Raw genomic sequence first — 48,613 nt, 5'->3', positions numbered from 1 at the left:
GCGGCGGGACGGTCACCGTTGGACGAGGAATCGTCGCCCCGGCCCCAGCGGCCGTCGTTCAGGTTGAACATGGCCGGAAACCGTCTCCACACTGGCTTTGAATTCATTCGGTTCTGTTCTTTGGTCAGTGAAGTGGGATTGTGCTCAATCGGTCGGCCGCCCCGTGCAATTCGGCCCCGTCTTCTCAGGGGGGATCGTACCTTTCCGACGACTCACGCCGGCCGACGGCGACGCGCTGGTCGCCGGCACGCAGGGCTTCTTCGGGGGGTACTGCGTTGCCCCAGGCAACGGATTCGCTTCACCCGCGCTGAAGGGCGCGGATGGCCATTGCAGGATGCCTCTACCCGGCAAGCCCCGAACTCAGGACGACGCGCGCCGTTTCTTCGTAGTGCTCCCGCAGCAATCCGCTGGCGCGAGCGGCGTCCCGGGACAGCGCGGCCTCCAGGATGTCCCGGTGCTCCTGCTCCACGTCCCGCCGCACCGCCGCGACGGCTGGCGCCGCCCATCGTCGATACAGGTCGGTGGACAGCGCCAGGCTGTTGGCGAGCCGGATCATCGGCTCGCAGGCACAGGCGGCCAGCAGCGCCTGATGGAACGCCCGGTGGGCCATGGACCATTCTTCGTTGATCTGCGTGTGATCCGCACCGGTTCTCCGAGGCGTCTTCGTCAGCCGGTGATGCGCCGCGATCAACGTCGTTTCCCACTGCAGATCGCCACGTTCGATGGACAGGCGCAAGGCGAGCGCCTCCGTCACGCAGCGAAGCTCGGTCAGGTCGCGGAACTCCCGCAGATCGAGCTCGGGGATGAAGAACCCACGGTTCGTCCTGGCCGCCACGAGGTTCTCGCCGACCAGCCGCGTGAGCGCCTCCCTGACGACGGTGGTGCTGGTGTCGAACCGTTCCGACAGGGCGCCCGGCGCCAGCCTTTGGCCCGGGGCCCACGCACCCTCGAGGATCGCGCGCCGAATCCGTTCGAAGACAGGAGCCTCTGTGTGTGTGAGCATGGCGAGATTCTACTATTCACGAATAATATTTTCTTTGTTGACAAGTAGTTTCTCTATCAAATAGTATTCATCGCCGCGCTGTCATGGATCGGCGCGGCGAGGGGGGACACCGGTTCACCGGCCGTGCTGGCTCTTGCCGGGGCGCCTACAACTATCTGGAGACTGGATGACGCTGGCTTTGTGCGCTCTGTCGCACTCACCTCTTTTCGGGATCAATGACCCCGGGCCGGAAACGCTGGACGGCGTGACGGCTGCGCTCGATGCGATGCGGACGTTCGTGCGCGATTTCGATCCGGCGATCACGATCGTCTTCGGCCCGGACCACTACAACGGCGTCTTCTACGACATGATGCCGGCCTTCTGCATCGGCTCCGGTGCATCGTCCGTCGGCGACTGGGGCACCGAGCCAGGGCCCTTGCCGGTGGATCGCGCGGCCGCTCGCCGGCTCACGCGCGCCGTCCTCGATGCGGGCATCGACGTCGCTCAGTCGGAGCGCCTGCACGTCGATCACGGCATCACCCAGCCGCTGGAGTTCCTTTTCGGCAAGGGCTCGACGCGGCCTGTGATCCCTGTCTTCGTCAACGCCGTCGGGCTTCCGCTCGGCCCGGTCCAGCGGGTGCGGCTGCTGGGCGAGGCGATCGGCCGAGAGGTCGGGTCGTGGGGCCAGCGCGTGCTGGTGATCGCGTCCGGCGGGCTCTCGCACGACCCGCCCGTGCCGCGCCTCGAGGGCGCTGCGCCAGAGGTCGTGGCGCGCTTGATCGACGGCCGGAACCCTTCGCCCGAGGCGCGTGCCGAGCGGCAGCGGCGCGTCATCCAGGCCGGCAAGGCGCACGCGCAGGGGGACGGCTCGTTCCAGCAGATCAACCCCGAGTTCGACGCCCTGGTCCTGGACACGCTCGCTTCAGGCCGCCTGGCGGATGCGGATGGCTGGACCAACGATTGGATCCAGCGCAGCGGCGGTCATTCCGGCCACGAGGTCCGGGCCTGGCTGGCGGCCTTCGGGGCGCTGTCCGCGCGCGGCCGCTATCGCGTGACGAACCGATGGTATTGGCCCGTCAAGGAGTGGATGACGGGCTTCGGAATGATGACTGCCGTAGAGGAAAGCTGAGATGCAATCGAAATCGCTGGATCGCCCCGAGCCGGGCGTCGAACTCCGTCTGGAAATCCAGGCCCTGACCGCGGAGCATGCCTGGCGCCTGGACCACGGCGCGGCGGACACGCTGCACGAGCTCTATACGCGCGACGGCGAGCTCCTGGGCCTTCCGCCGAGTGATCTCGTCGGACGGGACGCGATCGCGGCCTGGGGCGCGGCGCGCGTCCAGCTGCCCCGCGTCTCGCGCCATGTCGAGACCAACCACCGGCTCTGGTGGAGCGAGGAGGGGCTGCGCGGCACCCTGTATGCCAGCGTCTTTCGCAGCGAGACCACCGATGCCGTCGACACCACGCCGCTCATGGTGGGTGACTACGAGGACCTGTATGCGAAAGAGGAGGGCCGGTGGCGCATCCGCAGCCGCGTCATCCGCAAGGCCTTCCGCGCAGTGCGTTGATCAACCTGGACCCGCCCATGACCGACCCGACTGCCCAGCCGAAGAAGAACGTCGCACGCGTATTCCGCATGGATCGGATGGCCTTGACCGAAGTCCGACCGGGCTTCGCCAGGACCGGCCTTCGCTCCGAGGGTGCCGTGACCACCGTCAACTGGTTCGATCCGGGCTACAAGACGATCGGCCCCCACGCCCATCCCTTCGACCAGCTCAGCTACGTGCTGTGCGGCGCCATCCGGTTCTGGGTCGGCGACGAGGTGTTCGACGTGGTGTCGCCGAGCGTGCTCTACATACCGGGCGGCGTTCCGCACTGCGCCGAGCCGATCGGCGACGAGCGCGCGCTCAACGTCGACGTCTTCGCACCGCTGCGCGAGGACTACCTCGCCTTGTGCGAGCACCAGGATTTCGTCGCTTGAGCGAAGTCGCGGCAGCCGCGATCTGAGCAGCGCGAGGGCCACGGCCCGGGCGCCTCGCGCTTCGCGCTTCGCAAACCCTCAAACCATCTGGAGACTTTCATGGACAACACCGTCGACACCGACGTGTTGGTGATAGGTGCGGGCCCGATCGGCCTGGCCGCTGCCAATCTGCTCGCCGACCAAGGCATGCGAGTGATGCTGGTCGAGCGCAGTCAAGCCATTTCCGATGAGCCGCGCGCCATCAGCATCACGGACGAATCGCTGCGCGTGATGGCGGAGATCGGCATCCTCGAGCAACTCTTTCCGGAGATGCTCGTGGACACCGGTGCGCGCTACTTCGGGCGCAAGGGCCAACTGCTGGCGGAGGTCTCCGCCAAGAGCCCGCGGCTCGGACAGCCGGTCAAGTCGCAGTTCGACCAGCCGATCCTGGCGGGCCTGCTGCTGGCGGCGGCCCGGGCCAGGCCGTCGGTCGACATCCGTTTCGGCACCGAGGCATTCGGCGTCGTCGACCATCCGCAACACGTCGAGACCGAGCTGATCGACGCGGCCGGCAAGCGCCGCGTGCGTGCGAAGTGGGTCGTGGCGTGCGATGGCGGCCGCAGTCCCGTGCGTACGCAGCTCGGCATTCCGCTGGAAGGGTCCACCCAGGTCGAGAAATGGATCGTGGTGGATGTGCTCAACACCCGGGGTGAACCGGAGCGGTTCTCGCAGTTCCATTGCAACGGCGTGCGGCCCTGCGTGGTGGTGCCGGGCGTCAAGGGTCGTTGCCGCTACGAGTTCATGCTGCTTGCGGGCGAAGACCCAGCCACCGTCACGGCGCCGGGTTTCATCATCGATCTGGTCGCGCCCTACCAGCGCATCGTGGCCGAAGACATCCGGCGCGCGGCCGTCTATGTGGCGCAGCAGCGGATCGCCCTGAGCTACCGGGCGGGCCATGTGCTGCTGGCCGGCGATGCGGCGCATCTGATGCCGCCGTTCGCAGGGCAGGGGCTCAACGCCGGTATCCGCGACGTCGCGAATCTGGCCTGGAAGATCGCCGCCCACGTTCGAGGGCAGGGAACCGGCGCGCTGATCGACAGCTACCAGGACGAACGCCGGCCTCACGCGGCGGAAATGGTCCGGCTGTCGCACCGGATCGGCAAGGTGGTGATGAACACCCAGCCTCTGCTGACCGCCTTGAGGGACGGCGCCATCGTCGCCCTGGGCATCGTGCCCTCCGCCAAGCGGTGGCTGGTCGGGATGAAGTTCCTCAAGCAGCCGCACTTCACCTCGGGTTGCGTGGTGCCGCCCGGCCACGATGCGCCGAAGGCCGCGGCCGAACTGGTGGGACGTTCGTTGTCGCAGCCCCAGGTGCAGCGCACGAACGGCGAGCGCATTCCGCTCGATCGGGTGCTGGGCTCCGGCTGGGCGCTGCTGCGCTTCCCGCGCGAATCGATCATCGAGATCCAGCGCGCGCCGGCGCCGGGAACCGGCCATGCCACGTTGCAGGAAACCGTCGTCGACTTCGGCGGCGCGTTCGCCGCCATTCTTGGAAGCGGCGTCACGCTGGTGGTGCGGCCCGACCGCTATGTGGCCGCCGCCGCGCGCGCAGCGGGCGAGCGCGAAGTTCTTCAGGCACTGAAGGCCTTCGTCCCCGAACTGCCGACGCTCTTGAACGCCAACCCCGCACCCGCGGGCACCTTCGAACGGGTGGCGAAGCCCCCGAAATCTGTCTCGGCAACTTCAAATCTTTAACAAGGAATCACATGAAACTCATGAGCTTTGAGCATGGCGGAAAGGCCAGCTTTGGTGCCGTCGTCGGCGACGGCGTGATCGATCTTTTTCCGCTGCTCGAAGGGCGCTTTGCCGACCTCAAGAGCCTGTTGGCAGGCGATGGCGTGGCGGCCGCGAGGACGGCCATCGAAGGACGCACGCCGGGCCTGAAGCTGGCCGACCTGACTTTCCTGCCGGTGATCCCGAACCCCGGAAAGATCTGGTGCGCGGGATTGAACTATGGAGAGCACGTGCGCGAGACCGGCCGCGAGGTGAGCGAGATGCCGGTGTTCTTCCTGCGTTTCCCCGATTCGCAAGTGGGCCACGGCCAGGCCATCCCGCGGCCCCCCGAGTCCATCAAGCTGGACTTCGAAGGCGAGATCGCCGTGGTCATCGGCAAGGGCGGTCGCCGGATCTCCGAGGCCGATGCCTGGGATCACATCGCCGGCTACGCCTGCTACAACGACGGCTCGGTGCGCGACTGGCAGATGCACACGGGGCAGTGGGCTCCCGGCAAGAACTTCTGGCGCACGGGCGGATTCGGCCCCTGGATGGTGACCGCCGACGAAATCCCGGCCGGCGCCGTGCTGTCCCTGGTCACGCGGCTGAACGGCGCCGAAGTGCAGCGAGCCACCACCGAGATGATGCTGCACAGCATCCCGCGCCAGATCGCCTATGCATCGACGGTCGCACCGCTGCAGCCCGGCGATGTCTTCGTCACCGGCACGCCGGGCGGCGTCGGTGCCAAGCGCACGCCGCCGCTGTGGATGAAGCCCGGCGACGTGGTGGAGGTCGAGGTCGAGCGCGTCGGCGTGCTGCGCAACACGATCGTCGACGAGCAGGTCGGTTGAGGCGCTTCGATGACCATGCTCAAGAAGCTCGCTCTCTCGGCGGCACTGGCCGCAGGTGCCGTGATTCCGGCCGTCGGACTGGCGCAGGTCTTTCCGGCCAAGCCGATCACCATCGTCGTCCCGTTTCCGGCGGGCGGTGCCGCCGATGCGTCCGCGCGCATCGTGGCGCAGAAGCTCGGCGACAACATCAAGCAGCCGGTCCTGGTGGACAACAGGCCCGGGGCCGGCGGCCAGATCGCCGCTTCCGCCGTGAAGAGGTCGCCCGCCGACGGCTACACCTTGTTCCTCGCGAACACCGGTTCGCATGCGGCCAACCAGGCGCTGTATTCGAAGCTCTCGTACGACCCCGAAAAGGACTTCGAACCCGTCATCGCCGTCGTCCAGATCCCGCAGCTGCTGGTCGTGCCGGCCGCCAGTCCGGTCAAGACCGCGGCGGAGCTGATCGCCAGGGCGAAAGCCCATCCTGGCAGCATCAACTACGCGTCGCAGTCCGTCGGGGCGGGCGGCCACATCGCGGCGGAGATCCTGAAGTCCAGGAACGGCGTGCAGATCAATCACATCCCCTACAAGGGATCCGCCGCGGCCCTCACGGACCTGGTGGCGGGACGGGTCGACTTCATGTTCGACGCCATCCCGTCGTCGCTGCCATTCGTCAAGGACAAGCGGCTGCGGGCGCTGGCCATCGATGCGCCCAAGCGCTCGGCGCTGCTGCCCGACGTCCCCACGCTGGTGGAGCAGGGCCTGACCGGCTACGAGGCCAGCCCGTGGTTCGGGCTGGTGGCGCCGGCCGGCACGCCCCAGCCCGTGATCGACAGGCTGCATGACGAAGTGGCCGCCGTTCTGCGCAGCCCGGACGTCCTGTCCCGGCTCGACGAGATGGGCATGACCGCGGTCGGCGGGACGGCCAGGGAATTCTCGGACCTGATGAAGTCGGACACCCGGCGCCTGGGCGCCGTCATCAGGGAGTCCGGCGCGAAGCTCGACTGAAGGTCGAACGCGCGGGCGACGTGCAAACAACCAAAACCAAACCATGAGGCAAACCATGTCCCTGAACTCCATTCTCAAGTCGATCCTGCTTTGCGGCGCGATCGCGGCCGCGCTGGCCGCCCAGGCGGAAGTGACGGTCGGCGTCATTCTCTCGAGCACGGGCCAGGCGGCATCGCTCGGCATCCTCGAGAAGAACGGCGTCGCGCTGGCGGCGGCGGGCGCCAAGGAGAAGTTCAAGCTCATCTACGTGGACGACGCGACCGATCCTTCCGAAGCGGCGCGGGTGGCGAAGAAGCTGATCACCGAAGAGAAGGTCGACGCCATCATCGGAACGACCGGCACGCCGGGCGCGCTGGCCATCAGCGGCGTGGCCGCGGAGGGCAGGACGCCGGTGATCTCGCAGGCGCCCGCCAACATCCTGGTGCAGCCGGTCGACGCCCAGCGGCGCTGGATCTACAAGACCACGACCAACGACGACCACGAGGCGAATCCGATCTTCGCGCACATGAAGGCCAATGGGGTGCGCAGCCTGGGCTTCGTCGGCTTCTCCGACTCCTACGGCGACCAGTGGCTGCGCATGGTCAAGCAGCTCGGGGCCGAACAGCAGATCCAGCTGGTGGCCGAGGAGCGCTTCGCGCGCACCGACACCACGGTCGCGTCGCAGGTGCTCAAGATCGTGTCGAAGTCGCCCGACGCCGTGTTGATCGCGGGCTCCGGCGGCGCCGCCGCCACGCCCTTGCTGGAGCTCAGGAAGCGCGGCTACAAGGGGAAGGTCTATGTGACGCTGGGCGCCACCTTCGGGGACTTCCTGCGGCTGGCAGGACCCGAGGCCGAAGGCCTCTACGCGCCTTTCGCCGCCGTCATGGGCGTGTCCCAGCTGCCGGACTCCGACCCCGCCAAGCGCAGTGCGCAGGAGTTCGTCCAGGCCTACGACGCCAAGTTCGGCGCCAACAGCGGCAACATCTTCTCGGCCGGCGGCTGGGATGCGGTCAAGCTGCTGGACCAGGCGGTGCCCGTCGCACTCAAGAGCGCCGCGCCCGGGACCCCCGAGTTCCGCGAGGCGCTCAGGACGGCGCTCGAGAACGTCAAGAACATGCCGGGCGCGCGCGGCATCTACAGCCTCTCGACGACGGACCACGCCGGCCTCGACAGCCGCGCGCTGCGCGTCGGCCGCTTCGAGAAGGGGCGCTGGGTGCTGCAGGACTGACGCCCGGACGGCTCGACATGGATCTCTCATTGGCCAGCATCCTCACGCTCGACGGCGTGACCAGCGGCGCCGTCTATGCGTTGCTGGCGCTGGCGACGGTCCTCATCTTCGCGGTGACCCGCGTGGTGTTCATCGCGCTGGGCGAGTTCGTCGCCTACGGCGCGCTCACGCTCTCCATGCTGCAGATGGGCAAGGTGCCCGGAACGGTCTGGCTGCTGCTGGGCCTGGCCCTGCTCGCCGCGGCGCTCGACGTGTGGCGCGGGCTCCGGCGCCGGGCGGGCTGGCGATCGATCGCCGCGGGCGCCGCCGGTCTGCTGGCGGTTCCGCTGCTCCTCGCGGTCGCGACCGTGGCGCTCGCGCCCTGGCGGACATCGTTGCTGGTCCAGAGCCTGTTGAGCCTGGCGCTGGTGACCGCGCTCGGGCCGCTGGTGTACCGCGTGGCCTACGAAAAGGTGGCCGATGCGAGCGTCCTGGTGCTGATGATCGTCTCGGTCGGCGTGCATTTCGTGCTGACCGGCATCGCGCTGGCGGCATTCGGCGCCGAGGGCTTTCGCAATCCCAGCTTCTGGGACGCGAACTTCGATGTTGGCCCACTGTCGCTGCCGGGGCAGTCGATCACCATCTTCATGACCTCGATCGCGCTGATGGGCGGGCTGTTCCTCTTCTTCGAACGAAGCCTGCGCGGGAAGGCCCTGCGGGCGACGGCGGTCAACCGCTACGGCGCGCGGCTCATGGCGATCTCCACCGAGGGCGCCGGCCGGCTCAGCTTCGGCATGGCGGCATTCATCGGCGCGCTGTCGGGACTGCTGATCGCCCCGACCACCACGATCTTCTACGACTCCGGCTTCCTGATCGGCCTCAAAGGCTTCGTGGCCGCCATCTTCGGCGGCCTCGCGAGCTATCCGGCCGCCGCGCTCGGCGCGCTTCTGGTGGGGGTGCTGGAGAGCTTCGGTGCCTTCTGGGCCAGTTCGTTCAAGGAGGTGATCGTGTTCACCCTGATCATTCCGGTGCTGCTGTGGCGCAGCGTGAGAGAGGGTCCTCGGGACGACGAAGAATGAAGATGCGCCGCACCTTTCTGCTGTTCTTCGTGGTTCTCCTGGCGGCGTTGCCGATGCTGCCCGTGCCGGAGTTCTGGATCACCCAGGCCAACTACATCGGACTCTATGCGCTGGTGGTGATCGGGCTGGTGCTGCTCACCGGTGTCGCCGGACTGACTTCGTTCGGGCAGGCCGCCTTCGTCGGCATCGGCGCCTACACGGCGGCCTACCTCTCGCTCGCGCATTCGATGTCCCCGTGGTTGACGATCTGGGCCGGCCTGGCGCTGACGCTGGTCGTCGCGCTGCTGCTGGGCGGGATCACCTTGCGCATGTCGGGGCACTATCTGCCGCTGGCCACCATGGCCTGGGGCCTGAGCCTGTACTACGTCCTGGGCAACGTGGAGGCCCTGGGCAAGTACGACGGGTTGCAGGGCGTGCCGCCGATTTCGCTGGGGGGCATCCGGCTCCAGGAAGGGCGCAGTTTCTTCTACCTGCTGTGGACCGTGGTGCTGCTGGCGTCGCTCGGAACCATCCATCTGCTCGACTCGCGCGTGGGCCGGGCATTGCGCGCGGTCAAGGGCGGGACCACGATGGCCGAGGCGATGGGGATCGACACCTTCCGCGTCAAGGTGACCGCGTTCGTGATCGCCGCGTTGCTGGCCTGCGTCGCCGGATGGCTGTTCGCCTACTTCCAGCGCAGCGTCAATCCATCGCCCTTCGGGCTGAACATGGGCATCCAGTACCTCTTCATGGCGGTCGTGGGCGGTGCCGGCCATGTCTGGGGGGCGCTGGTCGGCGCCGGCCTGGTGAAGATCCTCCAGGACCAGCTGCAGGCCTGGCTACCCAACCTCATCGGCGGCAGCGGCAACTACGAGATCATCGTGTTCGGCGTGGTGCTGGTGCTGGTGCTCCACTACGCGCGCGACGGCGTCTGGGCCTTCGTCGAGGCCAGGCTGCCTCGGCTGCGGCGGCGCAACGACTGGTCGGCCGCGCCTGGCCTGGCCGAGCGCATCAAGCCGCCGCGCGGCGAGACCGTGCTGGAGGTGAAGGACGCGGTCAAGCGATTCGGCGGCCTGGTGGCGGTGAACGGCGTGAGCTTCCAGGCTCGCGCCGGGGAAATCCTCGGGCTCATCGGCCCGAACGGCGCCGGCAAGTCGACCACCTTCAATCTCGTCACCGGGGTCCTGGCGCTGAGCTCGGGCGAGGTCCGGCTGCAGGGCGAGCGCATCGACGGCTTGCCGTCGCGCGACATCGCCAGGGCGGGCGTCTCGCGGACCTTCCAGCACGTGAAGATGGTCCCGACAATGACGGTGCTGGAGAACGTCGCGATCGGCGCGCACCTGCGCGGGGATCGCGGCGTTGCGGCGGCGCTGCTGCGGTTCGACCGGGCCGAGGAGCGGCAGCTCTTCAAGGAGGCCGAGCGCCAGTTGCGCCGGGTCGGCATGGGCGACGCCATGCACGAGCTGGCCGGCAACCTGCCGCTCGGGTCGCAGCGCCTGATGGAGATCGCGCGCGCGCTGTGCGCCGACCCCGCGCTGCTGTTGCTCGACGAGCCGGCCGCGGGCCTGCGCCTGAAGGAGAAGGAGTCCTTGTCGGTGGTGCTGCGGCAACTGCGCGCACAGGGGCTGTGCATCCTGCTGGTCGAACACGACATGGACATGGTGATGGCCCTGGTCGACCGCATCGTCGTGATGGACTTCGGCACCAAGCTGGTCGAAGGCTCGCCCGAGGAGATCCAGGCCAGTCCCATCGTTCGCGAAGCCTATCTCGGCGCGGAGAAATAAGACATGTCGATGCTGCTGACAGCGTCCGGCCTGCACGCGGGCTACGGCCGCGCCGAAGTGCTGCACGGATTGAACATCGAGGCCCGGGCCGGCCAGGTCATCACCGTGATCGGGCCCAACGGGGCCGGCAAGTCGACCCTGCTCGGTGCGTTGATCGGCGCCATTGCGTCGACCGGGCAGGTGCTGTTCGACAACCGGTCCATGCAGCTTCGCACGCTCGAGGACCGGGTCATGGCGGGCCTGGCGCTGGTGCCCGAGACCCGTGCCCTGTTCGCCACCATGTCGGTGCAGGACAACCTGGTGCTCGGCGGCTTCCGCCGGCGTCGTCTGGGCGCGAAGCGGGCCGAGCAGGCGCAGGACCTGGAGCGTGCCTATGCGCTCTTTCCACGCCTGAAGGAGCGGCGTTCGCAGCTGGCCGGCACCTTGTCCGGTGGCGAGCGGCAAATGCTGGCCGTGGCGCGGGCGCTGATGGGCCGGCCGTCGTTGCTGATGCTGGACGAGCCGAGCCTGGGCCTGGCGCCGCGGGTGGTCCAGGACATCTTCAGGACGATCGTCGACCTGCGCGCGACCGGTGTCACGATCCTGCTGGTCGAACAGAACGCGCGCGCAGCCCTCGAGATCGCCGACCACGGCTACGTGCTCGAAATGGGGGAGTTCGTCCTGGAGGGGCCCGCCGGCGAACTCGCGAAGGATGCGAGGGTGATCGAGACGTACCTGGGGACGGGGAAGAAAAAACCGTCCTGAGGATCTGCAGGGCCGTGGCCCGACCTCGGCTACGATGGGCGCGCCCTGAAACGGAAGAGCATCGCGCGCACTGCGAGGCCTCCAAGAGGGAGGTGAAACATCATGACCGACACCCGCTCCGACCTTGCCAAGATCACCTTCGGCGTACTGACCATCGTGCTGCTCATCGGCTCCTCGTTGTGGATCCTTCGCCCCTTCCTCGGCGCGACGATCTGGGCCGTCATGGTCGTCGTGGCCACCTGGCCGGCGCTGTTGTGGTTCGAGGCCCGGCTGTGGAGGCGTCGCAGCCTGGCGGTGCTGGTGATGCTGCTGATCCTGCTGCTGCTGTTCGTGCTGCCGCTGACGATGGCGATCTCGACGATCGCGGCCAACGCCGACGAAGTCGTCGGCTGGTTCAGGTTGCAGATCAGCAAGGGCCCGCCCCAGCTTCCCGACTGGATCGGCCGCGTGCCTTTCGTCGGGCCGAAGCTGGTGCTGGCCTGGGACGAACTCGTGGCATCGGGCGTGTCGGGCCTGGAGGCCAAGGTCACGCCCTATGCCTCGCGCGTCACGGGCTGGCTGTTCTCGCAGGCCGGTGTCGTGGGAGCGTTGACGCTGCAGTTCCTGCTGACCGTGGTCATTGCGGGCGTGATGTACGCCCAGGGCGAATCGGCTGCCGCCGAGGTTCGGCGCTTCGGCCGCCGGCTTGGCGGTCCGCGGGGGGAAGACGCCGTGGTGCTGGCAGGCAAGGCGATCCGGGGCGTGGCGCTGGGCGTGGGGGTCACGGCCATCGTCCAGGCCGTGACGGGCGGCATCGGCCTCGCCATTGCCGGCGTGCCCTTCGCCGCATTGCTCACCGCGGTGATGTTCATGCTGTGCATTGTCCAGCTCGGGCCGACGCTGGTGCTGGCCCCGGCGACGATCTGGATCTTCTGGAACGGGTCGACCGGCTGGGGCATCTTCCTGCTGGTGTGGACGCTGATCGTCGGCACCATGGACAATTTCCTGCGTCCGATGCTCATCAAGCGCGGCGCCGACCTGCCGCTGCTGCTGATCTTCGCCGGCGTCATCGGCGGCCTGCTCGGCTTCGGACTGGTTGGCATCTTCGTCGGCCCGGTCCTGCTGGCGGTGTCCTATACCTTGGTCAATGCCTGGCTCGACACCGCCGAGCCGCCGGCGGTCGAGCCGCGCTGAGTGAAACGGGCGTCCTCGAATCGGAAAAGAAAAATGCAAGAGCCGCATGAGCATTCCTTGAACGCGCCGAGGGCCCGCTGGCGGACCTGGCTGACGACCGGCCTCGCCCCGGCCGTGTCGCTGCTGCTGCTGGCCGGCTGCACGTCCTTTGCGCCGGTCAATCCGCCGATCGAGCGCGTCGACCTGAACAGCGGCTATCGCGTCGGCAACATGCTGAAGCGCACGCACGGCGTCACGAACGATCCGCACACGCTGTTCCTGCTGACCTTCTCGGGCGGCGGCACGCGCGCGGCGGCGTTCTCGTACGGGGTGCTCGAAGAGCTTCGGCGTACCAACGTCGACGTCAAGGGCCGGACCGTCAATCTTCTCGACGAGGTCGACGCCATCGCCGGCGTGTCCGGCGGCAGCTTCACCGCGCTCGCCTACGCGCTCTACGGCGACCGCCTGTTCACCGAGTACGAGACGCGCTTCCTCAAGCGCGACGTACAGGGCGCGCTGACCCGGGGTGCCTTGAATCCGCTCAACTGGTTCGCGCTGGGCAGCGGCCTCTATGGTCGCTCGGAGTTCGCGGCCGACTACTACGACCAGATCCTGTTCGGGGGCGCGACTTTCGACGACCTGCTGACCCGGCCGACGCCCGTGACCGCCGTCACCGGCACCGATCTCTCCACCGGCGCGCGCTTTCCGTTCTCCCAGGACCATTTCGACCTGTTGTGCTCCGACCTGGGCAAGGTGCGCCTGGCGCGGGCCGCCGCCACCTCGTCCGCCGTGCCCGCGGTACTGTCGCCGGTCACGTACCACAACTATGGCGGCAACTGCGGTGCGGTGCTGCCCGCATGGGTCGGGGACGTCACCCGGCCGGGCTCACCGGCGCGTCCCGCGGGCCGAGCCTTGCTGCGCTACCGCGAGATCCAGGATTTCCAGGACAGCAAGAACCGGCCGTACCTGCACGTGGTCGACGGCGGCGTCTCGGACAACCTCGGCTTGCGCGGCCTGCTGGAGGCGCTCGAGGAACTGGAGGCCAGCCCGGCGTTCCAGCGCGAGGTGGGCCTGAAGAACGTCCGCCGGATCGTGGTGGTGGTCGTCAATTCGCGCTCGGCGCCCGACACCGACTGGGATCGCAGCCCGCGCGCCCCGGGCATCATTGCGCAGCTGCTGCAGTCGTCGAGCGTGCCGATCGATCACTTCTCCTACGAATCGGTCGAACTGCTGAAGGACATCGCCCAGCGCTGGGCCGACAAGCGCGAACTCGAGGTGGCCGAGCGCCGACTGGCCGGCATGTCGAAGGCCGAGGCCGAAGCCGCGGTGCCCAAGCTGAGCTTCGACGCCATCGACGTCAGCTTCGACGCCATCGAGAACCCCGAGGAGAAGCGCTACTTCATGAACCTGCCCACCTCCTTCGTCCTGCCCGACGAGGCGGTGGACCGCCTGCGCGCCCTGGGCGGCCAGTTGCTGCGCGATTCACCGGCCTATCGCGACCTGTTGCAGAGAATCGAGGATGCGAATGCCGCACCGCGACAGGGCGTGGCGTCGCGGCCCTGAAGGCGATGCAAGCGGGACCGAAGGGGTCGGCTTCGCGGCAGTGGCCGGCCGCTACGGGCGCGCCTTGCGGGACCTGCTGGCCAGCACCAGCGCGATGCCGCCGAGGATCGCCCCGGAGGCGACGGCCAGGCGCGGCGTGATCGCCTCCGACAGGAACACCACCCCACCGAATGCGGCGATGGGCGGTACCGACAACTGCACGGTGGCGGCGCGCATGGCGGACAGCCCGGGCAGGGCGGAATACCAGATGACGTAGCCGATGCCGGAGGTGAGGGCGCCGGAGGCGATCGCCAGGGCAACGCCGCCGGCATCCGCCTGCGCCCTGGCGGCAAGCAGCAGGCTCAGCAGCAGCGCAAGCGGCGCCGCCCGTGCGAAGTTGGACGCCGTCGCGGCCAGCGGGTCCGCGACGCCGCGGCCGCGCAGCGAGTACACGCCCCAGGCCACACCGGCGATCGCCATCCATGTGGCGCCGAGCAGCGGTGGGGCGGCGACTCCCGGCGACACCAGGTAGAAGAGCCCTGCGACCGCCAGGAAAAGACCGATGCACGCGATCGGTCCGAAACGCTCGCCGGAGCGCAGCCCCACGCCGAACATCGTCAGTTGAACCGCGCCGAACAGAATCAATGCACCGGTGCCCGCGGACAGGCTGAGATAGGCGAAGGAGAAGAACGCGACATAGGCGAACAGCATGGCCGCGGCGAGCCAGTCGGCACGGGCCTGCGATGCCCGCGCCGGTCCGAGACGCACGATGACGGCGAGCGTCAGCGCGCCGGAAACCAGCCGGATGCTGGAAAAGCTGGCCGGATCGATGCTTGCCTGCTGCAACGCGAGCCGGCACAACAGCGAGTTGGCGGCGAAGGCCAGCATGGCCGCAGCGGTGAGAAGGATCGTTCGCAGCGCGGGCGGGCCGCCGCGCTCCTCATGCATGGGTCGCCACCAGGACGATGGCCCAGGCCAGCAGGGCGATGCCGAATGGCGCGCTGAGACGACGGCCCCAGCGAAGGTTCTTTTCGATCGCCATCGCGGCGGCGAGCAGCAGCATCCAGCCGAGACTGCCGGTGCCGAGCGCGAACATCAACAGCATCAGCGCCCAACAGCAGCCGACGCAGAACAGGCCGTGGTGCACGCCGAGCGCGAAGGCCTGACGCGCCTGGGCCTGACCGCGCCAGTGCTCGATGACGAAGCTCAATGGCGTGCGGCACTTGTCCAGGCAGCGGTACTTGAGCTTGCTGAACTGGAAGGCGCCGGCCAACCCGATCGTCGCGGCGCCGATCAGCCAGCCATGCCAGGCGAGCGTGGGCGCCGTCGCGAGCACCGACAACACCCCGGCGTGGAGCACGTGCGCCAGGAGCCCGAAGGCGCCCCATACCGCGATGTAGCCCAGGCCGAGCAGCAGCAGGAGGCGCCCATGGTCCGGGCGCTGGGCCGTCAACCGGTCGAAGGCGTTGAACAAGGGCAAGGTCGTCGGCAACATCATGGCGGCCGTCATGAGGATCCAGGCGGCGGCATAGAGCACCAGGGGGACCACCACACCGCCGGCCGGAACGGCACGGCACAGAAACGCCGCCGGTCCCGACGACGTCCAGTCGTCGTGCTCGAGATAGCGTCCGTACGGGCTGCGCGCCCAGGCCCACAGCACGAGCCACGCGAGCGCAATCAGCGCTGCCAGGACCGGCAGGAACACGCGACGGTGACGGGAGGCGCCGCTCGGCGGTGGGAGCGCCGGCCTGGCACCCGCGGTGACACGCATCGAAGCACCGCTCACGCGTCGAAGACGAAGGTGCTCTGCAGGGCGTTGTGGTTCTTGATGTCGAGGTCGATGCCGAGGGCCGGGTTCTTGGATCGATAGGTCGGGGCCTTGCCGACGAACACCGGAGCGCCCGGCACGGTCGAGAACACGGTATCGGAGAGGGTGGTCTGACCGCCTGTCGCGCCGCGATAGGGCTCGAGTTCGGCGTAGTAGTCCTTGCCGATCTCCAGTTCGCCCTTGCCCTCGTTGACCGTGAAGCGGATCGGCGCCCGCTCCACCGACACGACCTGGCCGATGAGCTTGGCGAGGTCGGCGATCGGCCCGCCGGCCTGGCCGGTGTAGACCTTGAGCAGCGCCTCCTCCTGCGCCTTCGACGATTGGTCGTCGACGAAGATCGCCGCGGTCCAGTTGCCTTCCAGGATGTTGCCCGGCACATGCGCCACAGCCGCGATGGTGTTGCCGCCCACGTCGACGCCGTCGATCGTTCCCTTGTCGATGCGCCACGCGACGATGGTGTCGCAAGTGCCGTTGTCGGGGTCCTCGCCGATCCAGCAGGGGCACAGCACATTGCAGTTGCACACCTCCAGGAGACGTCCTTCCAGGTGATAGCTCATACGAACCTCCGTTGAAGCCGCACGAATATCGCCTTGTCGCCGCGGCTCGGGCGGCAAGGGGAAAACGATGCTACGCCGCGTGGGGATCCAAGTCCAGTTCGATGACGGCAAGGGCGCCGTCGACTGCGGGCGGGCGGGAATGGCACCGACGCACGCGCTGCGGCACGCTGTGCTGAACCCGTCGGACCCGCCGGACCCATCGGTGTCATCGAGGAGTGACAGTCGCCGCCTCGATATTGACGACGCGCCGCTCCTTCCTGGTGCCGACGCAGGAGAAATCAGGGTGAGACAGGCACCGTTGCACCGATTGCTTGCACAACGCCAGAATGCCGGCTAGCCCTTCCAACGAGCGGACACCCTCCCGCATGCCTCGAGTGCCTACGGTCGCCGCTCATGCCAAACGCCAGGTTTCGCAAGGAGCGCCCGACATGTCACCACCCTATCTGGGCAACTGCCTTTGCGGGCAGATCAAGTTCCAACTCAGCTCGGAGCCGCTGACCCTTTACGCGTGCCATTGCACCGACTGTCAGCTCCGCTCGGGAGGCGCGCTGCTTCTGTCAATGTGGGTTCACTGCGGTTCGCTCGAAGTGCTGGAGGGTAGCCCTCGACTGGTTTCGTCCATCGCAAACGACGGACGCAAACGGAAGAACAAGGTTTGTCCGGCGTGCCTGGTTCGTCTCTGGTCGGAGCCGGTCGATCGACCAAAGCACGCCATTCTCCGGCCAAGTACCTTGCAGCGAGGCAGGGACTTCGCGCCCATCGCGCACCTGTTTGTCCGCAGCGCACTGCCATGGTTTGTCTTCCCAGAAGGAGTTGCACGCTACGAAACAACGCCCGATGATCCCGCCGAGCTTGTTCGCCTGTGGCGTGAGGCAAGACCGCAGGGGGTGGGCAACGACACCTCACCCGTCCATTGACTCCGCTCTGCAGGACCACATGGTCAGCGCTGGCCGGCATGGGAGGTGCTGGCACCGGCAGCGGGGTCGGGCCGATGGGACTCGTTGAATCGCCGACGACAACGCCATCGCCCTTCCGGCCCGCTATGCCTTCAGCGTGTTCTTGTGGATCCTGCCGTCCTTCATGACGATCAGAAGGCTGCTGTCTGGATTCGCAAGGAGCGCAATGTTCTCGAGGGGGTTGCCGTCGACGAGCAGCAGGTCCGCATACGCGCCTTCCTCGATGACACCCAGTTTTCCGGGGTAGGGATTGCGCGGACCTGAAAGCCGCAGCAGCTCCGCATTGGTGGACGTCGCCATGGTGAGGATCTCGGCGTTCGAGTACCACTTCGTCAGGTGCGTCAGCATCGTGCTCTGTCGGGTCGCGAGCGCCTGGGAGAACAGCATGTCCGAACCCCATGCGGTCTTGATCTTGTACTTCTTCGCGAGCTTGTAGGCGTTGTCGGAACCTGCGAACACCTGGAGCGCAGCCACACGGTTCGGGCCGGTCAGGGGCCCCGTGTCCTCGTCCGACAGAAAAGGCTGAATGCTCAGCCACACGCCCTTGTCGGCCATCATCCTGGCCGTCGTGTCGTCCATCAGATGGGCATGCTCCACGCAGCGGGCACCGGCCGCGATCGCGCGCTGCACGGTCTGCGGCGCATAGGCATGCACCGTGACATAGGTGTTCCAGTCTTTCGCTACCTCCACGCCTGCCCGCAACTCCGACTCCGAGAGCGTCGTCAGGTCAAGCGGACTGCGCGGCGAGGAAACGCCACCGCCGCCCACGAGCTTGATCTGCGATGCGCCTTGCGTCAGTTGTTCACGCACACGCAGCCGGATCTCGTCCGGGCTGTCGACGATGGCCGCCGCGCCGGTCTGCTCCATGGAGCTCAGGGTGCCCGGGTTCCGCGGCACATCGGACAAGGGGCGCAGGTCGCCGTGCCCGCCGCTGCCCGTGATCATCGCGCCGGAAGGATAGATGCGCGGCCCCGGCGTCAGGCCCTGGTCGATGGCCTGCTTGAAAGCGAACGCCGGACCGCCGAGGTCGCGCACCGTCGTGAAACCCCGCAACAGCGTGCGCTGGGCTTCCCCGCTGGCCGCGACATGGATGTAGCCGATGTTTCCCTGCAGGAGCACCGGAAGCGGCAAGGCCGCGAACAGCGAATGCCAATGGGCGTCGATCATCCCGGGCATGACGACCCGCCCGCCGCAATTGATGGTCTGGGCGCCTTCAGGCGCTGCCGGCGCGCCGCTCCCCACCGACTTGATCCGGTCGCCCTCGACCACCAGATGGAGGCCGTCGCGCAGCGTTGCACCCTTGCCGTCGAAGAGGCGGAAGTTGGTCAGCACGATCGGCTTGGCCGGCGCGGGTTGCGCGCTGGCACGGAATGGAAGCCCCAGCGCCGCGACCGAGGCGGCGACACCGGCCACGAAACCGCGCCTCGACAGATCCGCGTTGATCAGTCGGGTCAGCCTCCCAAGCTCGGGCCGATGACAAAGGCAGATGGCACGGCTCACCGCCGAACCGTCCGCCATGGATTCGCAGGCATACATGAAAACGCTCCAAAATTCGACAGTCTGCCGTCGCCCGCCCGGAATGCCAAGGCGAACGAGTTTGCCAGCTTGATGCGACCTGAAACCGCAGGCTTGTCGCGTATCGCGAGGTCCTGACAACGCTCAGGCCTGCGGATAGCTGAGGGGCAGGTTGCCGACATCTTCCGAACCGCAATCGCATCCGTTGAGCTCCAACGCCTGAGGCATCAGCCCTCGAGGTAGGCGCTGAGCTTGTCCATGATCTCGCGGCTGCCGCGCTCACGGCTGCCGTTGTCATCGTAGCCGTCGAGGAAGGCGCCCTGTTCCGTCATGATCAGCCTGGCGCCGGCGCCCGACGGCTTGAACTCGAAGGTGGCGAGCGAGACCGAAATCTTGCGTCCGTCGATATGCATCTCGTAGGCGTACACGATTCGCTCGCCGGGAATGATGTCGAAATAGGTCGCGTCGAACTCGGTGACCAAGCCGGTCTTCCACTGGCCCTTCAGCCGTTCGCGGCCGCCAACCCGGAAATCCATGGTCCGTTCGACGACGTCCCACCGGTCATTGGGTGCGGTGAACCAGCCGTTCTTGCCCTCGATGCTCGCAAAGGCGTCGAACACCCGCTGCGGTGTCACTGACGAATAGGTCCGTTCAATGGTGAAAACGCCGTGGGCCACGCTGCGGTTCGTTTCGGTTCTCTGGGCGGTCATTTCGGTTCTCCGTCTGGAAAGCGTTGGAGGTGTTCGCCGAGACGGTCGAGACGCTGGTCCCACTCCGCCCGGCGCTGGTTGAACCACTGCTCGGCGAGGCTGAGCGCGGTGGGCTCTATTCGGCAGGTACGCACCCGGCCGACCTTCTCGGAACGCACCAGGCCGCTGTCCTCCAGCATTGCCAGGTGCTGGACGATGGCCGGCAGCGACATGCCGTACGGCTGGGCCAGTTCGCTGACCGAGGCCGGCCCGCGGGACAGGCGCTCGACCATGCTGCGCCGTGTCGGGTCCGCAAGCGCCTGGAAGGTCAAGTCGAGCTTGGCGGCCGGGGTCGGCATCAGCCGTCCTTCAAGGGAAAGTAGTGGAAGAAGGGCTCGGCCTCGGCCAGCACCCGGGCCACGCTGGGCCGCGCCTTCAGGCGGCCGAGGTAGGCAGCGAGCTCGGGCCAATCGGCCAGGGGGATGGTGTAGTCGGCGTAGAACAGCGCCGGCAAGGCCGCGCAGTCAGCCAAGGTGAAGGTGTCGCCCATGGCCCAGGGCCCGGTGAACATGGGGGCGATCAGGTTGTAGCCAGAGCGGATTCGGCTGCGTGACTGCTCGACCCCGAAAGCATCGTGCTGCCCTTGCGGACGCAGGCGTTCGGCGACCACCTGCTGAAACGGAAGGTGGATATAGCAGTCAATGAGTCGGTCGATCAGCCGGGTTTGCATCGCCAGGTCTGGATCGCTCGGGACGAGCGAGACCGCGGAGGGCTCGTGTCGGGCCAGGTAGTCGATGATGATGCTCGATTCCGGAATCGTCTTGCCTCGCGCGTTGTCGCGCAACACGGGAAACTTGGCAAGCGGCCAGATCGCCTCGAAGGCGGCGCGGGCGGCCGGATCGCCGAGGTCCACCTGGCGCGGCTCGAAGTCGACCTCGGCCTCGTAGAGCGCGACCAGCACCTTCCAGCAGAAGGAGGAAAGCGGGTGGTAGTAGAGGGTCCAGCGCATCGCGAGCTCCATACTTAAGTGAATGCCTAAGTATGTCCGCGCACAGGCCGAGCGTCAAGCCGGCAATTTCTGGGTCAGTTGACCGGACATGGCGACCGCGCCGCTGCGGAGCGGCTTCGCCGAGACCCGCTCGGTCATTCGCGTCGACGACACGACGTCCTTCGGCTTGGCCTGCAGTTTGACCGCCCACTCGCGCATCGCCGGCGGCACCTCCTGGTTGCCGCGGTCAACCTGCACATGCCTAGCGCGATCCGTATCATCGAGGTGGCTGCGTGGCCTGCGCCCGCTCGTCCAGGTGCTCGCGCAGGATCCGGCGAATCTCGAGGATGGCCTGCGGGTTCTCCTGCACGCTGTGCCAGGAAACGATGACTCTCTCAGACTGCGCGCCGGCAAGATGCGAGCTGGTGTAAGGCACTACGCCGTCGGTGGAATCGAGGAGATCGCCCTCGGCACTCTCGCGTCCGATGATCGAGTGGTACCGCACCGCCGGATTGATGGGCAGCGTGGAAGACAGCCGAACGAAGGGATTGCGATCACTGAGGTTGTCGATGCTGTTGGGGATGCGCAGCGGCGGCTTTCCACTCTCGGGCGGCCGTAGCCGGGCGGCCATGCGGGTCAGGTCGCCGACCTCGTCCAGCATGGCCACGGGCAGCGTCACGAGGTTGGCGGCGTAGCGTGCCAGCCGGTTCTCGGCAAAGGACGTCCCTCGGTGGGGCGCCGCGATGAAGATCGCGCGGCTGACCTTCGGCTGCGGGTGGAACTCCAGGTAGTCGTCCATCTCACTGCGGAATGCCTTGTCGTATGCACGGCGACTGCGGACATCGGGCGGCAGTGTTTCCCACATCTTGTCGCCCGAGTCGGACGCCAGCAATCGCGCGAGCACGCCGCCCATGCTGTGGCCGACCAGCACGAGGTCCTTCGAGGCCAGGGCCGTCCCTTGCGAGTCGTAGTGCGTCAGCGTTGCATCGAGGGCCTGCCGGATGTTGTGCAGGTTCAGCGCCAGTGGCGCATTGGTCGGGTAGTACACCTGCCAGATCTGGTAGTGGCGCCGCAGCGTGTCGTCGCCCATCACCTCGTTGGCCACGTTGACCCAGGCCTCGGGACTGCTCGCCAGTCCGTGGAGCATCACCACGATGTGGCGCTTCGGGTCGTAGGGCTGCATCAGCTGGATGCGTGGGCGCACGATGCCGTCGCTCAGTCCGAACAGGCTGCTCAGGGCCTCGGTCGAGAATCCGGAGCGGGCGAGCCACAGCCCGTAGCCGGCGGTGAAGTTCGCGGTCAACGGCACGGTCTGGCCGGCAAGCGTGGCCTGCGTTCTCTCGTAGGGGTCGTACAACGCCAATTCGACCTTGCGCGTGTTCATCACCTCCTGCAGGCTCTTCCCCTCGAAGCGAATCAGCGCGGTGATCGCGGGATACCGGTTCTCCACGAAGGGCGCCGGCTTCGCGGAGGCTTCAGCCTCAGGCAGAACGGCCACCAGGGCGGCGCCAAAGCCGTCACGCTGGTAGGTGTTGCGCAGGCCCGTGAAGCGCAACGAGGTGGCGGCCACGAGTTCCTCGGGCTGGCGCGTTTCGCGCCCGGGCTCCGAGGTCTCGAACGTGACGGACAGCCGCCAGCCGATCACGTCGTTCCACCAGGTGTGCGTGCCGGTTCGCCCGCTCGCGTAGTTGCGGAACAGGCGATCCATCGCCTGCTGGACCGCATAGTTGTAGTAGTCGCGCACCTGTGTCTGGCGTTCCTCGAAGGCGCGGTCGCCCGGTCGGCGGTCGGTGAAGAAAAGGTAGGCCCAGGCGTGGCGCGCGGTCTCGATCCAGGCATCGAGTTCCGCATCCGGCTGGGCCGCCGGGAGCAACTGCGGCTGCTGTGCGGCCGCGCTGCCGGCCGCCAGCGCGGCCTCCAGCCAGAGTTCCGACAGGGTCGAGAGACGCTGCTCTTCGGTGATCCCCGGCGCCTGCGCAAGCTGCTCGCGGCATGCCGCAGGTTCGGCGCGGCAGTCGGCGATGCCCACGATGCGCAGCACCTCCCGGGCGGAGAGGCTGAGGCGCCCGGTGGTCAGCGCGTCGCTGCGGCGCTCGGCCAGGTAGCCCGATGGCGACACCGAGGACACGCTCACGACGGCGCAGCCGCAAAGCAGCCAGGCCGAGGCCAGCAGCATCGCGAAGGCCGCGAAGCGGCGGCCCCGGTGCGCCGTGGTCGGCGCACCCGGCCAAACGCCTGTCGGGGACCATGCCTTCACTGAGTCGCTCCTTTCATTCCTGGAACGCCGCGCCGGATGGCCTGCGAGAACTGCGGATCGGCATCGGACGCCTCGGCCCGCGCGGTGATGCGGCCGGCGGCACGCAGCACCGCAAGATCGCCGTCGGCGGCGAGTCCGCCGATGTTCTGCAGGTATTCGGGCAGGTAGCCCGAAGCCAGCAGGCGCCAGTCCAGCGGCAGGCTGCCCAGGATGTGTTGCGCCATCTCGAACACGAGGGTCGTGCAGTTGGCCGTCAGGGTGTCGTAGAAGCGCGGGTGCTCCGACAGTTGTGCCGCGGTGTCGAGGTAGGCGAGGAACAGCGCGCGCCGGGCCTGCGGTGTCATTGCGAGACGGTACAGGTACACATCCTCCCCGCGCACGTTGGTGCGCACGCGCAGGACGTCCCGCTCATCGGCGGCCACGAGTTCGAGCTCGAAGCGCTTGAAGAAACCGGCGATCGCCGAGAACTCCTCGTGCCGCTCCTTGCGGATTTCGAGCGAGAAGGCCAGGTAGTCGGTGCCGCCGCGTCCGTCGTCGAAGCCGAACGACACCAGCGTGTGGGCGATGGCCGGACCCATCCAGTACGAGAGGGCCAGGTCCACACTGGCGAGACGGTCCAGGTCGTAGCTGCGGGTTTCCCAGCGCGCGTCGTAGTTCGTGTCACTGTGCCAATCGAAGTTGCGAACGTTCTCCAGCGTCGCGATGCTGCCGCGCAGCTGCGGATGAAGCTGGCGCGCCACGTCGTCGGCCCAGTCGCGCGAATCGGAAGGAACGATGCGGATCCACCACGCCAGCAGCAGCGCGAAGGCCAAGCCATAGGACAGCAACGCGCGCGGGGCTTGACGCCGCCAGAGCAGCATCACGGCGACCGTGGTGAAGACGGCCCACAGGGCGCAGACGATGGTCCGGGGCACCGGCGATAGCTGCAACTGATAGTGCAGGGCCAGAACAGCCCACAGGCCGGAGGCAAGCAGAAGCAGCGTCGCGACGACGGCAGCCGAGAAAAAGACGGCGCGCATCATCGAATTCGCGAAGTTTTCGTCGGTGCTCCGTGCTGCCGAGACTCGGCACCTCGCGGTGTACCTCGTGGCATTCAGGGCTCGATCAGCTTGTTGCGGATCGCATAGCGCACCAGCGACGCGGTGGAACTGATTCGCAACTTGCTCATGGCGGTGGCCCGGTGCGCCTCCACCGTCTTGGCGCTGATGTGCAGCATCTCCCCCGCGGTTCGGCTGCTGTGGCCTTCGGCGATCAGCTGGACGATCTCCTTTTCCCGTGGCGTCAGGACCTCGGGAATGCCGGGGTCCGACAGCGGCGAAAGGTAGTGCGCAAGCAGCGCTTCGTTGACCTGGCCCGTGAAGAAGGGCTTGCCTGTCGCCAGCGCATCGAGCGCCGCAAAGAGCAGTTTCTCGGTGTCCGACTTGACCAAAAATCCCCGCGCGCCGGCCGCGAGTACCTCGCGGATGACCTGCTCGTCTTCATGCATGGTGAAAACCAGCACCTGTGTCTTGGGTGAGCGGGTGCAGATCTTGCGCGTGAGTTGCGCGCCATTCATCAACGGAATGCTGTAGTCGACGATGGCGATGTCCGGCTCTTCGGCCGTCGCATGGCGAAGGGCTTCGAGCCCGTCGGCGGCCTCCGCGACGACCTGCCAACCGGGGCGGCTTTCGATGAAGGAGCGAAGGCCCCGGCGAACCACGTCATGGTCGTCTGCGATGAGGACGCGGTGGCCACTGCCGCTGCAATGGTCCTGAGCATTGAGTCCACCTGATTGAACAGCCATGATCCGAGATCACTCCTCGCGACGACGGTCCAGTATAGTTTCACGACCTTGCTCGAATCGTTGGCAAGCACGTGGGCTCGCGCCCGTTCCGCCTCCGCGCACATGAGCCTGAAAGTGTCGACACGTTCCAGCTTCCGCTTCAACTGGCAGCCCCCTGTCGACGAACTCAAGCCGCGGCTGCGGCGGCAGCTTGCGATCGTCATCGCAGGCGCGCTGTTCGTGGTCTTCGCGCTGTCCGCGACCTACATCATCGTCGGCGTGCTTCGGGCCCGAAGCGGCGAGATCGGACGACTGATCGCGGCATCCGCGGATCTTTCGCAGGCGCTGGACCGCGAAGTCGCGCGATCGCATGCGCTGCTGATGGGACTCGAGTATTCGCCGGCCCTGCAAAGACGAGACCTCGAGGCGTTCCAGAAGCAGATGGCCGCCACGAGGGTTCCCGAGGGCTCCTGGCTGATCCTCTCCGATCGCGAAAAACTCGTCGTGCACTCGCTGCGGCCATTCGGCTCGCGGCTGCCTACGCTCGCCGACTTCACGCCTCAACCCGCGTTCCTGGAGCGGATTGACCAACTCGATGTCAGCCTCACGGGGCGTGTCGGCAGTCTTCTGCTCAACCAGACGGCGGTCACCGTGAACATGAAGGCGCGGGATCCCGATGGTGGGTGGACGTACTTCCTGACGACGGTGCTCTCCGATCAGCGGTTCGCTTCTATTGTCAAGGAGCAGCAAATGGCGCCCGGGCTGACCGGCGCCATCTACGACCACAGCCTGAACGGCGTGGTTTCGGTCCGTGGCGACGAGATCATCGTGGCGCCGGTCATGGCCGAAGCCGCATCGTTCGTGCTGGGCGACACGGCCGCGTCTGCGGAATCCGGCCTGATCCGTGCGACCGATCAGCATGACGGGCCGAGCCTGATTGCCTATACCCGCTCCGGCTACACGCAGTGGATTGCAACGACTTCGATGACGCGGGCCGACCTCGATGCGCCGCTGCATGACGCGCTCAAGCTTCTTGCGGGCGCCGGCTTCCTGATGGGCCTTGCCGGAATCGGCGTCTGGCGCTATCTCCGGCGCGAGATCGAGTCGCCGATCGAACGACTCGAAAGAAACATCGCCGCCGCCGATGCGAACGTCGAGCATCTGACCGAGCGCCTGCTGCACGTGCAGGAGGACGAGCACCAGCGCATCGCAAGGGAATTGCACGACTCCACGGCTCAACACCTCGTGGGCGCCATGCTGGGAGTCGCCAACCTGGAAAGGATCGAGGCCGGCAACGACGGCGCGCGATCGATGCTCAAGGATGTCAAGACATCCGTCGAATCGGCGTTGAACGAACTCCGGACCTTCACCTTTCTGATCCATCCTCGCGATCTCGGCGAGCACGGCCTTGCGCGGGCGCTGAGGGATTTCGCGCAGGGTTTCATCCACCGCAGCGGTTTGACGGGCACGGTGTCCGTCGATTCGGCCGCCGATTTCCTGCCCTTCGAATTGCAGAGATCCCTTTTGCGCATCGCGCAGGGCGCGCTCGCGAATGTCCATCGTCATGCCAAGGCGACGCAGGTCGACGTCAGGCTCGAAATGGATGCGACGCGCATCGTGCTGAGCATCGAGGACAACGGCCTCGGAAGTCGGCAGTCGACGCCGGACGGGCAGGGGCATGGCAACGGCGTCGGCATCCCCAGCATGCACGGAAGGCTCATTCCCTTCGGAGGCGAACTCAAGATCGAAAAGTCCGCAAGCGGCACGGTCGTGCGCGCCGTCGTGCCGCGTCCGGCCGCTTCCTGAGCGGCACGGGCTTGCGGCCTGCAGAGTCCTGTCAGCGCCCACCTGAGTCACCGATCCGTTCCTCGGCCTCACCGGACGGGTTGCGCCGCGGGGAACGTCCATTGCCCACCGAGGATTTCGGCGTGCGGCCGGTACAGCCGCACCATGTAGTTCCAACCCGGCATGACCGGCAGGCAGTTCGCGACCTTGCCGTCGCAACCGCCGAACTGGACGGCGATCGAACCGTCGCCATCCTTCTTCGCGGTGATGTTGTTGAGGGTGTACGCATTGAGCGGGTTCTTCTCGTAGTACCCCTCGGCGTTGTAGACGCTGATCGACCAGAAACCGTCGACCGGCACCTCGCGCGCAACGAGCCTGTAGACCGTCTTGCCGTCGTTGCGCTCCGGCACGATGTTCAGGTAGACCGCGTCCTTGTCCGGATTGCCGCCCCACCCCGACGCGGCCCCGAGGAGAAAGCGCACCGAATCCACCTCGTCCTTGCGGCCGAACATGCGGTTCTTGTCGGGCAGCGTGTCGGACAGTGCGATCAGGGCGTCACGGACCTTCTTCTGCCCGGCGAGGTCCCAGCGAGGGATTTCAAAATTGCCCGAGGACTTCTGCTGCACCTTGATCGCATCCTGCACCGCGTGGACCTTCGCGAGATCCTGCGGATCGTTCGGATCGGCCAGCATCCGGATGGCCGACACAAAGTAGCGCGTGCCCATGCCGGCGCGATCGAAGGTGTAGCTACCGGCCTTGTAGTGCACTCCGTGCGTGTACTGGTCTTCGTCGATGATCTGCATCGACATGAAGCGCCGGCCGGGATCAGGCAGCGTGATCGTGACCGGCCCGGCATCCAGATCGAACACAGCGGAGGAATAGAGCGTGTCGCGATTCAGGCGGATCACGGTCTGCTTGTCCACCGGGGCGACGTTCCTCGTATGGTCGAACTTGCCGAAGCCGCCGTTCTTGACGATGCCGGCGAAGTAAAGGTCCGATTCCGCGCGAGCGAAGTTTTCCACGGTTACCGCCTTGGCTTCCGACTGCGCCGCCGCGCCTTCGGCTGCCGCGAGATCGAGCGCCGGCTGCTTCCAGCGGCCGTCAAGCGCCTGCGGCTTGGGCCAGTAAAGGCGCATGGCCGCCCAGAAGGGCCCCTTGGGCGCGGGCAGCCAATTGGCTTCCTTGCTCTTGCCGGGTGACTCGTTCTGGAGGTAAAGCGTGACGCCGCCGTCCGCGTCGCGCTTCAGTTCGGGCAGCATCGCGGAGTTGATCAGATAGCGGTTGAGCGGATTGGCAACCAGCAGGCTCTCGGGCAGGCCGTACATCGTGAGCGACCAGAACGAGTTGACCGGCGGCAGTGCGTTGGCCGGGAAGCGCAGCACATAGCGGTTGCGTGTACCGTCCAACGCCTGCCCCTTGGAATCGACGAAGTAGGCCGGATAGACCGCCTCCTCCTTCGAATTTCCGTAGATGCCGAAGGCCGCCGAGGCCATGCGGGCGAGATAGTCGTTGTTCAGGAACTTGCGCGTGCCGAAGCCGTCGCCCGAGGTGCGCTTGCCGGTGTCGATCTGCTCGGTCTTGAACCTGGCCAGCGCCTGCCATGCGTCGGCCATTCCTTCTTCGACGGCCTGGCGCTGCTGCGGCGTCAACTGCTCGGCGTCAAAGGGCTTGCCGGGCACGACGCCGATCCGCGCGAAACGCGCACGCAACGCGGTCTCGCTCGGGTGGGTGGGCGCGAATTGCAGAAGGAAGTTCAGTTCATCGAAGAAGCGCGGCGAGGTGCGCTGCTCCTTCGCCGACAGCGGCTTGAAGAAGTCCACGGCAGGCGCGGGCGCCGGCGCCGCCTTGCCCAGGAAGGCCGACAGCGGCTGAACCTTGTAGCCCGCCTGGATCTTCTTCACGTTGTCGATGTCGTCGGGACCCTTGAGCTGCGTCCGGTACAGCACGAAAGCCAGATCCGTCTCGGATCGGATGACCTGCTTGATCCCCGCCGGCACCTTGCCCTTCCACTGCGGACCGGCCAGCAGATAGTTGCCCGCCTCCGAGCCGGTGGCGCGGCTGCCGACATAGGCGAAGTTGAAGGTGTAGAGATCGATGAACTGCAGCGAGTAGTAGCGGTCTTTGCTCACCGCCGGCACCGAGATCACGAGCGGCTCGGTCCGCAGGTCCGCGCCAAGTTGCGAGTACGGCGTGTCGGAATTCGGCGTCTGAATCGCCTTGTCGTCAGGGGTGTAGACGCGCTCGACGTTGTGGATCGTGTTCCAGGGCGCCTTGAACTCGGCCCCGGTCGTGTCCACGAAGTACGAATGCATGACCCGGTAGTTGTCCACCAGCGGGAATCCGTAGATCGTCGCGTCCTTGGCGATCGTGCGCGCTTCGGCGGACGGTACCTGCTGCCGCGCCGAAGCGGCAATTGCTGGAACGATGGCTGCCTGCAGCGCCAAGGCGCAGGCAAGGATCACGTATCGGGTGGTTGCGGATCGCAATGTCATGGCGGGTGCCTTCGGACTCGTTTGGTTATTCAAGTTGTGTAGCGGCGTGTCCCGCTCACAGAGGAAGCTGCAGATTCAGCCCGAAGAACACCTGGAACTTGGGTTGGCCTTCGCCCTGGTGGGCGACCGTCCACTGAGGTTCGGCGAACAGGTTGTAGGTCACGCCATTGCCCTTCCAGATTTTTCCGGCGCCCACGCCGATCGGGATCGAATAGTCGCCATTGCGCAGGTTGAAGTTCCACGTGGCGCTGCTGCGCATGTACCACCCGTCGGGAAGATTGCGGATCACGAAAGGCTGCAGCGTTGCGTTGTCCTGCGACGGCCGGTCGCTGTCGCCGGCAAAGGACTTCTGCCAGGTCATCAGGCCGCCGACCAGGCCCCATGGTTGGGGCGCCATCGCGATGGCGGCAAAGCCTCCTTGCCACTTGCCGGTGCCTGTCTCGTCTCGGCTGGCGGTGGGGATGGTCAGTTGCGGACCGACGCCGAGTTGCATGCCACCTGCCTGGAACAGGAAGACGTCGAACAGGTTCAGGTCGCCCACGCCCGTGTGGCGGCCTCCGGTCAGATCGGAGTTGGGTGTAGTGACGACAGGCAGCGTCGCACGCACGATCTGGGGTGCACCGAAGAGCTTGTGAGGCAGCGTGCCGCGCAGCAGCGCGGCGTTGCCGTCCGCGTCTCCGAGACCGTAGTAGCGCCCGCTGTACTGGTTCTGCAGGTTCAGGCCGATCGTCGGAGTCAGCGGATTGTTGGCCGCGTTCATGTCGTCGTTCGATTGTGCGGAGGCGACACCGCATGCCGCGGCAAGCAGCAGGGCGGTGAAGGTCGGCTGTGTTGGAGTTTTGGAATGCACCACGGGACGGGTCTGGACTGCGCTGTTGCGGAAGCGCCTACCTTACTGAGGCGCGAGGGGTGGCGAGCACTAGTAAAAGGGTCTATTTCCGGGCGGAAATCTACCTATCCCGTCCCTTTGGCGTTGACGCTGAAAAACCCTCACGCAAGACTCGTCGCATGGTTCAGGGAAAAACAAGAAGACAGCGATGACCTCGCGAGACGAGGAAAGGAAGAGGATGACGCATCGATTGCTGTGCAGCGCCCTGTGGGCGGGCGTTGCGCTGGTGCCGCTGGGTGCGGCAGCAACCGAAGGGGGGATGGGCCGGCCCATCACGGGCCAGCAGGTGAACTCCAACGCGGGCATCGTGCCGCCGACCCCGGGCCTCGCGCTCACGCTTGCCAGCATCAATTTCAACGGCGACATCGAAGGCTCGCGGCGCGTATCGATCGGGCGGGTCGTCAGCGCCGGCATGGAAGCCAGCGTCAGCTACAACATCGCCAACCTGAGCTACGTCTGGGACACGGGGCCTGGCCAATGGAACTTCGCATCGGCCATCGGCTTGCCGGTGCAGTACACCAAGGTCACCATCGACGCATCGAGCACCCTGCGCCCGGGCTTGTCGAACACCGACAGTGGCACCCAGTTCGCGGACGTTCTGATCAACCCGATCGTGGCCGGCTACCACTTCAGCGAGACCGAGCACATGGCTCTCTCGCTTCCGATCTATGCGCCCACGGGCGCCTACGATCCGAACCGCCTCGCCAATGCCGGCCAGAACACCTGGACCTTCTCGCCGACCATCGCATACACCCATCTGCTCAAAGGCGGCGGCGAGTTCACCGCACTGGCGGCGTTCGACTTCTACACGCGCAACACGGACACCGACTACAAGAACGCCGCGGTCTTCCGCATCGATGCGATGTGGACCACGGCCGTCGCGCCGCAATGGCGCCTGGGCTTGGTGGGCGGCTGGATCGAGCAGCTCGGGAACGACTCGGGTCCCACAGCCGAAAAGCTCAACGGCTTCAAGGGTCGCTCGGTCGGGCTGGGCCCGATCGTGACCTGGACGGGAAAGATCGGGCCCCTGCCCGCAGCGTTCTCGGCGCGCTGGGTCCACGACATGGATGCGCAGAACCGGCCCAAGGGCAACGGCGTGACGGTGAGCCTCACGCTGCCCATCATGTAACGGAAGCTCGCGTGAACAAGAATTCAGTCGTCGCGCCCGCATTGGCCCTGCTTGGGCGCGGCATCTTCAATCTCGCTTTCGGGATCGCGCTGGTTGGCTTCGCGAACTCAACGGCGATGCATGGGGCGAACTGGGCCGGGATCTTCGCGCTGGTCGACGGCCTGTTCGGCCTCGTAGGGGCGACGCTCATCTGGACCCGGGCGCGCTGGCTCTTCGCGCTCGCGTGTGCCGATGCGATCGTCCGAATACTGATTGGCGCGCTGCTGCTCGGGAATCCCGGCATGGAAGCCTCGGTGATCGGTTCGGCGCTCTTCTTCTCGCTGCTGAGTGTGGGGCTCATGACCTTCGGCATCCTCGGCGCGGCCTGTGTGTGGTGCGCGCGACCGCGGGGCAAGACGCCCGCCGAGAGCGGGGAGGTGGTCTGGCCGGCTCTCATTTCCTGCGCGCTCACCGCGATGCTCGGCCTCGGTGTGGGCGTCGGATTTCTCGACGCGGACAAGCGCGCGGCATTGAGTGCCTATTGCATCGTGTTCGGCGTGCTGCTGTGCTGGAGCAGCCGCCTGGCGACAAGAAACAACGAAAGGAGGTCGTGATGACTCGGAGAATGAACGGATTCCTCGGTTGGCAGCTCAAGGCGACGACTTGTGCGTGCATGCTGCTGTTCGGATGTGCGCAGCAACCCGCTGCCACCTCGGCGGCGCCAGTCGCGAGCACTGCGACGTCGCCGCAGCAGCCCGCCTCGGAGGCGCCGGGCGCTGCCGCACGAGCGGATTCCCCTCGTGCCCCGATCGACCCTGGCGTCCTGCAAGCGCTCGACCGCATGGGCGACGCACTGCGCCATCTGAAGAGCTTCGAGCTGCAGGTGTCCACGACGACGGACGAACCGCTGGCCAACGATCAGATGGCCCAGATGGGCCGCTCCGCGATCCTCAAGGTACGCCGGCCCGACGCCCTTCGGGCCGACATGCGCAACGACCGTGGCGACCGCAAGGTCCTTTTCTACAACGGGCAAAAGGCGAGTCTGTGGGACCCGGCGACCCAGTTCTTCACGACGGTCGATGCTCCGCCCACGCTGGCCGAACTGGTGCGCGTCCTGGCTGATCGCTACGGTATCGAGCTGCCGGCCGCCGACCTGTTCTACTGGGATTCGAACAAGCTCGACGAGCGCGGCGTTCACTCGGCCGACTTCCTCGGCCATGCCGAGGTCGACGGCAGTCTGACCGAGCATTACGCGATCCGCCAGGATGGCATGGATTGGCAGATCTGGGTCGAGCGCAGCGCAATCCCGTTGCCACGCAAGCTCGTGATCCGCACCACGGACGTGGCGGCGCACCCGCAACACACCGTCCTGATGCGCTGGAAGCTCTCACCGAAGGTCACGTCTGCCGACTTCGAGTTCAGGCCGCCGGCGGGAGCGCGCCAGATCGTGATCCAGACGCTCGACAGCGGCGCAACAAGTCCGCGGATCGGCACGCGATGAGGCGTCACGCGCAGACCTCAAACCCCTTCGTCAAGCGAGGCCTAACCATGAATCATCCATCGGCGATCCCATCCATTTCGCTTTCCGGTCTGCTGCTGGCACTGGCGGCCGCTGGCTGTCTCTTCTCCAGCGGCGCTGCGCATGCGCAGCGGGAGATCCGGGCGGGCGGCGCACGAACTTCGGTCAACCACAGCATGGCCGCCAACCGCAATCTGGCGGTCAATCAGAACGTCTCTGCGAACCGGAACGTGAACGTGAACCAGAACGTGAATGTCAATCGCAACGTGAACGTGAATCGCCACGTCGGCGTGGTGGGCGGCCCCGCGGTCGTGGTGGGCCGACCCGTCGTCGTCGACAACTACCATCCCGTGGCGACGGCGGCTGCGGCCACGGCCGCCGTCGCGCTGACCGCCGCGACGGTGGGGGCGATCGTCCACAGCCTCCCGCCTTCGTGTACCGTCACGTCGCTCAATGGAGTCACCTACCAGAACTGCAACGGCACCTGGTATCAACCGCAGTATGTCGGAACCCAGGTCAACTACGTCGTCGTCAACCCGCCCCGTTGAGTTTGCGGTTGGCGCAGGGTTTTCGAAACCGCGGGCCAGCGACTTGAGGTCGATGGAGCCGATTCGCCAGACCGGTTGGCCGGTCGTGGCCATCGACGAGACCCACGTGACGATTCGCGGCAGTGTTGGCAGCTCTGTAGATCGCAGGAAGCGCGGGCGGGGCTTGAAGTTTGGTTTGCGCCAGAACCGCTACGTCTGCTTCTGCTCGGAGCGGACATTGACTGGGACGCGAGGAATTTCCGGAGTTGGCCGGCTTATGCCGTTGGGGCGGCGGTCGAAAGCCACCAGCCTTCGCCAACGCACCAGGCTGTCGGGTCCGGCTGGTCGCCCCTCGACCCCGCGCGCCCCGACACATGGGATGAATCGCGCCAAGCTCAAACACGCTGCCGTGTATGCATCCTCCCACCACCGGCAAATCATCAACATGAACCCGGCTCCACGCCCCGGGCGCCTCGTTCGCCCTTGGCTCAACCCCTACCCGGCTCATTGGAGCTTGGTAAGGCGCTCCTCGGCCACGTCAGCCGCTTCGGATTCTGGATACGCCTCTACGACGTCTTGAAGCGTCCGGCGGGCCGCTTTGACATTCATGAGTTCTACTTGGCAATCGGCCACAGACAACAGCGCGTCGGGTGCGCGCAGATGGCTGGGCTCGGCCGTCACCAGCGCCCGGAAATTGACTTCAGCATCCAAGTAGTTTTGCAGGGCGTACTGGACACTGCCCAGCCAGAACAGCGCAGAAGGCTTGTATCTGCTTTGCGGGTAATGATTGAGGAAAGCCACAAGGCCATCTTGTGCTTGAGCAATGTCGCCTTCGCGAAGGGTGGAAAGCGCCGCTTCAAACTCATGCTTCTCGGCCGGCCCGACGACAAACCGCTGGCCATCCACCAAGACCATTGTCGACTCAACATTGCGCTCGCCAGCACTCTGTTCCGTGTCCGTCTGGCTTCGCTGCATTTCGGCCATGCCATGGGCCAGCCCCTCGTTTTGTCCGCGCACGATCGCCACTTCGTTGCGCAATGCCTCCATCTGGTTGGAAAGATCGAGCATGCTGCGACGAAGCTGGACATTGTCCTCATTGGCTTTTCTCAGGTCATCTGCGACGCGCTGCTGGGAATTGGAGACCCTTTGTCGCAACTCGATGGCGCTCGCGGCTGAAAGGGCATACAGGCCATGCCCCACGGTGCAGCCCATCGAGCAAGCCACACCCGCGCCCATCAATGCAGCACCTACCCGACGGCGAAAGTCGCCGCCCAACAAAGCCCAGAAAACCACCCCCAAGACAGTCAGCGGGGCCAGGTCCAGCCCAGCGAAGCCGCTCGATATGCCGAGCGCGCTGGGCGTGCTCGATCCGGACATATTCGTTCCTCCAAGGCGGTTGTCCATTAGATCCTGAAGGAAACAGACTGAGGTCAGTAGGGTCATGACGCCATTTCTCCAGGTCTGGCGCGCAGGGGCGGCGCTCACGTCAACAAGGTCCGAATCTGCTCAGGACGTCGTCAGCCGTCCCAGGTACCGGATCAGACTGATTGCGGCCACTCGCGCGGGTCGAACGACGGTTCGAGCGGAAACCAGTCGTTGAGACGTGCCGGGTGAGAGTGTCTTCCGCCAACAGTCTTACCTGCGCTGCTCAGCCAGCGGGATCGACCATCCTGAGGAACTCGCGTCGCGTCTTTGGCCCGTAGGTCCTGAAGTGAGGATCGGGTTTCTCCAGGTAGGCCATGCGCTTTCGGGCGACCGAGTCGCGGTCGGTGTATCGCTTCACTTCCGCCGGCCTCAAGCCGTATACGTTCGCGGCGTTGAGACCGAATATCTTGGCCCGCAGCGTAGGCGTCATCTCGGGATAGCTATGCCGTTCGCGCAGTTCCGCCGAGATCTGGAACGTGCGGAAGGCTTGGATCTGGTCCTGCGGTGAGCCGTACCAGATCGAGTCCGTGCCCCACAGCACGTTGTTCTCGCCGCACGCGAGGATCAGTTTCCCCAGGGCGTGAGCCGCCTGTTCGGGGTCACGCATCAGGAAGCGCCACGTGCTGCCCAGCTCCGCATAGACGTTGCTGTTCGGCTTGACCTGGTGTGTGCGCAAAGACGTAATCAGCGTGTCGATGCCGTCGCTCTTGCCGCTCGCGTCGTAGGCCTTTTCGGCCACCGTGCTGACGAAGCCCGAGTGATAGATCAGGAAGTTCACGTCCGGGTAACGCTTGGCAACGACGCCGATGTCGCTGCACTGGCTGTGTTCATAGGACCGTGCTCCGAACGGCAGCCCCTTGTGGATGCAGATGTTCTTGACGCCCAGCGCGCGAGCCTTCTCGATGAACCGGATGCCGACGTCGTCGTGCAGGAAGTAGCCATTGCCGTTCGGTCCATACTGCGTGTAGGTCTTCCAGGCGCTGATGCCCCACTTCTCGTGCAGCTCGTCCATGCTCTCGAGGTCTCCGGGCTGGTTCGGATTGACGCGTCCATGCAGCAGCAGCCGGTGCGTTCCCTCGAGCTTGTCGACCAGCCTGCGGACCTCGTCGGCGGCCTGGATCGTGACCGGTTCGGCGTCCCGAGCGGAGGGCACGAAGGACAGCACCATCACGTCGGTGTCGCTGTCCATGAACACGTCCTTGAGGAAGACCTCCGCGCTCTTCGAATTGCCTTTCGGCGTGTCGATGAAATGCCCCTGGACGTCGAGGATGAACTCCTGCCTGGCGGGGCCGACCTGCGCGCGCGCGAGCTGCATATCCAGCATAGCGTCGCGGGGCAGCTCGAAGAAGCCGCCGGTCCTTCCGGCCGCGACGTTGGCCGCGTTGAAGGCCAGCAGCGTGCTGGCTGCGCCACATGATGAGGTCAGGAACGCTCGCTTCGAGCATCCCAGCCGCTTCGCGTTGGTTGCCGCGGCCTCGTGTGCGAGGCGGTTAGCTTCGATGTTCGCCGGCCAGAGCGACACCGGTGCGAACTCGCCATTCGAGGTGCTGTCGAGCTTGATGGGAAGGCGCTTGCCCTCAGGGTCGCTGTCATGCATGGTGGTCCCCCGGTTTGATCAAGAAGACCCGCCGGCCCGCCAGCGGCGCCTTGAGCCCCTTTGGTTTCGACGAGACCTCCCAATTCTGCTCCGCGCCGCGGGGGGCGCCCCCAGAACACAAGCTAGGCACGCCCGCGGGATCCGGCACGACGAGGAATTGTTGGCGGCGAGCCGTGCTGCGGTCACAAAGCCTCCGCAGCTTCGCGACGCGTTCCAGAAAGGTCTTGCGCCCGGCGATCGTGGGCGGAAATGGACTATTAGGGCGAAATCGCGCGTGAGCGGCTGCTTCCGAATGTCGCGAAATGGCGTTCAGGGCCCAAGGCGGGCATACGCCCATGCTCCATAGGGGACGTTCCGACCCCCTGAAAACGGTCGTCGTTCGAGCATCATCATCGATCGCGGCCTATCTAAGACACCCCGAAGGGGAACGGATACTGGCTGAGTATCTTGCGGGCGATGCCGGCCGTGGCTATGCGCGCCACGATGACTTGAATCTGAATTCCGAGGCGCGGGTCATAGTTCACTTCGAGCCGAGATGTCGGGGCGCCTGCATCATGCAGCGCCGTGCGCAGCGCATCCCTGATCTCGCGCCGCCTGAGCTCAGGCTTGAAGATCTTGCCGACGCCAGTCAGAGGCATTGCCGTCACCAACCTGATTGCCTTCGGGATCGCTGCGCGTTCGGTGATCTGGTCCCTGGCGAAGGACAGCAACTCGTCCTCTGTCGCCTGTGCGCCGGGCTTGAGCAGCACATACGCAACCGGCAGTTCGCCCGCGTGCGCATCGGGGCAGCCGATCGCGGCGGCGAGTTGCACGGCCGGATGTCGATGCAGCGGCTCCTCGATGCTGGCCGGGTCTATGTTGTGGCCACCACGAATGATGAGTTCCTTCTTTCGACCGGTCAGATAGAAGTAGCCTTCCGCGTCCTGTCGGCCGAGGTCGCCGGTATTCATCCATTGCAGGCCATCAGCGAGATCCAGCCAGAGCCCTTTGCCGTGCTGGGGGTCGCGATAGCCCACAAATGAATTTGGGCCGCTAATCGCCAGTACGCCGGCCTCACCGACCCCGCAGTCACGCACGTAGGCCCCCGCGTCGTCAAGCACGATGGCTTTCATGGCCTGCAAAGGCACGCGCAGACCGATCGACCCGTGAGGCCGCGCGCCCAGCGGAGGGTTGCAGGTGCTGACGCAGGTTCCCTCGGTCAGCCCGTATCCCTCGAGGATCCTCAGTCCCGTGCTTTCCTGGAAGGCGCGCATCAGTTCCACAGGCATCGGCGCGGCACCGCAAAGCCCGAATTCCAGCGAACTGAGGTCGCGACCTTGTGTCGGCTGCTGCATCAGTGCTGCATAGACCGTCGGAACCCCACTGAAAAAGTTGATGCGGTGGTGTTCGACCAGCTCCCAGAAGCGCTTGATGACGCCCTCGCCGCGATAGCCCGCAGGCGTGCCAATGATGACGTGTGCGCCGCGAGAGAACGGCAACAGGCCGGTCACCAAGACGCCGTTGACGTGGAACAGAGGTAGTCCGCAGAAGAGAGTCTTTCCCACTGCAATGCAGTCGCCGAGGAACTGTCCGATGCTCCAGGTATTGGCTACCTCGTTCGCATGGGTGCGCATCGCGATCTTGGGCGCGCCGGTGGTACCGCCGGTGCAGAAGTAGGAGGACCGGTCTCCAGGGCGGATCACGCGCCCGCTGACGAGGCGGTCCACCGACTGCCGCCCCAGCCCTTCTGCGAAGTCGCAAACGCTGAAGCGACCCTTCGACTCGGTCGTCGAGAGGCCTGCGAGGCCGGGAGGCTGACCTGAGAGGTCGACCAACGCGACGTGTTCAAGGCTGGGGACACGGTCGAGGAGCGGCTGCAGCTTCGTCCACAGGTCGATACCTGGAAACGGTGCCAGCGTGATCAGTACCTTCACTTCCCCGGCGTTCAGCAGTTCGACGATGGCGGCGGGCTCTAGCATCGGGTTGATGGCGAAGGCGATCCCGGCGGCTTGGCCGCCCCAGACTGCGAGATGGGTTTGCGGCAGATTGGGCAGCGCGAAGGCGACGACATCACCGGGGCCGACGCCCAGTTCGTGGAGGAAGTTGGCGGTCGCCGTGATTCTGGCGAACAGTGTCTCGTAGTTCCAGACTTCCGGCCGCGCATGATCTTCGACACGCAGGAAGAACGACAGGGCCGGCGCGAGCGGGTGGGCGCGCGCTGCGGCGCCGATCATTTCGTAGGTGCTGTTCGGCAGCACACCGTCGTGTTTGCTTTCAAGAGCAATCACGTCTGCAATGGAGGCGATTCCGGGCATACTTTCACCGATCTCAAAATGTCGTCACGGCAGCAGAACCGCTCGGCCGGGCTGGCCGGCCGACACATGGTCGAATGCGGCGATGGCGTTGTCGAAGGGTACGGCGATGCCGATCGGCAGCGCGAGCCTTCCGGATTCAACGCCCTCGGCGAGCGCCTCGAGGGCACCGCGGTCGGTCTTGAAAATGGTCCATACGTAGCTGGCCTTCGGTGCGCGCGAAGCGACGATGGAGCGGACGTGGCGGTAGTCCCGGCGGCTGGCCCATGCCCCGCGTATCCATCCCAGCCGGTCGAAGTTCGCAAGCAGAGGGTGCACCGTGGTCGCCTGCCCCATCGCCGACGTGCCAAGGCAGGACGCGAGACGAGCATCGTCGTCCCAGTTCGCAAAGTTCAGCACCACGTCGAAATCCGACCGCAGTGACTCGATGCAGCCAGGGCCGCGCTCCACAGCCACCTGGGCACCGAGGTCCAGGCTGGCTTGCCGTTGGCCGCTGCCGCAGATCGCGGTGATCTCGCTGCCCCAGGGACGAAGCACCTGCATGGCCAATCGCCCCAGGCCACCGCTAGCGCCGTGGATCAGCACGCGGGCCCCCTTCGCGCTCGAAGGCGTGATTCCCGCCGAGCGCAGCGCGAGCCACATGGTGGTGAACGAATAGGGCAGCACCGCGAGCGCGGTCGGATCCGCGTCGTGCGGTGCGGCCAGCAAGAGGTCCTGCGGCACGACGACATGCGACGCATGCGCGGATCCCGCCCGGCCGGTACCGAGCAGACCGAACACGCGTTGCCCACGCGTGAAGCGGGTCACACCAGCGCCTATGGCTTCGACAACGCCCGCGACGTCGTTGCCGAGCGCGAGTGGAAAGCGCGCCGCGCCCTTGAGCCCTAGCAGCCGCCGCCCGTACCCGGCCGCGCGCTTTGCGTCGATCGGGTTCACCGTAGTGGCCTGTGCTCGCACCAGCACGTGGCCTGTGCCGGGATGGGGCAACTCGACGCTGCGCACTGTCAGGCGCGGCGGCGTGCCGGCCTCGGTGCAAACCAGTTCACGCCGCATGCTGGACCTCCTGGATGGGGTAGCCGGCTGTCGGCCGTGTCGCCGCAGGGGACGACGCCGGCGGCGCTACGAGCTCGAGCGCTCGCCGCAGCAACGTCTCGGCCGCCGATGCCGGCCCTTCCGCCAGAACGCAACGGTCGGGCCTGACGATCGCGACCCAGCCGATTGGAGCCCGGTGTGGCAGCAGGGCCTCGTCCAGCGCCTCCAGCCGCTGCGAGGGCGGTGCGAGATGCTGCGCTTGCGATCGCTGGCACCACTGCCACACCCGTCCGCCCGCCGCTTGCCAGCACTGCAGCAGTTCAGCCGGCAGCCTGCCCGACAGGTCCACGCCAAAGCCGATCAGCGCCCATTGCAGTCCCAGCGCGTCGTCGCTGAGGACCGGTCCGCCGCCGGTGGCTGGCCGAACCCAGCCTTGCGGCAGCATGGACCCTGCACGTAGACGCTCGCTGCCGCGCAGGCGCCAGAACAAGCCCTGGTCGAAGGTATTCTGCGGCTTGACCTTCATGTCCTCGAACAGCGCCCGGCCAGCCGGCAGCAGTCGCAGGAGGCTCATGAGCCCGTGCACGGCGAACGCGACGCTGCGGTGTTGCGGCATCACGATCGCGCCCAGCATGCGCGCCAGACGAATGATCTTCCTTGCATGGGGTCGTCGTTCGGTGTCGTAGCTGTCCAGCACGCGCTCGTTTGCCAGTCCCTGCACGACCCAGGCAAGCTTCCAGGCCAGATTGGCCGCGTCTCGCAGTCCGGCGACCAAGCCCTGGCCGGCGAAAGGCGGCGTGATGTGCGCAGCATCGCCGGCGAGGAAGCAGCGACCCTTGGAGAAGCGCTTCGCCTCGCGCGCATGGAAGCGGTAGACCGCCGTGCGTTCGATCCGGATGCGCTGGCTGTCGCACCATGGCGCGAGCAGCTGCCGCACCGATTCCGGCCGCTCCATCTCTTCCGGCCGCTCTCCGGGGCGAAGCATGAACTCCCAGCGTTGCCGTCCACCGGGAGCCACCATGCGCGGCGTCGGGCGCCGCGGGTCGCAGGTGAACTCGACATGATCGATCGGATCCGGCACGTCGAGCGCATCGACGATAAGCCAGTCTTGATGGAAGCTCTGGCCTTCGAAGTCCAGCCCCAAAGTGCGCCGCACCAGTGAACTTGCGCCGTCGGTGCCGACGAGGTAGCGCGCACGGACATAGGTCTCATTGCCGTCCGCGTCCTCCAGGCGGGCTTTGATAGACCGGCCGTCGTCCACGAAGGCCGCGAGTTCGCAGCCGAGCCGCACCTCGATGCCTGGGTATTGCGCAAGCTTCTCGCGCAGCAAGCGCTCGAGCTCCGGCTGGTAAAACGTGACGAGCGCGGGGTGACCGTCGACGATGCCGGCGCTGTTGATGCGGGCAAAGCGGCCGAACAGCGGCGAGTGGTACTGCACGTGCGGGATGGCGACAGTTTCGAACTCGCCGTCGCGCACTCCAGCCAGTTGAAGTATGCGCAGCGCCTCGTTGTCGAGCGCGATCGCGCGCGGCTTCTCGAAGATGGCGGTCGCCTTGTCGATGGCCAGCACGCGCACGCCGTAGCGGCCGAGCAGATTGGCCAGCGCCGCGCCGACCGGGCCGAGCCCGACCAGGAGAATGTCGGTGTCGAGCGGCGGCACGGTGATTTTGGAGGAGTGCGTGTTCATGGCGCGGTGATGGAGGTCGTCTGTTCGCCCAGGTCGATGGCGCCGTCGTCGGTGCGGATCGACGCGTTCATGTGGTCGCCCGGGCGCAGGTAGGCAGGGTTGGCCCGGCCCTTGCGGATAAACATCTGCCACTTGCCGGCGTCGCTGAGCAGATGCCTGGCAACGAACATGGCGGCCTTGCCGGGGGCGCGCGCCGCGCAGCCCGCCGGCGTGCCTGTGGCGATCAGGTCGCCGGGAAGCAGGTCCTGCAGCGCCGCAAGCTCGGTGACCGTGGCCGCGGGTCCGTGGATCATCTCGGCGCAATAGGCGTCCTGCCGCGTCTGGCCGTTGACAGCGAGGCGCATGTGAAGCTCGGGCCAGCGCGCCCATTCCTGCGGCGTCAGCAGCACCAGTCCCGGTCCGACCGGGCCGAAGCCTCGATAGCTTTTGCCTTTGTAGAACTGGCCCTGCGGCAATTGAACGTCACGTGCCGAAAGGTCATTGACGATCGTCACCCCTGCCAACCACCGGGGCAGGTCGTCAGGGCCGACTTGTGTGCCGGCCGGCACTGGATGGCGCAACACCAGGCCAAGCTCGATCTCATAGTCAAGCAACTGCACATGCGCGGGGCGGACCACTGGCACGTCGGCCGCCACGATGCTGGAAGGCGCCTTGGTGAAGATCGTGTTGAAGGGGAAGTCTTCGACGCGCAGCCCCGATTCGGCGATATGGCTGCGATAGTTGACGCCCTGGCAGATGAACTGCTGGTGACGAGTCACCGGCGGCAGAAGCTGGACGTGCTCGAGCGGCACCACCGCTTGTGCAGCCTCAATGGCCCAAAGCAACTCCCAGTGGCCGGCGAGCAGCTCGCCGGTGCTGGGCGCATCGACTTGCAAGGGGGCGATGAGGCGCCCGAACTGAACACCCCAGCGGGGCTTGCCGGCTTCGGCGTAACGAATGATTGTGCGTGACATGGGTTGGATCGGGGAGGGTTAGAGCCAAGGGCGCGCGGGCGCGTCGAGCGCCGCGCTCATGAGCTTCAGTCGCTGTGGGGTAATAGCCTTGCGACGCACGAGCTTCAACACGTGAAAAAGGGTTTGGAGGTTCTTTCTCGGCTTCATCGAGGCGGGCGCGTCGGCGCCCCAGGCCCAGATTCCGCCGAATTCGAGCGGCGAGTAGGCGGTCTCGAACGCCGAGGTGAAGACGTCGCCGTCCGTGTAATGCTCGTACTCGAAGCCGTCGGGGTCGGACCAGTAGTCGAAAAGCTGGCTGCCGAGAAGGTGGCGGCCGATGCCCCACATGTGCCGATGCCCCTGGGCGCTGAGCACCTGCTGGCCCTGTCCGAGCGCATCCAGGTCCAGAACCTCGTAGGCACTGTGTTCGACCTTCTCCTCGATGCCGCCAACGATCACCAGCGTGTGGTGGTCGGCCGGCTGATTGCCCAGATCGAGACGGCAGAACGCAAGACAGGGGCTGCCGTCGGCGAGGTACTGCACATCGGTGGGAATCAGCCCCAGCACACTCAGGTACCACTCGGTCATGCGCGCGAAGTCAATGGTCTGCAGGACCACGTGCCCGAGCCGCACGACGCGCGCCGGCTCGATGGGCGTGCGCACGGTGCGATTCACGCGGGGCCTGTCTTGGGCCGTGTTCGTGCTCGGTGTGACAGCTTCGCGCAGCGGCCGCGGCTCGACACGCCGCTGGTCCTGCAGCAGCCAGACACTGCGGCCGCTCGGGTCGCACAGCTCCACGCCTCGGCCGCCGGCGGGCAGGCGGCAGACGGGCAGCCAGCGGGCGCCCATCAGCTCCACATAGCGGTGCAGATCGGTATCGGCCGACATGAGGAACGCAGGGCCGACGAACCGATCTCGGCGACCGGCTTCAGCGATCGCGATGCAGGGCGCGGACCCTGCACCTCGTGCCATGAGACGCTGCGGGGTGGAACTGACGATGTGAAAGCCGAAGTCGCGCCAGAAGCGTTCGGTCGGCGCCAGCCGGCGCTTTTCCCAGCGCAAGAAGGCCAACTCGATCGCGCGACCGAGAGCGGGCGGCCGGGGCAGTCGTTGGACATCGGCGGGCAGCCGGCTTTCCGGCGCCGACTCGGGCTGCCGAAGCACTGCGGTGAATGCTTTCACGGGTGGGTCTCCCTTCAGAACGTGTAGTGGTAGCCGAGGAGGAGCATCTGGACCTTGCTCGTCAGGGACGTGCCTGCACTGGGGCCGGTGCCGGTCAGCGTGGTGCGCGGATTCAGCTCGTAACCGAGGTTCAGTTCCGAGTGCTGGTCGACGCGCCAGCTCAGGCCTGCGGTATAGGCCTCCTCGTTGATCGAAGGCACGAGCACGTTCTGTACGGCGCGCGAAGCGTCGATCTGGCCGCGGTTGTGGCTGTAGCCAGCCCGCAAAGTCCAGATCTCGTCAAAGGCCCACGCTGCGCCAAGACGCACAACAGGCTGGTTGCGCCAGCCGAACCCGTTCGGGTCCTGCATCGCCTTGATGTCGCCCCACAGGATGCGCAGCCAATCGGCGGCCAGAGTGAGCCGTTCGATGGGCTGCCATGCAACGCCGATGCCGTACTGTCCAGGGACGTCGAGGCGACCATCGCTGTAGGCCAGCAGGTCGCGGTCGTAGCCGTCGAGCCGGCCCATGCGCGCGCGGGACTTTAGGTTCATGCCGAGCGACCAGTCCGAGGTGGGCTTCCATAGCAAGCCGCCTCGAACGCCAACGCCGGTCGCCGTCTGATTGCCGTGACCGGGAATCGGCAGCAAGCCGCCAGGCACGGAAGCGGGCACGATCACGCCATCTGCATCAAATTGCTGCCAGGCCAGCGTGAGGCCCAGGCCAAGTGCCAGTGCAGGCGTGGGCTTCCAGGCCATCGCGGGAATGAATTCGGCGACGCGAAGCGTTGTCTTTGCCGTTCCCGCACCGGGGACCGGTAGGGCGGACTGACCGTAGTCGGAACCCGCACCGGCGCCCGACATGCTGATCCCGAGGGTGAGCTCGGGGGTCGAATGCCAGATCAGGCCTCCATTGGGGGCCACCTGTTTCTGGCGGTTCTCGAGGTGGTTGCCCGGCAGGACATAGTTCGCCGAAGAGTGTCCGCTGAACACCTGCAGGTCAAGCGTCGTGGACGACGGCACGAACGCAATGCCGGCGGGATTGTTCGCCGCGGCCACGGCGTCGAGCGGCAGCGCGATCGAGGCGCCCCCCATGGACGCGTTCTTGGTCCCATTTCCACCCGGCAGCGCGCCATTGACTGCCGGCGCTGCGGTGTGAAAAGCAGCGACGACGAGTGCGAGCATCAGTTGGACGGGCCGTGAGGGTCCGGGCATCGTGAATTCCTTGAGCGGTTGGAGAGCGGTTCCGAGTGGTCTTCATAATAACAAGTTCGTCATCATGACAACATTGTCGTTTATACTTAGTCAACCACTGGGCACAATCCATCCATGCAAACGGAAGACCACCGCCATCGCGTCGCGGCCGAGCGACGCGAACGGATGCGCGCACGCCTGCTCGCAAGTGCGATGAGGCTCGTCGCGGAAAAGGGGCCGGCCGCGACGTCGATCGACGATGTGATCTCGGCTGCGGAGGTGTCGCGGGGCACGTTCTACAAGTACTTTCCGTCGCCTGACGCCTTGGTCCGGGAACTGGCCATAGAGATCGCCAATGAGCTGATCCGGATGGCCGAGCCTGTCGTGCGCAGCTACGACGATCCGGCTGAACGGGTGTCGAGTGGCATTCGACTTGTGGCGAGACTCGCCATCGACCATCCGCTCGCGGCCGCATTTCTGATCCGCCTCGGATGGCCGGACGCGCGAGGCCCGAACATACTGCTCGACTTCGTGAAGAGAGACCTCACCGAAGGAATCCGGCAGGGTCGTTTCACGCACATGCCGATCGCATTGGCGCTCAACATCGTGACGGGCGCTGTGCTCGGCGCGACGCATCGCATGCTCGAGCCGGGTTGCGAGAGTGACTTCGCGGAACAGAGCACCGCCGCCGCATTGCGTGGGCTGGGCCTGGACGCAAAGAGCGCCGATCGCATCGCCCACAGCCCGCTGAAACCGGTTGAGGTTCTGACCGTAGGTTTGCTCAACGAGACCTCGGAAAACACGGCGCCGACCGTGGCGGAGACAACCCGGCACGGGATCGGGCGTCGAAAGGTCGGTTGAGACCTCGTTGACATGACTTGAATCGCTGGCCCACTGATAATTCGTGACTGTCCTCTCGCAAGACGCAGGCATGGCGCACTCGCAGTCAAACCCGGATCCCGTGCGGATCAGCTTCGGGGAGTTCGATCTCGACGAGGTGAACGCCTGCCTGCTGCGCAACGGAACGGCCGTCGCCCTCCCGCCCACGCCGTTCAATCTGTTGTGCGCGCTGGCCCGGAAGCCGGGCGCGCTTCTGACGAAGGACGCACTGCTCGATGCGGTGTGGGGTCACCAGTTCGTCAGCGAATCGGTGCTCAAGACTGCGATCAGCGACCTGCGCACCGTGCTGGGCGACAGTCCGCGTGCGCCGCGCTTTATCGAGACCGTTTCGCGGCGCGGCTATCGCTTCATCGCGGTGCCAGCGGCCGCGTCCCCGACACCGCCCCGCGCCACAACAACGGTGGCGCCGGGCCTGCGGTCTTCGCCATCGCCATCGCCATCGCCATCATTCATCGGCCGCGCAGACGCGATCGCCCGGCTGCAGCAGGGGTGGGACCAAGCCTGCAGCGGTCAGCGCGCGGTGGTCTGGGTCGCCGGTGAACCGGGTATCGGGAAGACCACGCTGATCGAACACTTCGTCGCCGGCATCGGCGGCATCGCCTGTGCGCGCGGGCAGTGCGTGGAGCACTTCGGCACAGGCGAGCCCTACCTGCCGGTGTTGGAAGCGTTGGCCGAGTTGTGCCGCGGCGACCGCACGCTGCCGGCGCTGCTGCGCACCGTGGCGCCGACCTGGCTGCTGCAGCTGCCTTGGCTGAGCACGGCCGAGGAACGCGATTCGCTGCGCCGCGAACTCGCCGGCGTGGGCCCGGACCGCATGCTGCGCGAGATGGCCGAGCTGCTCGACCGGTTCACTGAGCAACGTCCGCTGCTGCTGGTGACGGAAGACTTGCACTGGAGCGACAGGGCGACGCTGCAGCTGATCGACTACGTCGCGCGGCGCCGCGGGCGGGCTCGCCTGATGTGGCTATCGAGCTTCCGCCTGACCGAGGTGATCGCGCTGGACCATCCGTTCAACCCTCTGCGACACGAGCTGCGCCAGCACCGGTTGTGCCAAGAAGTGGTGCTCGACCCGTTTTCGGAGACCGAAGTCGCCGACTGCATAGCGCAACGCTCGACCTCGCTGGCGCAGGACGAGGCCTTCGTGCGCGCGCTGCACGAGCGCACGGACGGCGTGCCGCTGTTCGTCTCGTCGGTCATCACCGAGGTAATGGATCGCACGTCGGACGACAGAGCGGCGGAAGCTCGGCTTGCCGCGATGGCGGTGCCGGAGAACTTGGCGGCCATCATCGACCATCACATTGCCAGGCTGGACAACGAGCCGCGCGCCTTGCTCACGGCGGCGGCCGCCTGCGGGGTCGAGTTTCGCGTCGATACGGTGGCGCTGGCTCTTGAGCGCGATGTCACGTCGGTGGCCGAAGCCTGCGAGGCTCTCGTGCGCGAGCAGGTGTGGCTCGCCGCGCCGCGCGCCCCCGAGGGCGATGCGGCCGAGCCCCCCTACGCATTCCGGCACGCGCTGTTCCGCCAGATTCTGTACGAGCGCACGGCGCCCGCAGCGCGCACGCAGCTGCATCGCAAGGTGGGCGCGGCCCTCGAACGGGAGCGTTCGACCGGCGTGCCGGTTGCCGCAGCGGAGTTGGCGATGCACTTCGACCGCGGGCGCCAGTCGATGACCTCACTGCGCTACTTCGCTGAAGCTGCCGAGTCCGCGTTGCTGCACTTCAGTCCCGCGTCGTGCCTGACCCATACCGAACGCGCCTCGGCGCTGCTGCAGCAGCTACCGCAGGGGGATGAGCGCAACGCGCTCGAGATAACGATCGCCACGTTGCACGGCGCGGCGGCCTTTCAATCGCTGGGCGTCGGCAGCGAAGCCAGGAACGCCTTCGAGCGTGCTTACACGCTGCTGCCGGCCATGCCCGGGCACGCGATGCGCGGGCGCCTGCTATACGGCTTCGGCTACGTGCTGAGCCTGCGCGGGGAGTATGCGCAGGCGGTGGCGGTGGCGCAGCGCACCGAGGCGCTCGCATCGGGGTCGAATGATTCGGCGCTGAAGCTAGTGGCGTGCATCGTGCACGGCCAGGTGAACTATTTGCAGGGCCGGCCCCGAGCGGCGCGCACATGGTTGGAGCTCGGGCTCGCCGCAGCCGAGGCGCTGAAAACAGCGTCGACGGAGATCTACGTCGCCGATACGCAAGTAACGCTGCACGGGTTGCTGGCCATCGATTTCGTGCAGCGCGGTCTGGTCAAGCAAGCTCTCGCGCATGCGCAGCGATCGCGCGAGCGCGCAGGCGAGCTCCGCCATCCGATGACGCGCCTCGACGCCACTTGGCGGCAAGCACTGGTCGAAGTGCGGCTGGGCAACCCCGAAGGCGTCGCGACCTTGGCGGAAGAAATGCAGGCGCTGGTCGATGAGTTCTCCCTGGCGCAGGGCCGAACGGCATGCGGCTGGTTCCGGGGTTGGGCCCAGGCCATGCGTGGTGCGCCGCTCGAAGGCCATCGACAAATTCGCGAGGCCTTCGAAGAGAACTCGCGGCTCGGCATGCGCTCCGGCGCAAGCGAGGTGTTGGGCTATGCGGCGCAAGCCCTGCTCCTGGCCGGCGAATGGGATGCTGCACAAATCGAGCTCGAGGAAGCGCTGCAGGTTGCGGACGAACTGGCCGAGCGCGTATACCTGCCGCAGCTTTGGCTGCTTGAGGCGGCCATCGCCCGTGCGCAGGGCCGGGTCGATGCCGGTGCCGCGTCCGTCCGACGCGCGATCGAGGAGGCGCGAGCACAGGAAGCGCCCTTGCTCGAACTGCTCGCGCTCGTCGACCTGTGCGAGCACCACGAGCCTTCCATCCCGGAGCGGCGTACGCTCGCCGCACTCATCGACCAGATGCCTGAAGCCCACGGCACCGTGCCGGTGCGGCGCGCACAGTCCATCCTGCAGGCCGTGAAGTCGGCCTGACAACGCGCTCGCCGCCAGCGCGTCAGCGCCTTGGCTCGCGCATCCGCTGCTCCCACAGCTCCCAAGCTAGCGTCAGTACAACCGGGCCGATCACCAGCCCGGCCAGGCCCAGCACACCGAAGCCGCCGATGCAGCCAATCAACACCCAGACGAACGGCAACTGCATCCCGCCGCGAGCCACCATTGGCCGCACCAGCTTGTCGCCTGTGATCAGCACTGCGCAACCCAGCAGCAGCGACATCAGCGCCGTCGTGTGCCCTCCCGTCAGCGCGAGTTGCAGCGCCATCGCAGCCACTGCCCCGTAGCCCAGGAACGGCACGGCGGCCAGCGAACCCGTGATCGCGGCCCAGACGAGCGCGCGCGGGGCACCGGCGATTGCGTACGCCAGCGCTGTCGCGAGGCCGTCAAACAAGGCCACGATCAGCATGCTGTTCACCGAGGCGCGCACCGCGCGGGTGGTGATCTCCACGTACCGTTCGGCGCGATCGCCGATAGCCTCACGCAATCCTCGAGTCAGCTCGCGCTTCAGCGAGGCGCCTTCCTGGAAAAGGAATGCCAGC

The 48,613-nt window shown here is 66.5% G+C and carries 43 protein-coding genes (1 of these 43 cut by a window edge); 20 read left to right on the top strand and 23 right to left on the bottom strand.

Features of this window, described 5'->3' with window-relative positions:
* Positions 1 to 340 precede the first annotated feature (340 nt).
* Positions 341 to 1,003, bottom strand: coding sequence for a GntR family transcriptional regulator (locus AB4Z46_RS16905; RefSeq protein WP_442284672.1), 663 nt, complete (start codon positions 1,001 to 1,003; stop codon positions 341 to 343).
* Positions 1,004 to 1,169: 166 nt separating this feature from the next.
* On the opposite strand from AB4Z46_RS16905, the gene AB4Z46_RS16900 reads away from it, so the two are divergent.
* From AB4Z46_RS16900 to AB4Z46_RS16845, 12 genes are all read left to right on the top strand, one after another.
* Positions 1,170 to 2,111: a 3-carboxyethylcatechol 2,3-dioxygenase gene (locus tag AB4Z46_RS16900; protein WP_442284671.1), complete on the top strand. Its 942-nt coding sequence runs from the start codon at positions 1,170 to 1,172 to the stop codon at positions 2,109 to 2,111.
* Position 2,112: 1 nt separating this feature from the next.
* Positions 2,113 to 2,550, top strand: a complete 438-nt coding sequence (locus tag AB4Z46_RS16895) for a nuclear transport factor 2 family protein (protein ID WP_442284670.1) — start codon at positions 2,113 to 2,115, stop codon at positions 2,548 to 2,550.
* Between the two features lie 17 nt (positions 2,551 to 2,567).
* Positions 2,568 to 2,963 (top strand): cupin domain-containing protein, encoded by a 396-nt coding sequence (locus AB4Z46_RS16890; RefSeq protein ID WP_442284669.1) that lies wholly within the window; start codon positions 2,568 to 2,570, stop codon positions 2,961 to 2,963.
* 99 nt (positions 2,964 to 3,062) lie between these two features.
* On the top strand, positions 3,063 to 4,697 hold the full coding sequence (locus AB4Z46_RS16885; protein ID WP_442284668.1) for an FAD-dependent monooxygenase: 1,635 nt from the start codon (positions 3,063 to 3,065) through the stop codon (positions 4,695 to 4,697).
* An 11-nt stretch (positions 4,698 to 4,708) separates the two neighbouring features.
* Positions 4,709 to 5,566 carry a fumarylacetoacetate hydrolase family protein gene (locus AB4Z46_RS16880; protein ID WP_442284667.1) on the top strand — a complete coding sequence of 286 codons (858 nt, stop codon included), beginning with the start codon at positions 4,709 to 4,711 and terminating at the stop codon, positions 5,564 to 5,566.
* 9 nt (positions 5,567 to 5,575) lie between these two features.
* Entirely contained in the window at positions 5,576 to 6,553 is a 978-nt protein-coding gene (locus tag AB4Z46_RS16875) for a Bug family tripartite tricarboxylate transporter substrate binding protein (RefSeq protein WP_442284666.1), read from the top strand.
* A gap of 55 nt (positions 6,554 to 6,608) precedes the next feature.
* Entirely contained in the window at positions 6,609 to 7,760 is a 1,152-nt protein-coding gene (locus tag AB4Z46_RS16870; protein ID WP_442284665.1) for an ABC transporter substrate-binding protein, read from the top strand.
* 17 nt (positions 7,761 to 7,777) lie between these two features.
* Complete coding sequence (locus AB4Z46_RS16865; RefSeq protein ID WP_442284664.1) at positions 7,778 to 8,818, top strand: branched-chain amino acid ABC transporter permease; 1,041 nt, start codon at positions 7,778 to 7,780, stop codon at positions 8,816 to 8,818.
* Entirely contained in the window at positions 8,815 to 10,581 is a 1,767-nt protein-coding gene (locus AB4Z46_RS16860) for a branched-chain amino acid ABC transporter ATP-binding protein/permease (protein ID WP_442284663.1), read from the top strand. Before AB4Z46_RS16865 ends, AB4Z46_RS16860 begins: the two co-directional genes overlap by 4 nt.
* Before the next feature lie 3 nt (positions 10,582 to 10,584).
* Complete coding sequence (locus tag AB4Z46_RS16855; RefSeq protein ID WP_442284662.1) at positions 10,585 to 11,325, top strand: ABC transporter ATP-binding protein; 741 nt, start codon at positions 10,585 to 10,587, stop codon at positions 11,323 to 11,325.
* A gap of 102 nt (positions 11,326 to 11,427) precedes the next feature.
* The gene (gene ydiK / locus AB4Z46_RS16850) at positions 11,428 to 12,498 is read left to right on the top strand and encodes an AI-2E family transporter YdiK (protein WP_442284661.1); all 1,071 of its coding nucleotides are present in this window, start codon (positions 11,428 to 11,430) and stop codon (positions 12,496 to 12,498) included.
* A 57-nt stretch (positions 12,499 to 12,555) separates the two neighbouring features.
* Positions 12,556 to 14,040: a patatin-like phospholipase family protein gene (locus AB4Z46_RS16845; protein ID WP_442284660.1), complete on the top strand. Its 1,485-nt coding sequence runs from the start codon at positions 12,556 to 12,558 to the stop codon at positions 14,038 to 14,040.
* 51 nt (positions 14,041 to 14,091) lie between these two features.
* Here AB4Z46_RS16845 and AB4Z46_RS16840 read toward each other — a convergent pair whose 3' ends face one another.
* Genes AB4Z46_RS16840 through AB4Z46_RS16830 form a run of 3 tightly spaced genes read right to left on the bottom strand, consistent with a single transcriptional unit; the run spans position 14,092 to position 16,404 of the window.
* Positions 14,092 to 14,967, bottom strand: a complete 876-nt coding sequence (locus AB4Z46_RS16840) for a DMT family transporter (protein WP_442284659.1) — start codon at positions 14,965 to 14,967, stop codon at positions 14,092 to 14,094.
* Positions 14,960 to 15,790 carry a DUF2182 domain-containing protein gene (locus tag AB4Z46_RS16835; protein ID WP_442284658.1) on the bottom strand — a complete coding sequence of 277 codons (831 nt, stop codon included), beginning with the start codon at positions 15,788 to 15,790 and terminating at the stop codon, positions 14,960 to 14,962. The genes AB4Z46_RS16840 and AB4Z46_RS16835 overlap by 8 nt, the downstream gene beginning before the upstream one ends.
* Positions 15,791 to 15,801: 11 nt before the next feature.
* Positions 15,802 to 16,404, bottom strand: a complete 603-nt coding sequence (locus AB4Z46_RS16830) for a DUF1326 domain-containing protein (protein WP_442284657.1) — start codon at positions 16,402 to 16,404, stop codon at positions 15,802 to 15,804.
* A 428-nt stretch (positions 16,405 to 16,832) separates the two neighbouring features.
* Here AB4Z46_RS16830 and AB4Z46_RS16825 point away from each other — a divergent pair, with 428 nt between their 5' ends.
* A complete protein-coding gene (locus AB4Z46_RS16825) occupies positions 16,833 to 17,321 on the top strand; it encodes a GFA family protein (protein WP_442284656.1) in 489 nt (162 codons plus the stop codon).
* A 123-nt stretch (positions 17,322 to 17,444) separates the two neighbouring features.
* On the opposite strand, the gene AB4Z46_RS16820 is transcribed toward AB4Z46_RS16825, so the two are convergent.
* From AB4Z46_RS16820 to AB4Z46_RS16785, 8 genes are all read right to left on the bottom strand, one after another.
* Positions 17,445 to 18,773: an amidohydrolase family protein gene (locus AB4Z46_RS16820; protein ID WP_442284655.1), complete on the bottom strand. Its 1,329-nt coding sequence runs from the start codon at positions 18,771 to 18,773 to the stop codon at positions 17,445 to 17,447.
* Between the two features lie 329 nt (positions 18,774 to 19,102).
* On the bottom strand, positions 19,103 to 19,585 hold the full coding sequence (locus tag AB4Z46_RS16815; RefSeq protein ID WP_442284654.1) for an SRPBCC family protein: 483 nt from the start codon (positions 19,583 to 19,585) through the stop codon (positions 19,103 to 19,105).
* Complete coding sequence (locus AB4Z46_RS16810) at positions 19,582 to 19,923, bottom strand: ArsR/SmtB family transcription factor (protein WP_442284653.1); 342 nt, start codon at positions 19,921 to 19,923, stop codon at positions 19,582 to 19,584. Before AB4Z46_RS16810 ends, AB4Z46_RS16815 begins: the two co-directional genes overlap by 4 nt.
* Positions 19,923 to 20,573: a glutathione S-transferase family protein gene (locus tag AB4Z46_RS16805; protein WP_442284652.1), complete on the bottom strand. Its 651-nt coding sequence runs from the start codon at positions 20,571 to 20,573 to the stop codon at positions 19,923 to 19,925. The genes AB4Z46_RS16810 and AB4Z46_RS16805 overlap by 1 nt, the downstream gene beginning before the upstream one ends.
* 54 nt (positions 20,574 to 20,627) lie before the next feature.
* Positions 20,628 to 20,810, bottom strand: coding sequence for a hypothetical protein (locus AB4Z46_RS16800; protein WP_442284651.1), 183 nt, complete (start codon positions 20,808 to 20,810; stop codon positions 20,628 to 20,630).
* A gap of 19 nt (positions 20,811 to 20,829) precedes the next feature.
* Entirely contained in the window at positions 20,830 to 22,809 is a 1,980-nt protein-coding gene (locus AB4Z46_RS16795) for an esterase/lipase family protein (protein WP_442284650.1), read from the bottom strand.
* On the bottom strand, positions 22,806 to 23,828 hold the full coding sequence (locus AB4Z46_RS16790; protein ID WP_442284649.1) for an Lnb N-terminal periplasmic domain-containing protein: 1,023 nt from the start codon (positions 23,826 to 23,828) through the stop codon (positions 22,806 to 22,808). The genes AB4Z46_RS16795 and AB4Z46_RS16790 overlap by 4 nt, the downstream gene beginning before the upstream one ends.
* Before the next feature lie 74 nt (positions 23,829 to 23,902).
* Positions 23,903 to 24,592, bottom strand: a complete 690-nt coding sequence (locus AB4Z46_RS16785) for a response regulator (RefSeq protein ID WP_442284648.1) — start codon at positions 24,590 to 24,592, stop codon at positions 23,903 to 23,905.
* Between the two features lie 102 nt (positions 24,593 to 24,694).
* On the opposite strand from AB4Z46_RS16785, the gene AB4Z46_RS16780 reads away from it, so the two are divergent.
* Entirely contained in the window at positions 24,695 to 26,377 is a 1,683-nt protein-coding gene (locus AB4Z46_RS16780; RefSeq protein ID WP_442284647.1) for a histidine kinase, read from the top strand.
* 68 nt (positions 26,378 to 26,445) lie between these two features.
* Here the strand turns inward: AB4Z46_RS16780 and AB4Z46_RS16775 are convergent, their stop codons facing one another.
* Positions 26,446 to 28,848, bottom strand: coding sequence for a DUF1254 domain-containing protein (locus AB4Z46_RS16775; RefSeq protein ID WP_442284646.1), 2,403 nt, complete (start codon positions 28,846 to 28,848; stop codon positions 26,446 to 26,448).
* Positions 28,849 to 28,903: 55 nt separating this feature from the next.
* Positions 28,904 to 29,608, bottom strand: coding sequence for a hypothetical protein (locus AB4Z46_RS16770; RefSeq protein ID WP_442284645.1), 705 nt, complete (start codon positions 29,606 to 29,608; stop codon positions 28,904 to 28,906).
* Positions 29,609 to 29,915: 307 nt separating this feature from the next.
* On the opposite strand from AB4Z46_RS16770, the gene AB4Z46_RS16765 reads away from it, so the two are divergent.
* Genes AB4Z46_RS16765 through AB4Z46_RS16750 form a run of 4 tightly spaced genes read left to right on the top strand, consistent with a single transcriptional unit; the run spans position 29,916 to position 32,912 of the window.
* Complete coding sequence (locus AB4Z46_RS16765; RefSeq protein ID WP_442284644.1) at positions 29,916 to 30,866, top strand: SphA family protein; 951 nt, start codon at positions 29,916 to 29,918, stop codon at positions 30,864 to 30,866.
* Positions 30,867 to 30,877: 11 nt separating this feature from the next.
* Positions 30,878 to 31,459, top strand: a complete 582-nt coding sequence (locus AB4Z46_RS16760; protein WP_442284643.1) for a hypothetical protein — start codon at positions 30,878 to 30,880, stop codon at positions 31,457 to 31,459.
* Entirely contained in the window at positions 31,459 to 32,346 is an 888-nt protein-coding gene (locus tag AB4Z46_RS16755; protein WP_442284642.1) for a DUF2092 domain-containing protein, read from the top strand. Before AB4Z46_RS16760 ends, AB4Z46_RS16755 begins: the two co-directional genes overlap by 1 nt.
* Before the next feature lie 47 nt (positions 32,347 to 32,393).
* On the top strand, positions 32,394 to 32,912 hold the full coding sequence (locus tag AB4Z46_RS16750) for a hypothetical protein (RefSeq protein ID WP_442284641.1): 519 nt from the start codon (positions 32,394 to 32,396) through the stop codon (positions 32,910 to 32,912).
* A gap of 483 nt (positions 32,913 to 33,395) precedes the next feature.
* On the opposite strand, the gene ybgF is transcribed toward AB4Z46_RS16750, so the two are convergent.
* From ybgF to AB4Z46_RS16710, 8 genes are all read right to left on the bottom strand, one after another.
* Positions 33,396 to 34,334 (bottom strand): tol-pal system protein YbgF, encoded by a 939-nt coding sequence (gene ybgF, locus AB4Z46_RS16745; protein ID WP_442284640.1) that lies wholly within the window; start codon positions 34,332 to 34,334, stop codon positions 33,396 to 33,398.
* Between the two features lie 205 nt (positions 34,335 to 34,539).
* A complete protein-coding gene (locus AB4Z46_RS16740; protein ID WP_442284639.1) occupies positions 34,540 to 35,913 on the bottom strand; it encodes an amidohydrolase family protein in 1,374 nt (457 codons plus the stop codon).
* A 407-nt stretch (positions 35,914 to 36,320) separates the two neighbouring features.
* The gene (locus AB4Z46_RS16735; RefSeq protein ID WP_442284638.1) at positions 36,321 to 38,207 is read right to left on the bottom strand and encodes an acyl-CoA synthetase; all 1,887 of its coding nucleotides are present in this window, start codon (positions 38,205 to 38,207) and stop codon (positions 36,321 to 36,323) included.
* 24 nt (positions 38,208 to 38,231) lie between these two features.
* Positions 38,232 to 39,257, bottom strand: a complete 1,026-nt coding sequence (locus AB4Z46_RS16730) for an alcohol dehydrogenase catalytic domain-containing protein (protein ID WP_442284637.1) — start codon at positions 39,255 to 39,257, stop codon at positions 38,232 to 38,234.
* Entirely contained in the window at positions 39,247 to 40,923 is a 1,677-nt protein-coding gene (locus AB4Z46_RS16725) for a bifunctional 3-(3-hydroxy-phenyl)propionate/3-hydroxycinnamic acid hydroxylase (RefSeq protein ID WP_442284636.1), read from the bottom strand. The genes AB4Z46_RS16730 and AB4Z46_RS16725 overlap by 11 nt, the downstream gene beginning before the upstream one ends.
* The gene (locus AB4Z46_RS16720) at positions 40,920 to 41,876 is read right to left on the bottom strand and encodes a fumarylacetoacetate hydrolase family protein (protein WP_442284635.1); all 957 of its coding nucleotides are present in this window, start codon (positions 41,874 to 41,876) and stop codon (positions 40,920 to 40,922) included. The genes AB4Z46_RS16725 and AB4Z46_RS16720 overlap by 4 nt, the downstream gene beginning before the upstream one ends.
* An 18-nt stretch (positions 41,877 to 41,894) precedes the next feature.
* Positions 41,895 to 43,037 carry a VOC family protein gene (locus AB4Z46_RS16715; RefSeq protein ID WP_442284634.1) on the bottom strand — a complete coding sequence of 381 codons (1,143 nt, stop codon included), beginning with the start codon at positions 43,035 to 43,037 and terminating at the stop codon, positions 41,895 to 41,897.
* A gap of 14 nt (positions 43,038 to 43,051) precedes the next feature.
* Complete coding sequence (locus tag AB4Z46_RS16710; protein WP_442284633.1) at positions 43,052 to 44,200, bottom strand: OmpP1/FadL family transporter; 1,149 nt, start codon at positions 44,198 to 44,200, stop codon at positions 43,052 to 43,054.
* Positions 44,201 to 44,344: 144 nt separating this feature from the next.
* Here AB4Z46_RS16710 and AB4Z46_RS16705 point away from each other — a divergent pair, with 144 nt between their 5' ends.
* Both AB4Z46_RS16705 and AB4Z46_RS16700 read left to right on the top strand, forming a co-directional pair.
* Positions 44,345 to 45,070, top strand: coding sequence for a TetR/AcrR family transcriptional regulator (locus AB4Z46_RS16705; RefSeq protein ID WP_442284632.1), 726 nt, complete (start codon positions 44,345 to 44,347; stop codon positions 45,068 to 45,070).
* 70 nt (positions 45,071 to 45,140) lie between these two features.
* Entirely contained in the window at positions 45,141 to 48,053 is a 2,913-nt protein-coding gene (locus AB4Z46_RS16700; protein WP_442284631.1) for an AAA family ATPase, read from the top strand.
* Positions 48,054 to 48,075: 22 nt separating this feature from the next.
* Here AB4Z46_RS16700 and AB4Z46_RS16695 read toward each other — a convergent pair whose 3' ends face one another.
* On the bottom strand, positions 48,076 to 48,613 hold the 3' portion of the coding sequence (locus AB4Z46_RS16695) for an AI-2E family transporter (protein ID WP_442284630.1). 503 nt of this gene lie beyond the right edge of the window; 538 of the gene's 1,041 nt are visible here — the last part of the coding sequence; its start codon lies off the right edge, out of view; its stop codon occupies positions 48,076 to 48,078.

The organism is Variovorax sp. M-6 (assembly GCF_052114385.1).
In the GTDB taxonomy this organism is placed as follows: Bacteria; Pseudomonadota; Gammaproteobacteria; order Burkholderiales; family Burkholderiaceae_C; genus Variovorax.
Note: the sequence above shows the minus strand (reverse complement) of the source record. Positions and strands in the feature narration are given on the sequence as shown.

What these genes read in the sequence shown, in the direction of transcription:
- AB4Z46_RS16765 (WP_442284644.1), top strand. Translation starts at nt 29,916, where the DNA reads ATGACGCATCGATTGCTGTGCAGCGCCCTGTGGGCGGGCGTTGCGCTG.
- AB4Z46_RS16900 (WP_442284671.1), top strand. Translation starts at nt 1,170, where the DNA reads ATGACGCTGGCTTTGTGCGCTCTGTCGCACTCACCTCTTTTCGGGATC.
- AB4Z46_RS16780 (WP_442284647.1), top strand. Translation starts at nt 24,695, where the DNA reads ATGAGCCTGAAAGTGTCGACACGTTCCAGCTTCCGCTTCAACTGGCAG.
- AB4Z46_RS16810 (WP_442284653.1), bottom strand. Translation starts at nt 19,923, where the DNA reads ATGCCGACCCCGGCCGCCAAGCTCGACTTGACCTTCCAGGCGCTTGCG.
- AB4Z46_RS16855 (WP_442284662.1), top strand. Translation starts at nt 10,585, where the DNA reads ATGTCGATGCTGCTGACAGCGTCCGGCCTGCACGCGGGCTACGGCCGC.
- AB4Z46_RS16885 (WP_442284668.1), top strand. Translation starts at nt 3,063, where the DNA reads ATGGACAACACCGTCGACACCGACGTGTTGGTGATAGGTGCGGGCCCG.
- AB4Z46_RS16830 (WP_442284657.1), bottom strand. Translation starts at nt 16,404, where the DNA reads ATGAGCTATCACCTGGAAGGACGTCTCCTGGAGGTGTGCAACTGCAAT.
- AB4Z46_RS16840 (WP_442284659.1), bottom strand. Translation starts at nt 14,967, where the DNA reads ATGCATGAGGAGCGCGGCGGCCCGCCCGCGCTGCGAACGATCCTTCTC.
- AB4Z46_RS16775 (WP_442284646.1), bottom strand. Translation starts at nt 28,848, where the DNA reads ATGACATTGCGATCCGCAACCACCCGATACGTGATCCTTGCCTGCGCC.
- AB4Z46_RS16835 (WP_442284658.1), bottom strand. Translation starts at nt 15,790, where the DNA reads ATGCGTGTCACCGCGGGTGCCAGGCCGGCGCTCCCACCGCCGAGCGGC.
- AB4Z46_RS16890 (WP_442284669.1), top strand. Translation starts at nt 2,568, where the DNA reads ATGACCGACCCGACTGCCCAGCCGAAGAAGAACGTCGCACGCGTATTC.
- AB4Z46_RS16870 (WP_442284665.1), top strand. Translation starts at nt 6,609, where the DNA reads ATGTCCCTGAACTCCATTCTCAAGTCGATCCTGCTTTGCGGCGCGATC.
- AB4Z46_RS16725 (WP_442284636.1), bottom strand. Translation starts at nt 40,923, where the DNA reads ATGAACACGCACTCCTCCAAAATCACCGTGCCGCCGCTCGACACCGAC.
- AB4Z46_RS16720 (WP_442284635.1), bottom strand. Translation starts at nt 41,876, where the DNA reads ATGTCACGCACAATCATTCGTTACGCCGAAGCCGGCAAGCCCCGCTGG.
- ybgF (WP_442284640.1), bottom strand. Translation starts at nt 34,334, where the DNA reads ATGACCCTACTGACCTCAGTCTGTTTCCTTCAGGATCTAATGGACAAC.
- AB4Z46_RS16805 (WP_442284652.1), bottom strand. Translation starts at nt 20,573, where the DNA reads ATGCGCTGGACCCTCTACTACCACCCGCTTTCCTCCTTCTGCTGGAAG.
- AB4Z46_RS16770 (WP_442284645.1), bottom strand. Translation starts at nt 29,608, where the DNA reads ATGAACGCGGCCAACAATCCGCTGACTCCGACGATCGGCCTGAACCTG.
- AB4Z46_RS16880 (WP_442284667.1), top strand. Translation starts at nt 4,709, where the DNA reads ATGAAACTCATGAGCTTTGAGCATGGCGGAAAGGCCAGCTTTGGTGCC.
- AB4Z46_RS16860 (WP_442284663.1), top strand. Translation starts at nt 8,815, where the DNA reads ATGAAGATGCGCCGCACCTTTCTGCTGTTCTTCGTGGTTCTCCTGGCG.
- AB4Z46_RS16750 (WP_442284641.1), top strand. Translation starts at nt 32,394, where the DNA reads ATGAATCATCCATCGGCGATCCCATCCATTTCGCTTTCCGGTCTGCTG.
- AB4Z46_RS16730 (WP_442284637.1), bottom strand. Translation starts at nt 39,257, where the DNA reads ATGCGGCGTGAACTGGTTTGCACCGAGGCCGGCACGCCGCCGCGCCTG.
- AB4Z46_RS16785 (WP_442284648.1), bottom strand. Translation starts at nt 24,592, where the DNA reads ATGGCTGTTCAATCAGGTGGACTCAATGCTCAGGACCATTGCAGCGGC.
- AB4Z46_RS16825 (WP_442284656.1), top strand. Translation starts at nt 16,833, where the DNA reads ATGTCACCACCCTATCTGGGCAACTGCCTTTGCGGGCAGATCAAGTTC.
- AB4Z46_RS16905 (WP_442284672.1), bottom strand. Translation starts at nt 1,003, where the DNA reads ATGCTCACACACACAGAGGCTCCTGTCTTCGAACGGATTCGGCGCGCG.
- ydiK (WP_442284661.1), top strand. Translation starts at nt 11,428, where the DNA reads ATGACCGACACCCGCTCCGACCTTGCCAAGATCACCTTCGGCGTACTG.
- AB4Z46_RS16740 (WP_442284639.1), bottom strand. Translation starts at nt 35,913, where the DNA reads ATGCATGACAGCGACCCTGAGGGCAAGCGCCTTCCCATCAAGCTCGAC.
- AB4Z46_RS16735 (WP_442284638.1), bottom strand. Translation starts at nt 38,207, where the DNA reads ATGCCCGGAATCGCCTCCATTGCAGACGTGATTGCTCTTGAAAGCAAA.
- AB4Z46_RS16895 (WP_442284670.1), top strand. Translation starts at nt 2,113, where the DNA reads ATGCAATCGAAATCGCTGGATCGCCCCGAGCCGGGCGTCGAACTCCGT.
- AB4Z46_RS16790 (WP_442284649.1), bottom strand. Translation starts at nt 23,828, where the DNA reads ATGCGCGCCGTCTTTTTCTCGGCTGCCGTCGTCGCGACGCTGCTTCTG.
- AB4Z46_RS16755 (WP_442284642.1), top strand. Translation starts at nt 31,459, where the DNA reads ATGACTCGGAGAATGAACGGATTCCTCGGTTGGCAGCTCAAGGCGACG.
- AB4Z46_RS16705 (WP_442284632.1), top strand. Translation starts at nt 44,345, where the DNA reads ATGCAAACGGAAGACCACCGCCATCGCGTCGCGGCCGAGCGACGCGAA.
- AB4Z46_RS16815 (WP_442284654.1), bottom strand. Translation starts at nt 19,585, where the DNA reads ATGACCGCCCAGAGAACCGAAACGAACCGCAGCGTGGCCCACGGCGTT.
- AB4Z46_RS16875 (WP_442284666.1), top strand. Translation starts at nt 5,576, where the DNA reads ATGACCATGCTCAAGAAGCTCGCTCTCTCGGCGGCACTGGCCGCAGGT.
- AB4Z46_RS16710 (WP_442284633.1), bottom strand. Translation starts at nt 44,200, where the DNA reads ATGCTCGCACTCGTCGTCGCTGCTTTTCACACCGCAGCGCCGGCAGTC.
- AB4Z46_RS16865 (WP_442284664.1), top strand. Translation starts at nt 7,778, where the DNA reads ATGGATCTCTCATTGGCCAGCATCCTCACGCTCGACGGCGTGACCAGC.
- AB4Z46_RS16700 (WP_442284631.1), top strand. Translation starts at nt 45,141, where the DNA reads ATGGCGCACTCGCAGTCAAACCCGGATCCCGTGCGGATCAGCTTCGGG.